Origin of the sequence: Agrobacterium tumefaciens, assembly GCA_025559845.1 — a bacterium.
In the GTDB taxonomy this organism is placed as follows: Bacteria; Pseudomonadota; Alphaproteobacteria; order Rhizobiales; family Rhizobiaceae; genus Agrobacterium.
Map to the genome: position 1 here is coordinate 1768928 of CP048469.1, position 55053 is coordinate 1823980.

The following is a 55053-nucleotide window of genomic DNA, read 5'->3' on the forward strand; positions in this document are numbered from 1 at the left end:
GTGGTTGATGAGACCGGACAACGCTGCCAGCCGCCGCGCCGAGGTATCGGCGCTGGGCGACACGCGGTCATAGGGCAAGCAGTCCCATGCCGGCAGCGTCAGGACCGGAATATCGGGCGCGACAAAACCGAGGATCTGCTCCAGATCGGCCACACGTTGCCCGTCCGACATGACGTAGGCTACGGAGGTTCCCGTCCGCGCCATGTCTGCAAGCAGCAGCGCTTCCATACCCGAAGGCACGTTTCCGATGGTCAGCGGCGTATCGGCCGACGCGACCAGCTTGACATCGAATCCGGCAATCATGTTTCAGGCTTTCGCTTTTTCGGCTGTGACGATGTCGAAGTCCGGACGGTAGGACGCAATCTTCTCGAACAGCGGCGTCTGGAATTTCTCCGGCACCGGCAGAGCGCCCGTCACCATCTTGACCAGGTCGTTATCCTCTTCCGCCATGATGATTTCAAGCTCATCGAGCTGCTCTTCAGACAGATCGGCAATGTGGTCTTCCGCGAACTGGCCAAGCACCAGATCCATCTCGCGAATGCCCCGGTGCCAACAGCGATAAAGTATCCGCCTGCGCCTCGGTTCGAGGTCCGCACTCGTCCGCACCAGTCCAGTCATCGCATTCACCTTTCGGTTGGCTATTCAACAAGATGTTGATTGCGACCTCCTATAGAACATGTCGGGAACGGTTGGGAACCGGTTTTTACTGAAATTACGTCGCCGTGTACAAAAACTGCGGGTGATAAACGGCCTTTGTCGCCGCTACGGTCTTGCAATGCGCGCGCCCTTCCCCGATTTTGCAGGCCATGCGTCCGGCCATACTCGATCCCCTTTTCGCCAGCGTCTCCACCCTTGCCGGTGTGGGGCCGAAGCTTGCCGATCTTCTGGCCAAACTTCTTGGCCGCGAGAACGCGGAAGACACACGCGTCATCGACCTGTTGTTTCACGCTCCGTCAAACGTCATCGACCGGCGTAACCGTCCGGGCATTGCGCTGGCACAGCCGGGCGCCATTGTCACCATCCAGGGACGCGTTGATCGCCACCAGCCGGCACCGCCCGGTAACCGATCGGCTCCCTACCGCGTATTCCTGCATGACGACACCGGCGAGCTGGCGCTGACCTTTTTCCGTGCCAAGGGCGACTGGCTGTCGAAAGCCCTGCCTGTCGATGAAGAGGTGCTCGTCAGCGGCAAGGTCGACTGGTTCAACGGCCGCGCCTCGATGGTGCACCCCGATTTCATGGTGAAACTGTCCGAGGCGGAAAACCTGCCACTGGTCGAAGCCGTCTACCCGATGACCGCAGGGCTCTCATCAAAGGTTCTGAAACGCGCTGTCGATGGTGGCCTCTCCAAACTGCCCGCCTTCCCCGAATGGATCGACGAGACGCTGATCGCCAAACAGGGTTTTGCCGGTGTTGCGGAAAGCTTCCGCGAACTGCACGATCCACGCGACGGCACTGATATCGATCCGCGTGCGCCCGCCAGACGACGGCTGGCCTATGACGAGTTTCTGGCCGGACAGCTTTCACTGGCGTTGGTAAGACAACGGTTGCGCAAGGTGGCAGGGCAACCGATCCGCGCCAAGGGCGATGTTGTCGCAAAAATTCTCTCGCAACTTCCTTTCTCGCTGACACCGAGCCAGAATGTCGCCGTCAAGGAAATCCTGACCGACATGGCAGGCGAAGACCGCATGCTGCGGCTGCTGCAGGGTGATGTCGGCGCGGGTAAGACGCTTGTTGCCCTGATGGCCATGGCAACGGCGGTCGAGGCAGGTGGACAGGCCGTGTTGATGGCGCCGACCGAAATCCTGGCACGCCAGCATTTTGCAACAATCTCGAAATATGCGGCCGCAGCCGGCCTCACCTGCGAGGTTCTGACCGGGCGCACCAAAGGCAAGGAGCGCCGCGAAATCGAGGAGCGCGTTGCCTCCGGTGAATCACAGATCATCATTGGCACGCACGCGCTGTTCCAGGATAGCGTCGCCTATAAAAATCTGGTTCTAGCAGTGGTGGACGAACAGCATCGCTTCGGTGTGCACCAGCGCCTGCGTCTCACCGCCAAAGGCATTACCCCGCATATGCTGGTGATGACCGCGACCCCCATTCCGCGAACGCTGGTTCTGGCCGCCTTCGGCGACATGGATGTTTCCAAGCTCACCGAAAAACCGGCCGGTCGCAAACCGATCCAGACCGTGACCATTCCAACCGAACGCATCGGCGATATCGTTGATCGTCTGAGAAAGGCACTTTCCGACGGCAAGAAGGCCTACTGGATTTGCCCACTGGTGGAAGAATCCGAGGAATCCGACCTGATGTCGGCGGAAGAGCGTCACGCGGTTCTGAGCAAGGCACTGGGCGCTGATATCGGCCTCATCCATGGGCGCATGAGCGGTCCGGACAAGGATGCCGCCATGCTGGCCTTCAAGAGCGGCGAGACGCGTCTGCTGGTGGCAACCACCGTGGTGGAAGTGGGCGTCGATGTGCCAGATGCGACAATCATGGTCATCGAACACGCCGAGCGTTTCGGCCTTGCCCAGCTTCACCAGTTGCGCGGCCGTGTCGGGCGTGGCGACGAGGCCTCCACCTGTATTCTGCTCTACAAGGGGCCGCTCAGCGAAAACGGTCGGGCGCGTCTGTCGATCCTGCGCGATAGCGAGGACGGCTTCCTGATCGCCGAAGAGGATCTGAAGCTGCGCGGCGAAGGGGAGCTTCTCGGCACCCGACAATCCGGCACGCCCGGCTTCCGCATTGCCAGCCTTGAGGCGCATGCCGATCTCCTGGAAATTGCCCGCAAGGACGCCGCCTATGTGATAGAGCGCGACCCCGAATTGACCGGCAAACGCGGTGAAAGCCTGCGTACCCTGCTCTACCTGCACCGTCGCGATGAAGCGATCCGCTTCCTGCACGCCGGATAAAGAGAACACACGATATGAACATGCACGACGTCTCACGCCCGCCGCCCGCTTTCCAGAAGGGCTATGCGCTATGCTCTCCGGACAATCTTCTCCAGCCGGACACATTTGCGAAATCCGAAAAGAAAGCCATCGGCAAGGTTTTCAAGAAACCCGGTCGCAAGAAAGCATGGATGAAAGCGCTGGAAGACGGCTGGAGCGTCAAGCTCGTTTACATGCGCCTGTTCGTCCCGGTATTTCACTCGACCACCGTGACCACGGATCTGGACGACCTGGATGATGACGACGACGATTGATTAATTGATCGGCGCGAAAAGCCACGCCAGTCATATGAGAGACACCTCACACCGGCGCGATAGTCTTGGGCGGGGTGAAGTCGGGGGCGACGAGACCGCCGGAGATCAACAGCTTTGCCGCGTCTTCCGGCGTCATGTCGAGCATGACGATCTTCTTTTTCGGTACGAACAGCAAAAAGCCCGCCGTCGGAACCGGGGTCGGCGGCAGGAAGACCGCGACCATTTCTTCACCGAGTTCGTTGAAACGGTGAGCGAGCTCTCCCTTGGCCTCAGACGCCACGAACACCAGCGCCCATGTCCCGGATGACGGAAACTCGATCAAACCGACTTTCTTGAAGGAATTCGAGTGCTCGCGCAGCACCGATTCGAAGATCTGCTTGATGCTCTTGTAGATCGGCCGCACCAGCGGCATTCGGTTGAGAACGGACTCACCGAGACCGACAATCCACTTTCCGATCAGGTTGTTGCCCAGAAAGCCGATCATTGTGATGGCAATCACCGCGATCAGCAGCCCGAAACCGGGGATCGCAACATCGAAATACTGCTCCGGATCATAACGCGCCGGAATATAGGGTTTGACCCAGCTATCGGCCCATTGCAGGAAACTCCACACCAACCACATGGTCAATGTGACAGGCGCGAGGATCAGCACACCCGTGAGGAAGCTGTTGCGCAGGCGGGCCGCGAAGGAAACTTTAAGTGGATTTTCGGTCATGTACCAATCGGTAATTATACGGCATCGCCGTAGAAGCCCTGGTGAAAACCGACAATGCCGGATGGAGTTCCACCGTGCAAGGTCAGCGCCATCAAATATTCGTCGGGAATGCCGTCACTCTTGAGACCGGCCACATTGGCGAAACCGAAGCGTCCGTAATAGGCCGGATTTCCCGCAAGTACACAGCCCGACGCCCCCATCCCATCCAACGCCGACAGGCCAGAACGAACAAGCGCCGCACCGACGCCCTGCCCCTGATTTTCGGGGAGGACGGATAGTGGGCCAAGAGCAAACCAGCCCGCCTCACCGCTCGACAGGGTGACCGGCGAAAATCCGACATGGCCGATAATCTCGTCGCCATGTTCAGCCACCAGTGAAACCACCAGCGCTCCCGCCTGCCTTAGCCGCCCAACGATCAGATGTTCCGTCTGATCGCTAAAGGCCATGTTACGGAAAGCAGCTTCCGTAACGCGAGAAATATCAGCTTCGTCTCCAGAGCGTTCCGGGCGAACGATCATTCCACGGTGACCGACTTTGCGAGGTTACGCGGCTGGTCAACATCCGTGCCCATGAAGACAGCGGTGTGATAGGCGAGAAGCTGGATCGGCAGCGAGAACACCATTGGCGCGATCAGCTCGTCGACGGTCGGCAGCGTGATCGTCGCCATCGTCGGCAGCTTGGAGGCGGCAGCGCCCTTCTCGTCCGTAATGAAGATGATGCGGCCGCCGCGTGCGGCAACCTCCTGCATGTTCGAAACGGTCTTTTCGAAGAACCGGTCATGCGGTGCAATCACGATCACCGGCATATTCTCGTCGATCAGTGCGATCGGTCCATGCTTCAACTCACCCGCGGCATAACCTTCGGCGTGGATGTAGGAGATTTCCTTGAGCTTCAATGCACCTTCCAGCGCCAGCGGGAAGCTGGTGCCACGGCCAAGATAGAGCACGTCCTTGAAGCGCGACAGATCGCGCGACAGGCCCTCGATCTGTGGCTGGATGATGTTAAGCACCTGGCTCATGATGCGCGGCATCTCGATGAGATGGCGCACCAGTTCGCTTTCCTGCTCAGCCGTCAGCGTTCCGCGTGCCTTGCCGGCAGCAATCGCCAGCGACGCAAGAACCGCGAGCTGGCAGGTGAATGCCTTGGTGGAGGCCACACCGATCTCAGGCCCGGCCAGAATCGGGAACACCGCATCCGACTCGCGCGCAATGGTCGATTCACGCACGTTGACGACCGCGCCGATCTTGAGGCCCTCATCCTTGCAGTAACGCAGCGACGCGAGTGTATCGGCCGTTTCACCGGACTGCGAGATGAAGAGTGCCGCCTGTGATGGCGACAGCGGCATTTCGCGATAACGGAACTCCGACGCGACATCGATTTCGACCGGCAGGCGCGCATAACGCTCGAACCAGTATTTACCGATGAGGCCGGAAAGATAGGCCGTTCCGCAGGCGGAGATGGCAAGGCCAGACAGCTTGGAGAAATCGATTGCCTTGTCGGCGTCCTTCACCTTTCTGGAGGCGAAATCCACGTAGTGGGAGAGCGCATGCGAAATGACTTCCGGCTGCTCGTAGATTTCCTTTTCCATGAAGTGGCGGTGGTTGCCCTTGTCGACCACGAATGCGGTGGCCTGCGAAATCTGCCGCTCACGCTTCACAGGATTGCCGGAGAAATCGATGATTTCGGCGCCCTGACGGGTAATGATGGCGCAATCGCCATCCACCAGGTAGGTGATCTCGTTGGTGAAGGGCGACAGCGCGATGGCGTCCGAGCCCAGGAACATTTCACCACGACCGTAACCAACGGCAAGTGGCGGACCGGAGCGCGCCGAGAGCAGCGTACCGGGATCGTCCTGGAACATCACCACCAGCGCATAAGCACCGGTGACGCGGTTCAGCATCTTCAGCATCGCCTCGCGATGGCCAATGCCCTCGCGAGTATATTTGGCCAGAAGTTGTGCCACCACTTCCGTGTCGGTCTGGGTGGTAAAGGTCGCACCTTCCGCCGTCAGCTCCTCGCGCAATTCCGCGAAATTCTCGATGATGCCGTTGTGAACGACGGCAACGCCATCCACAAAATGCGGATGGGCATTGGTTTCGTTTGGCACGCCGTGGGTTGCCCAACGGGTATGGGCAATGCCAACGAGACCGGGAAGCGGCTCTTCGGAGAGCTTCTTCTCGAGGTTGAACAGCTTGCCTTCCGCACGGCGGCGATCCATCGCACCGTTTTCGATGGTGGCGACGCCTGCCGAATCGTAACCGCGATATTCAAGGCGCTTCAGCGCATCGACAAGCCGTTCAGCAACAGGCTGGGTTCCGACAATTCCGACAATTCCGCACATATATTTCTCCAGACGACGATCACTTTCGCCGAAACTACTAACCGTTTCTTAGAAATCGGCAATTCTTCCGCCGGTCACTTTGGGTGACGTAACGTAACGAAGGTCACTTGGCCTTCTTGTTTGCTTCCTTGAGCGCCTTTGCCCGTTCACGGACCACGACTGCCCTGCCCGACTTGACCTCCTGCCGCGCCCGGCCAAATGCCAGGGCATCGGAGGGCACATCATCGGTGATGACGCTGCCAGATGCGATATAGGCACCGTCACCGATGGTGACGGGCGCAACCAGTGACGAATTCGAGCCGACAAAGCTGTTGGCACCGATCCGCGTTTCAAACTTGTTGTAACCATCGTAATTGCAGGTGATGGTGCCCGCACCGATATTGCTGCCTGCACCAACGAACGCGTCGCCGATATAGGTCAGGTGATTGACCTTGGCGCCCTCACCGATCTCGGCCTTCTTCACTTCACAGAAATTGCCGACCTTCGAATTGGCATGCAGGTTGGCGCCGGGCCGCAGGCGGGCATAGGGGCCAACGGCGGCACCCGCGCTGACATAGGCACCTTCGAGATGCGAAAACGCATGAATGACGGCACCGGGTTCGATTGTGACGCCTGTACCGATCACAACATTCGGCTCGATCAACACGTCCTGGCCGATCTTAGTGTCCCACGAAAGGAAGACCGTTTCCGGCGCAACCATAGAAACACCATCAACCATCAATTCGTAACGTCGGCGTTCCTGCCAGAGCTTTTCGATGGCCGCGAGTTCGGCGCGGTTGTTGCAGCCGGTCAGCTCGCTTTCCGGCGCATCGATCGCCACGGTACGGCGACCGAGCGAGCGGGCGATTTCCACCAGATCCGTCAGATAATACTCGCCCTTGACGTTGTCGTTGCCGATCAGCTCCAGAAGGTCCAGCGCGTTGCGGCCGTTGATTGCCATCAAGCCGCTGTTGCACCAGGTAACCTTGCGCTCTTCCTCGGTGGCGTCCTTTTCCTCGCGAATAGCAACGAGTTCGCCGTTCTCCACCAGCAGGCGGCCGTAACCCGTCGGGCGATCCGTATGAAAACCGATGACGACGACATCGACGCCTGTGTTCAATGCCTCGCGCGCCCTGTTCAGCGTCGCAGAGGTAATCAGCGGCACATCGCCATAAGCGACGATGACATCGTCGAACCCGCGCGCGATCGCGTCGCGCGCCGCCAGAACCGCATTGCCCGTTCCCTTGCGCTCTTTCTGGAGAAAGCTTTCCACCGAGACGCCAGGCAGGCTGGCCGCCTTGGCAACGTTCTCCGCATCACGACCGACAACAAGCGCCACCGTTCCGACACCGGCACCCGCAACCGCTTCAACCACATGCGCGATCATCGACCGTCCGGCAACAGGATGAAGCACCTTGGACATCGATGATTTCATGCGCGTGCTTTCGCCAGCGGCAAGAATAACGGCAAGAGAGCTGCGCTCCATAAGACCTCCAGTGCGCCGCATCCCGGCCTGATCTGACCGGCACATCGGCATAACATTCGATTTCGCCCGCACCTTCCGCAGATCGGACAAGGCGGGACGTGATTTCATTGCAGCATTGCTATAACGACGCCGTACTTAAGAAACCATGCAAATCCGGACCAATTTTCCCGGCTTGTTTTCATGAAACGTGATCGAAGCGGTGTTCGCTACGGGCGGAAAATGCCCTAGCGACGAACCTTGCCGGCAGTAAACTCCAGAATCTGGCGACGCCCGTTTTCAATGAGCCTTTCCATTTCCTTGCGCGCTGCGGCAGCATCACGCATGCGAAATGCTTCAACCAGCCTAAGGTGAGAGGCGGAAACATCGGAAATTTCATGGGGGTCCGTATCCGGATTGCTCATCCGGAAAATGCCTGCCAATGCCGCCTTGATCAGCGTTCCGACTGTTCGCATGAACGGGTTGCCCGACATTTCGGTGATGAGCACGTGAAAATTCATGTCGGCAAGGGCCCGCTTTTCCTTGGAATAGGCGGTATTGCCCATTTCATTGGCAAGGCCGATCAGCCGCGCGATGTCGGCATCCGTGGCACGCTGAGCGGCAAGCCCCGCACCATACGGTTCGAAAGCCAGCCGGATGTCGTAGAGATGGAGGAGAAAATCCTCGCTGACACCCGATTCGAAATGCCAGAGCAAAACGTCGCTGTCGAACATGTTCCAGCTCTCGCGTTCGGTAACGCGGGTACCGATACGCGCCTTCGGCGAGATCATGCCTTTTGCCGTCAGCGTCTTCATCGCTTCACGCAGCACGGTTCTCGAGACCTTGAGCCGCTCCATGAGCTCGGCATCACCGGGCAGGATTTCGCCGATCTTGAACGCGCCGGAAACGATATCGAGACCGAGCTTGTGCACGACCTTTGCATGATTGGTGCGCAATTTGCGAAGACCGATCGCCGCATCAAGCATTCCACGCTGCAAGAGTGATGTCCTTTCAAAGAAACGGCGTGTGGCCGCTTTATATCGTAAAACCCTGGGATGAAAAACCAGGGCGCTGCAAAGGCGGATGGATCGTCAGAAACAAACCGCCGGGATAAAGGCAGCGCTCAAATACGTTTATTAGTAGACATAGTCAAAATGACAAAGCCGCGCATGCATTCCACGCGCGGCTTCGGCTGCAGATTGCTGGGCCGAATTACTGCGGCAGCTTGTCGTCGACGCCTTCGACGTAGAAGTTGAGGCCGAGCAGAACGCCGTCCTCAGCCTTTTCGCCAGCCTTCAGCCACTCGGAACCATCCTGCTTCTTCACAGGACCGGTGAATGGGTGAAGTTCGCCCGACTTGATCTTGGCTTCGGTTTCCTCGGCCATTTTCTTCACGTCATCAGGCATGTTGGTGTAAGGCGCCATGGTCAGGATGCCATCCTTGAGGCCATCCCAGACCTGTTCGGACTTCCAGTTGCCGTCGAGAAGCGCCTGCGTACGCTTGATGTAATAAGCGCCCCAGGTGTCGACGATCGCCGTCAACTGCGTGTTCGGACCAGCCTTGATCATGTCGGATGCCTGACCGAACGCCTTGATGCCACGCTCTGCTGCAACCTGCATCGGTGCAGTCGTGTCCGTGTGCTGCGTCAGAATGTCGACGCCCTGGTCGATCAGCGCCTTGGCAGCATCGGCTTCCTTGCCGGGGTCGAACCAGGTGTTGGCCCAGACGACCTTGACCTTGAAGTCAGGATTGACCGAACGTGCGCCGAGCAGGAACGCGTCGATGCCCATCACCACTTCCGGGATCGGGAACGAGGCGATGTAACCTGCAAGACCCTTCTGCGACATCTTCGCGGCGATCTGGCCCTGAATGTAACGGCCTTCATAGAAACGCGAGTTGTAGGTCGCAACGTTTTCAGCAGCCTTGAAGCCGGTTGCATGCTCGAACTTCACCTTCGGGAACTTCTGCGCAACCTTGACCGTCGCGTCCATGAAACCGAACGAGGTGGTGAAGACCAGTTCGCAGCCGGAGCGGGCCATGCGCTCGATAGCGCGTTCGGCGTCCGGACCTTCCGGAACGCTTTCCAGGAATGGCGTTTCGATCTTGTCACCGAAATGTGCCTGGAGTTCCTGACGGCCGATATCGTGCGCCTGCGTCCAGCCGCCATCGGTCTTGGAACCGACGTAGATGAAGCAGATCTTCTTCGCGTCGGCGGCCTGCGCAGCGGGAACCACGCTGCCGAGTGCCGCTGCGGAAGCAGCGAGTGCGATGATCAGTTTTTTCATTTTTACCCCTGTCTGGTTTGAAGCCTTGAAATGATGAGTTCGCATCGAATTTTCCGGAAACTGCATGACACTTTCCGGTCCGATGCCTTAGCGATCCGGCACGAAGGATTTTCCCAGCGAAGCCGGTGTATTGATGAGCGTCGTGCGGCGATTATGCGAGATGATGACCAGCACGACAATAGTGGCAAGATAGGGCAGCGCCGAAAGGAGCTGCGAGGGAACACCGATGCCGAAGGCCTGCGCGTGCAACTGGCCGATGGTGACGGCGCCGAAGAGATAACCGCCTGCCAGCACCCGCCATGGACGCCAGGAGGCGAAAACAACAAGCGCAAGCGCAATCCAGCCGCGGCCAGCCGACATGTTTTCCACCCATTGCGGTGTGTAGACGAGAGAAAGCTGCGCGCCGGCAAGCCCGGCACAGGCACCGCCGAACATCACCGCGAGATAACGGGTACGGATGACATTGATGCCAAGCGCATGAGCGGAGCCGTGATTGTCACCGATGGCGCGGATCTTCAGACCTGTGCGGCTCTTGAACAGGAACCAGCCAATACCGGCAACCAGCGCGATCGACATGTAAAAAATCAGATCCTGCCGGAACAGCAGCGGTCCGATAAAGGGAATATCCGACAATACAGGAAAAACGATCGGCGCAAGCTTGACGCCGGGAAGACCAACGAAGCTCTCCCCCAGCATGCCGGAAACGCCAAGCCCCAGAATGGTCAGCGCAAGACCGGTCGCAACCTGATTGGTCACCAGCGTCAAAGTCAGGAAACCGAACAGCAACGAAAAAACCGCACCGCTTGCGATACCCGCCAGAATGCCGAGATAGGGCGAGCCGGTCAGATGGGCGGCAGCGAAAGCGCAGACCGCACCGATGATCATCATGCCCTCGACGCCAAGATTGAGAACGCCAGCACGTTCCGTCACCAATTCGCCCGATGCGGCAATCACCAGCGGCGTGGCGGCGGTTATAACGGTAAGGAGAATGGCCTGAAGCATATCCATTACGCCGCTCCTTGCTGATTGGTGTTCTGTGTGCCGGCCTTGCCGCTGAAAATGAACCGGATGCGGTAGAAGATAAGCGTATCGCAGGACAATACGAAGAAGAGCATCAACCCCTGGAAGACACGCGTAACCTTATCCGACACGCCGATGGAAAGCTGCGCCGCCTCCCCGCCGAGATAGGTCAAGGCGAGAACGAGGCCGGAAGCAATGATGCCGAGCGGATTGAGACGTCCCAGGAAGGCGACGATAATGGCCGTAAAACCGTATCCCGGCGAAATGCTGGGCTGGAGATGGCCGATCGACCCGGATGCTTCGGAGATACCGGCAAGGCCCGCCAGTGCACCGGACAGCAGGAACGCGAACCACACCATGCGCGACGATGAAAATCCGGCGAACCGCCCTGCCCTGGCCGATTGACCAAGAACGGTTACTTCAAAGCCCTTGAGCATGTAGCGCATCATGAACCAAAGGGCGATTGCCGCCACGATGGCGAAGACGAAACCCCAGTGGGCGCGGCCGGATGCCAGCATTTCCGGCAGAACGGCGCTTTCATTAAATGGCTTGGTCTGCGGAAAGTTGTAACCGCCCGGATCGCGCCAGATGCCACGCGTCAGCCAGTCGAGAAAAAGCTGCGCAACGTAAACCAGCATCAGGCTGACCAGGATTTCATTGGTGTTGAACCTGGTCTTCAGCAATGCCGGAATACCAGCATAAAGCGCGCCGCCCAGAGCCCCCATCACCAGCATCAGCGGCAGCAGCATAGGCGACTGCCAGTCGGGATAAAGGACCGGCAGGATCGAGCCGGTGATGGCGCCGATGGTGAATTGGCCTTCGGCTCCGATATTCCAGTTATTCGAGCGATAACAGATGGATAGACCGACCGCGATCAGGATCAGCGGCGCTGCCTTGATGGCCAGTTCATGCAGCGACCAAACCTCCAGCAGCGGCTCGACAAAAAAGGCATAAAGCGCGTTCAGCGGGCTTTTTCCGAGTAAGGCGAACATGATCGCCCCGAAAACCAGCGTCAGCGCCAGCGCCAGAAGTGGCGAGACGAAAGCGAAAAGCTTCGAGACACCCGCCCGTTTTTCAAGCTCAATGCGCATGTTCGGTGGCTCCCGAATGTGCTGTGTGAATACCGCCCATGAGCAGCCCGATCTTTTCCAGTGTCATGTCTTCAACCGGATGGGCCGCAGAAAGGTGCCCATCGGAAATGACCGCGATATTGGTGGCGACCTCGAAGATTTCATCGAGATCCTGGCTGATGACGATGACGGCAGAACCGGCCTTGGCAAGATCGACAAGAGCCTGGCGGATGCGGCTGGCGGCACCCGCATCGACACCCCAGGTCGGCTGATTGACGACAAGAACCGTGGGCTGGCGATCAAGTTCACGCCCGACAATGAATTTCTGCAGGTTGCCGCCGGAGAGAGATCCGGCCAGTGGATCGGCTCCGCTCTTGCGCACATCCATGGTCTCAGAAATACGCCGTGCGGCAGCCTTGATGGTCGAACCGCGAATGACCCGCAAAATACCACCCGACAAAAACGCCTTGCGGTCGGAGCGCGAACGCGCCAGCAACAGATTGTCCGAAAGGCTCATGCCTGGCACGGCAGCGTGGCCATGCCGTTCTTCCGGCACGAAACCCGCGCCCAGAAGCCGGCGGCCATTGATCCCCGTGCGGCCCACCGCCTTACCGCGAATGTAGATCGCCTCGTCATTGGCAACCGGATATTCGCCGGACAGCGCATCGAAAAGTTCGCCCTGACCGTTTCCGGCAACGCCGGCAATCGCCAGGACCTCACCGGCGCGGACGCTCATGGAGATCGATCGCAAAGCGACCGAAAACGGCGTGCGCGGCGCAACCGACAGTCCCATCACCTCGAGCTGCGGCTCACCCAGCGGGGCACCCGCCTCGCGCGAAACGCCTGCCACATCGGAACCGACCATCATGCGCGCCAGCGATGCAGGCGTTTCCTTGCGCGGATCGCAAGCGCCCGTCACCTTGCCGTGGCGCAGCACCGTGGCGCGGTCGCAGATGCGCTGAACCTCTTCGAGACGGTGGCTGATATAAAGGACCGAACGACCCTCAGCCTTGAGCTTGGCAAGCGTCTCGAACAGCTTGTCGGCTTCCTGCGGGGTCAGAACCGAGGTCGGTTCGTCCAGAATAATGAGTTTGGGGTTCTGCAACAGTGCGCGTACGATCTCGATGCGCTGGCGCTCTCCAACCGAGAGATCGGCCACATGCGCATTCGGGTCAAGCGGCAAGCCGTAGGCCTTGGAGAGCGCTTCCGCCTCCTTGGCAATCTCCTTGAGCGACACTTTCGGATCGAGGGAAAGGGCAATGTTTTCGGCCACCGTCAGCGCTTCGAACAACGAAAAATGCTGAAACACCATGCCGACGCCAAGCTTGCGCGCCTCACTCGGAGAACCGATGGAAACCGGGCTGCCCTGCCAGAGAATGTCACCGCTGGTTGGCGCGAGCACACCGAACAGCATCTTGACGAGCGTGGACTTTCCCGCACCGTTTTCACCCAGAAGCGCGTGGATTTCGCCGGGAGCAATATCCAGATCGATCCCGTTGCAGGCCGCGAAGGTGCCAAAAAGCTTGGTCAGTTTGCGCACGGAAAGGAGAGGCACGGCCTCGGGCGCCAAAGTTCCAGTCACTGATCCCTCTCTGACCGGCCGTGCTGCTTTCTGCGAAGCATTCCCAAACGGCTGCGTTCTTGTTCCCAATCGCGGTGTGCATTCGTATTCAATGCTGATGCGATCAACCGGTATTGATAACTGTTTTGCTGCTGCGCACAACTGAAAAACAAAGGTACGAAGCCGGATTTACACAACTGAAAGACAGTCTTAGCGGTTTTTTACTTGGCGCCGAGCGATGGGAAAAACTGCAATACGCCGCCGATGACGTAAAGATAGATTCCGGTGACAACAACGCCGATGACAGCCCAGGACGGCGTCTGGAAATGCATCAGCAAGGAATAACCGCCAAGCGCGCACCAGAGCAGGAAAATCGCCATGTTGAGCGGCCGCAACCGCGCCACACGGACTGGATGCAGGAAATTGATCGGCAGGAATGTCAACACGACCGATACCGTGACCACCGCCATTGCCGTTGTGGCGCTGGCATCGATGACGAACAGCGTGAACACCACCATGTTCCACACCACCGGAAAACCGGAGAAGAAGTATTCATCCGTCTTCATGCCCATATCAGCATAATAGATAGCGCTGGAAACGACGATCATGCCGGCCGCGACGAAGGACCATGGCTCGCCGATCATGCCCTTCTGATAGAGCGCGAAAGCGGGCAGGAGAACATAGGTCACATAGTCGATGATGTTGTCGAGCGTGTCGCCCGACCAGTTCGGCAACACTTCCTTAACGCGAACCTTGCGGGCAATGGGACCATCGATACCATCGACCAGCAGCGCTAGACCGAGCCACCAGAACATGTCGACGAAACGATGCTCGGCGGCAGCCACAACACCCAGGAATGCCAGGAAGGAGCCGGAAGCCGTCAGAATGTGAACGGAAAAGGCGCGGATTTCTGCGTACGGAACACGCTTGTACTTGAAAAGTTTCATGGTCAGCGTCAGCGCCCCGTTTTCATCCGCCTCGATATTCTTCCGGTATGCGGCCATTCACCACGCTTTGCAACCACCTGATACCTCTTATCCTAAGGGGATTGCTGGCATATCGGCATATCCAGGGCGTCAAATGCATCATCCGGCAAGTGGATTTGCGACCACAAAGCCTTTATGCTGGACAGCGTAACAGGAATGGACACACGACCATGAGAGACTTCGATATCGCCATCATCGGTGCAGGACTTGCCGGCCAGATCGCCGCGATCGCACTGGCACGCGCAGGACGGCATGTCGCGCTTGTCGCGCCGGCGGCAGCAAGGAAGGATCGGCGCACGACGGCATTGATGGATCAGTCGATCCGCTTCATGGATCGCCTTGGCCTCTGGTCGCGCATCCTCCCCTCCGCCGCACGTCTTTCGACCATGCAGATCATCGACGGGACGGATCGCCTGCTGCGCGCACCGACCGTTCAGTTCCGCTCCTCCGAAATTGGCCTGGATGCCTTTGGCTGGAACATTCCCAATGAAGCACTGCTGTCGGTTCTGCACGACGCCGTCGAGCAGGAGCACAATATCAGCCGCTTCGATGGTACGGCTGCAATGATCGATATCGGCAATGACCGGGTTTCGGTGACGCTGGAAAGCGGCGAAACGGTCTGCGCAGCATTCCTGATTGGCGCCGATGGCAGAAATTCGAAGGTTCGTGAAACTGCAGACATCGGGGTAAAAACCTGGTCCTATCCGCAAACCGCAATCGTACTGAATTTCACCCACACGCGCCCGCATGAGCAGATTTCGACGGAATTTCACACACCGACTGGTCCTTTCACACAGGTACCCCTCCCCGGAGACCGCTCCAGCCTTGTCTGGGTGGTCAAACCCGCCGAGGCTGAAGAGCTGACGTCTCTGTCCCTGGCCGATCTTGGGCTGCGGATTGAAGAGCGCATGCAATCCATGCTCGGAACCGTCACGGTTGAAGACAGCGTTCAGGCCTGGCCGCTTTCATCGATGACGGCGCATCATTTCGGCAAGGGGCGCGTCGCGCTTATTGGCGAGGCTGGCCATGGCTTCCCGCCAATCGGCGCGCAGGGCCTCAACCTCAGCCTGCGCGATATCATTGCCCTGACGGACTTGCTGGGCGCGACCTCTGACAAGCCGATCGCTGCGGATGCCGGAAGCCGGTTCGACCGCAAACGGCGTGCCGATGTCTACAGCCGCACCCTCAGCGTCGATCTTCTGAACCGCTCGCTGCTTTCGGATATGCTGCCCATGCAGGTGGCGCGCGCAGCGGGATTGCATGTGCTGTCCGGCATCGGCCCCCTGCGCAGCCTTGTCATGCGTGAGGGCATCGAGCCCGGACGCGGCCTGAAGGCACTGCCCTCCCTGTTATGGAGCGGCCTCAAAAGGGCTGTATGAAATAAAGTACGGCCGTCAGCGTAAAGACCGACAGAATGGTCGAGATCAGAATGGTGGCTGACGCCCTCTCCTGCCAGACATGATATTGCTGGCCGATGACGAACACATTCGTCGCGGTCGGCAAGCCCGCCAGGAGAACGGCGGAGTAAATCCAGACAGGCTCGAACCGCCCGAGAGCGGTAAGGAAGACGTAAACCAGAACAGGATGCAGGATCAGCTTTGCCGGCACGATATAGCTGATTTCAACGGGTACACGTTTCATCGGCCTGAGCGCCAGCGTCACGCCCATGGCGAACAACGCACAGGGTGCTGCCGACTGTGCCAGATAATCAACGAGGCGCTGCAAAGGCTCCGGCGGCTGCCACGAAAAGGCTGCAGCAGCAAAGCCGGCAATGACCGAAACGATGAACGGATGAGTCAAGACCTTTCGCGTTACATCCAGTGCGAGTCTGGCCGGCGAGCGCTTGTCGCCGCCTGAAAAAGCCATCATCGCCGGCGCCACGATGAAGTGCATCGCGTTCTCCAGGCAGACGATCAGCGCAACAGGCACAGCCGCCTTTTCGCCAATGGCAAGAAGGGCAAGCCCCGGCCCCATATAGCCGATATTTCCGTAACTTGCGGCAAAACTCTGAATCGTTGTCTCAGCAAGACTGTTGCCCCGCAAGAACCGGCCGATGAGGAAAACCAGCACGAATATGCCATAGGTGCAGACGAGACTGGCAGCGACAAAATCCATGCGCGCCAGTTGTTCGACCGGGGTTTTCGATACGAGCTTGAAAAACAGCGCCGGCAGCGCGGCATAGATGATGAAGATATTGAGCCAGCCCATCGCTTCGATGGGCTGTTTGCTGATGCGCGCCGCGACATAACCAATGAAGATCAGGCCGAAAAACGGCAGCAACAATCCCACGATGGCGGCCACGGCCTGCTCCCTTCACATCATTCAGAGCAGATTCCGATTAGCCGATTTGCATCAGAATCGGGAAAGTCTCCTGAAACCAGATCGCCATATTGGTGATGAAACCCGACATGAACGCAAGGCCAGTCAGGACCAGAAGCGTTCCCATGATCTTTTCCACGAGACCGAGATGACGGCGGAACCGCACGAGGAATCGCATGAAGGAGCCGGAAAATCCGGCCGCGATCCAGAACGGCACGGCAAGGCCGAGCGAATAGACGGCAAGCAGCGTCGCACCGTCTCCCACAGTCTCGCGCGACGCCGCCACGCCGAGAATGGCACCGAGAACGGGACCGATACAGGGGGTCCAGCCAAACGCGAAGGCAAGCCCCATGATGTAGGCGCCGGAAAGCGTGGCCGGCTTGCCACTGCCCTGAAAGCGCGCTTCACGCGAAAACAGCCCTATCCTGAAGACACCCAGAAAATTCAGTCCCATCAGAATGATGATGGCGCCGCCGACCTTTGCCAGAATATCGAGATTCTGACGCAGCAAGGTGCCGATGGTTGACGCGCCTGCCCCGAGTGCCACGAACACCGTGGCGAATCCCAGCGTAAAGAAGAAGGCGGATAACAGCACCGCCTTGCGAATCTCAGGCTGTGGCGTGCTGTCCTGCGTCTTGAACTGCTCGACGGACACACCGGCCATATAACAGAGATAAGGCGGCACCAGCGGCAATACGCACGGGGAAAGAAAGGACAAGGCACCAGCCAGCAAGGCGCTGAACAGGGAAATATCGGCAATGGACAAGGAAAAGCTCCTCTTTCGTCTGCCCGCTTTTAGCCCCAGCAAAGCCTTGTCACCAATCACCTTTTTGCGGGTGCGACAAAAAAAACCGGAATGATTGTGAAAAGCGCTTTTTATGGGTTGACCGGAGAGGTCGCTCTACCTATGTTCCGCCCACTTCCGCAGGGCGCTTCGCCCGACACACGGGAGAGCGTAGCTCAGCCGGTAGAGCAACTGACTTTTAATCAGTAGGTCCAGGGTTCGAATCCCTGCGCTCTCACCACTTTTCCAAAGAAGTTTCAGTAAGATAGAAGCCGGCACGAACGTTCGCTCAACGTTAGGCCATGCTTTTCGAATTCAAAAAAGATACGTCCCGCCTACAATCAGGCGAGCGCAGAAAATGAGCTTCTGAAAAGAGCTGTTTCAACAGGTTTCACTGCGCCCCGCCTCGGTCATCCTCATAGAAACGCGTACACATACCTGGCAATGTTGTCGTACATGCTCGAAAGATAAGCAGGGATGCGCCTGAGGCGGATAAACTTGCTGCCGCGATAGTCTGCCCGAGTCCCTACGAGGGTATCGGGATCGCCAAATGCCAGGACATCCTTATCGCTTACAAAAACGCGCGTGCCGTAACCCCAACCGCATTCAAGGGCGCGATCGTAAGGCAAAGTCATCACACCTCCCGTCTTGAGAAAATGTTCAGCCGCGCCACGCGAAATAATGTAGCACGCGGACGAACCTTGTGGGCCGTAGATGCAGCGTCCTACTGTATCGCCGAGCGAACTCGTCACCCTGCCCCGGAAACCGCCGCGGCGATGATTGGTGAGCTTCACTATCGAATTTTCAGGCATAACGGCGACAATGGCTTCGACCCTAGCGCCGAAGTCTGCCGAAAACGAAACGTCGTCCTCGACAATGACGGCGTAAGGCGCATCGCTCTCGAGAAAGATCCGTATTGCCTTCAGATGGCTGGCATAACAGCCATATTCGCCGGGCAAGGCATGGCGGCCGTTGCGCAATTCGAAACCGCGCCTGTCAAAACCAGTCCACTGATCGGTAGGAATAGCCTTGCCGTCCACGCCTTCGATCGGCCTTAGATTCAAGCCCAGACCGGATGCGCCATCCAGCATCTTTTCAAGACGTGCACGCGCTCTTTCAATGGAAATGATGTAGATCGGGAACTGATATGTCGTCATGTGCGGGGGTACCAAATATCAAGACAGTCTCCCTAACACCGCCGGGCACGACAAAACAGCCCCTCCCCGCAGGAATGTCAGGAAGGAAGGCCAGCCACGAATGAACTTAACAATCAGACGGAAAATTACTTTCGCGAAGCTGTGCGGCGGCAGCGCCAGTTCCAGTCACGTGGCTCACCCGTGTCGAGATGCACCGATTCCGTATGGCAATAGGTGCCAACGCCACCGCGATTGGGAAGAGAGCGCAGATAGGTCGCAAGCTCCCACTTGGAAACACCCTTGATCTGAATGTCGGCGGCGTCGCAGGTATAATGTTTGGAACCGCGCCGAACGCCCTTTGGCGGCCGGTAACCGGAGGTGATGATCGCCGGGCTGTTATAATGGCCCTCGACGTCTTTGATCATCTTCACAAGTTCGGGCTTGAAGCATCCGACCTCGACGCGATCCGTCTGGAGAAACAGCCCGTTTGGTGCAATACGCGTCAGGCCGGAAAGAGACGCAAGCTTCATCAGGCCCGTCGGCTGGTCGTCTTCTTCATCAAGATGCGCATCGTCGAACTCATCCGACATCATCGAGCGGCCGGATAGCGCAATGCCCATGGTATCGACATCACCATTTGGGAGCGCGGCCACTTCCTTGCTTTCCGCAGGGCCGCTCTCCAGCGCTTTCGGCAGCCGTTTTTTGGCGGCGCCAGCAAAAAATGCCGCCATCGTCACGCTGTCGGTCGAGCCTTCGGGCTTAGGCGTGCCCGTCGAAGCAGGAACCGGCACAGCAGCGGCCACGTCAGGTGCAGCCTGAGGCATAGGCACCGGCTGGCTGTTCTGCGAATGCTGCTCCGCCGTCACCGGCACTTGCTGCTGTTGAACCTGCTGAGGTGCGGAATAAACGCTGCTGACAGCAGGGACGATTCTCTGCCCCGGAACGGCGCCCGGCTGGGCGCCGGTGCCTGCGGGAACTGCGACAGCAGCCGTCGCGGCTGATCCCGTGGAATAAATGCTCGTCGTGCCTGCCGAAATACCCGTGGGTTGCGTCACAAGACCGCCGATATCGGCCGGCGCGCCATAGACCTGCCCTTGGGCACCTTGCGGTTGTTGAGCGAGTTGAGCATTTGCGGCCGCAGCGCCAGCACCTGCTGCCGAGACCATTGCAGGGTCGACATAATGTCCCTGCTGCTTTGAGGCAGGGCTGCCATTGGCAGCCGCAACCTTTTGTTCTGCAACAACTTCCGGCTTTTTGACGTCGGCCGCCATCTCATCATCCGTCACGGCTGAAACGCAGCCTGACAGACCGAGCAGCGAAACCGCGACGACGAGGCGGTGACAGGAAGTGCGCCCTCTCTTGCCGTCGACAGTCTTCATGAATGGCCTCCGTATCTTGTATTTCCAGCCGCAGCACGGGAACGGAATCGCCTGCGTCGTCCCAAAACGGAACATGTCGTTTCGATTCGCGGACTATGCCTCATCCTGTCGGGACAAGGCAATAGCAGCAGAAACCGCACTAACCGGCCAGAACTTACGTCACCAGGAGCCGGTGTTTTCCATAGATATCCACGGTTCGGCTGGTGCGAGGCTTTCGCCTTTTTGCAGAATTTCGATGGAGATGCCGTCCGGAGAGCGAACAAATGCCATGTGACCATCACGCGGTGGACGGTTGATCGTCACGCCATTGGCCTGAAGGTGCGCACAGGTTTCGTAGATATTGTCGACCTCATAGGCCAGGTGCCCGAAGTTGCGACCACCCTTGTAGTCTTCGGTATCCCAGTTGTAGGTCAGCTCAAGGCAGGGCGCCTTGTTTTCCTTTGCCGCAGCAACATCATCGGGGGCCGCGAGAAAAACCAGCGTGAAGCGGCCTTTTTCGTTTTCAATCCGGCGGACTTCCTGAAGGCCGAACAGATCGCCGTAGAATTTAAGTGATTCGCCGAGGTCTTTGACGCGAACCATGGTGTGTAGATACCGCATTTTTTTCCCTTCCAATATGCATTCCGGGATATTCCGGCCCGCTTTTGCAGCCAGGAAGCAAGCCCCGGACAAGGACGGCAACATAAAAGCACTTGGGCAAATCAAAAACTAGGGCTTGCGCAAAACCGTTACCAAGATGTTAATCTGCGGCACAGGAATCAGTTGACCGATAGTGTGGCGCGTAATCGAGGGGTTGGCAGGATATGGCTGATAGGATGTCATCGAAAACGATAGTCGATGTCGAGGACCTTTCGGGCGATGCCGTCGATCTGACAGAAATCACCGGCGTGGTGAAGTGGTTCGATGTCGCCAAGGGCTTCGGCTTTATTGTTCCCGATAGCGGCATACAGGACGTGCTTTTGCACGTGTCATGCCTGCGACGGGACGGGTACCAGACAATTCTCGAGGGTACGCGCATCGTTGCCCTGATCCAGCGGCGCGACCGCGGGTTTCAGGCATTCCGCATCCTGTCGATGGATCAATCGACAGCTGTTCACCCTTCGCAGCTTCCGCCGGTGCGCACTCACGTTCAGGTCACGCCGTCCAGCGGGCTTGAGCGCGCTATCGTCAAATGGTTCAACCGCACGAAGGGCTTCGGCTTCCTGACGCGCGGCGAAGGAACGGAAGACATTTTCGTTCACATGGAAACGCTGCGCCGCTTTGGCCTCACGGAGCTTCGTCCCGGCCAGGTCGTTCTGGTTCGTTACGGTGATGGTGACAAGGGCCTGATGGCGGCGGAAATCCATCCGGACAATCCGGCGCCAATCGGGATGGCGCACTGATGATCGCGACACGTCGCATGTTGGGAAGCGCCTTTGTGGCGCTTCTTTTTGTTGTTGCGGCCAACAATGCCGTCGCCCAGCAAAAATTCTCGACCGAAACACTGACAATCGAATCAGCTTCGGGTGAGAAACATGAATTTACGGTCGAACTGGCCCTGGACGATGCCCAGCGTCAGCAAGGGCTGATGTTCCGCAAGACGATGTCTCCGGACAAGGGCATGCTGTTCGACTTCGGTGAAGAGCGCAATGTGACGATGTGGATGAAGAACACCCTTCTCGCGCTCGACATGCTGTTCATCGGCCGCGACGGCAAGATCAGTCACATTCACGAAAATGCAGTTCCACATTCGGAAGCCATCATCAGCTCCCGCGGCGCCGTGAAATATGTTCTTGAACTGAATGGCGGCAGTGCAAAACGATACGGCATCAAGACCGGCGATGTCGTTCGAAGCCGCCAGATCGGCAATTAAACCGATATGGGCTGCCGGGTGCATCTTCACCCGGCAAGAGGGTTTCAGTAAACTGGCTCGACGTGGCTCAGAATACGGCACGTCGACATGGACGACGCCAGGCTGATGGCGATATCGATCGCTTCAACGGAATCAGCCGTTCCTTCAAGATAGATCACATCATTTTCGGCGATTGCCGAAATCTGCGACTTTTCGAGTCCGGACTCAAATGCCAGTGCGGATGTGATCGCCTGGCAAACGCCAGCCATGCGATCGCCGAAAAAGCTTTCCTGTATACCAGACAGATTGAACATGATGCGTTCTCCTTCTCTAGGGACAGTAACGTCTCAAAAACCGATTTGTTCATCTCCGGTTCATCAATTCGTTCATCTTCCATTCATCTTGGAAAATTGGAACCCCCTTTTCGATCACATTTTCGAAGGTCTGGAACCATTTCGTGAGGCCAGCATTTCGCGGCTGTAGCAGGAAAGGAGGAGGTTATGCTCATTGACAAGACGCAACCGTGTCACCATGCGCTGTGGATGAAACCGGTGGCCATCCACCTGCCGCTGTCCGCAGCGGTAGAAATCTACAGCCCCTTGGTGGCGCTAGACATGCTGATGTACCGGTGGCCGGAAGATCACGGGCCGGAATATGCGCAGGCACGGAAGAACTGCCTGGCAGCAGTTTCGGGAAGATGTGACATTGAATTGGCACGGGAATCGTTCCTGATTGCCAGCAGTCACGCCCACATTCTGAACGTCCACTGACATGCCTATAGCCCTTCTGTCATGAAGGGCTCTTTTCTCTTTTCACATCTTCATGAAGACACGGCTTGTGAGAAACCCGCTCACGGGCGCGATGCGCATGCCGTGTGACATGTGGCTGTCACGCAAACGTTATAATCGGCAGAGACGAATTCCATGGAATCGCCCGGCCAATGCGCCGTGAAAATCTCGGGAGTGGAACTGTACGGCATGGAAACAGTCTTTGGCTTTTGCGCAGCTCTGCTTCTGGCTTTCAATCTCCTCGGCATCGGTCTGGCAGGCTGGCGTCTTTCTCGACCAGGCGGCGGAAACGAACTCACCCGCCAAAAACCGGCGGTCTCCGTCGTGATTCCCCTGCGCGGTATCGAAAACTTCACGCCGCTCACCCTCGCCCGCGCCTTCCAGCTCGACTGGCCGAATTATGAACTGCAGTTTTGTGTGGCTGACGAGTTCGATCCCGTCATCGAGGAAGTCCGCAAGGCGCAAGCCGCGTTTCCGATGGTTCCGTCGCAATTGCTTGTTGGCGATGACCGGATCAGCGCCAATCCGAAGCTGAACAATTGCGTCAAGGGCTGGCGCGAGGCGCACCATGACTGGGTCATTCTCGCCGACTCCAACGTTTTGATGCCTGAGAATTACATCGAGCAGCTGTTGTCGGCCTGGCAGAATGATACGGGCCTTGTCTGCTCGCCACCCCTCGGCTCCCGCCCGGACGGCTTCTGGGCACATGTGGAGTGCGCCTTCCTGAATGGCTCACAGGCCCGCTGGCAATATGCGGCGGAAGCCATCGGCATCGGCTTTGCCCAGGGCAAGTCGATGTTGTGGAACAAGCCGATGCTGGAATCACGCGGCGGCATTCGTGCTCTGGCGGCAGAAATCGCCGAAGACGCCGCCTCGACCAAGCTCGTGAGACAGGCGGGTCTCAAGGTCCGTCTGGTCTCCTCCCCCTTCGAGCAACCACTTGGAGAACGCCGTGGCGCCGAGATATGGTCCCGGCAGACACGATGGGCAAGATTGCGCCGCGTGACCTTCCCGCAATATTTCGCCCCTGAGATCCTGACGGGCGCACTTCCTCCGCTGGTGCTTTCACTGATCGCTGCAAGCCTTGCCGATATTGACCTTGTTGCAACGACGCTTGCGGTGATCGCCATCATGTATGGGCCGGAACTGACGCTTGCGTTGCTGAAGGGCTGGCCAGTGTCTTTCTACACCCTGCCCGCCATGATCGTCCGCGATCTCACCATGCCGCTGATCTGGGCGCGAAGCTGGATCGGTGCACCAGTCGCCTGGCGCGGTAACGTCATGACGATCGGCACGGCGGAGAGCACGCTGGCAGGTCCGTCAAGCGAGCGTTGAGACCAATCTCTCCAGAAGCGCCGACCAAAAAGCTCAGGCTCCGCAGAAGCCGCGCCAAATGCAAACGGCCCTTTCCTCACGCCATTTCAGGGACACATAGAAAAAGGCCATACAATCAGAAACTTCGGAGAATAGTGGCGACCCCTGCAGGACTCGAACCTGCGACCTACTGCTTAGAAGCTAGACGTTTTTTCAATGGAAATGCCAAGTTGGTTGCAAACCGACGCTAATATCTTCCACCGAAAATCAATACGTTGCAGTTCGTTTGCAAACCGGCCCCTGAGTGGTCGACTGTACACAACGACTATTGAATATCAACCTTAACACGTGGATGGCTCCTAATTTTAGCACACGCTTGTCAAAGCGATATTGCGATTCGGATTTCGTCACGTATAAGTCGTGTTGGGCTTAGTCACCCTGATCACGAATAGGTTCGCACAAGGTGCGGATTGAACATGTGCGCAGCTTAGCGGCTGGCGCTACTCGCCAAGGCTTCACGGCCGGGGGCGGTGCGTCATGTCCAAGCTTCGGCCAAAAACCTCCGGGTCATCTTCGTGATGACTGACTAACCCCCGGCTCCGGTGCTGCCCACCGGGTTCTTTCGGCAGGGCTTAGTCACCATGCATGAATTGGAAATGGCATACGCATCAGCAAGAAGCCCGCAGAAGAGAAAAAGACGTCTCTATGTGGCGTCGTGGAAATTCAGCATCGGTGAAATGATTCGAATGGGCGAGATGAAGGCGATAGTGCTTTCCCGCTCACGAACGGCAATGGGCCGCCAACTCTATTCCGTTTGGGTCTGTGGCGAGTGTTATGGCCGGCCTTATCGGTCGGTAGTGGTGTAGCGGCTGATAAAGAAAAACCCCTCTTGCTCGCGCATGAGGGGTTGTGCATTGTTGCCTGCAACCAATTTTCAATGGAGGACTACATGGGCTTTAACTCTCCAGGCACCAACCATCCACTTCGTCGCAGAACGGACCGGGCATGGAAACGAGCTGAACAGCTTGCGCTTTTACTTATGGAGAAAGACCCGTCTCTAACCAAAGCTGAAGCGTTGGAAAAGGCCGTTGCTGAAATGCGCGATAACGGTAGAGGTGACTGGCGCGCAGGTTAAGCCGCCACCTTCAGTCGCTCGACCGCCTCGCTTGCCGAAGCACACTTAGGCCGATCGTCAATTAATGTGCCTGCCGCTTTTGCGTCCAGCAGAATGCCCATGCAGGCCCGAACATGCGCCAGGTGAGACGCACCGCTCTCCGGATCGATGTCCTCACCCGAGAACCATTGCAGTAAGTGGCGGATCGCCGCACTGTAATAGGTGGTCGCGTCGACTGGTTGATCCTGCCAGTTAAAGGCTCCGTATTTGGCGGCGCCAAGTGCCATCACGACGCTTTCCTCAATGATCGCAACAGGCGGCACGAATTGCGCGGAAGGCTTCTTCACTCCGAATGCGCGCTTTGGATTTGATGATGGCATCTTGCCTATGGCCTCGGCCAACGGCACGAGTTCTGCCGGTACCTTGGCGTTATCATTCGCCGGTACGGCTGTGAGGCAGCCGGTGTCTTTGGATGTGATGGTCATGGGTTCTCCTTCTGCATAAGTGCACGGACGATTGCGCATGTTTGAGTGCAATTCATGCCGCCATGGTGCCGCCAAGCCTCGTCGATGAGGGTCGCGGCCTCCTCCAGCGCTTCACGCCGCGCATACGCCTTGGCCTCGGCAACCTCATGGCGAAGGCGTGCCGTGGTGTAGCGCAGCTGGTTGTCTTCCGCAGTGCTCATACCTTCTCCTCAATCTTCTTATCTTCCTCCACCTTCCGCCTCACGACCGGCTTAAACCGGCGCAGCGCGAATGGTGGATCCTCTTCGCCGAATTGCGGGCACACTCCCCGGTTGACGCCAGCCAGCCTGATGCCCGCGTAGTCGCCACCGAGATATGTGCGGCACATGCCTACCCACGTTGCTCGGTAAACCTCCCCGGCACGAATGCCGAGGTATTGCTCCGGAAGGGTAGTGTCATCGATGCAGATCACGTCGTCGCCGGGGCGGATGGTCATCGATAGTCCTTCTCTAAGTGAAGGCAGGCTTGCTGCACGCCGACGTAACAGCTGACCTGCGATCTGATGGGATCAACAGTGCCCACCCAAAGCAGCAGAAACACAGTTGCGAATGTCCATGCGTTCATGCCGCCTCCTTCATCTCTGCCCGCTCGCGGATCGCACCCATGATCTCCTTCACTGTCGTCCAAGGCACGACGACGTTGCGGGTGCACTCATCGCCGTCCTCGTCCCGATCTTCTACGTCAAAGCTGAACTCGCCTATGTATGCGGCCTTGGTCTCGCCACTCGGCGTCAAAGCTTCCTGCAATCGCTCAACCTTCCCTCGCAGATGCGAGAGAGAAAGATCGTGGAAGCACTCGTTGGTGAACTCCGGCGCGACGTTGGCCGGGATGGCGTAGTGTCCGCGCTCCTTCGGCGTGTACTTATCCTTGATAGGAATGCCGTGGCTGGCAAACTCCTCGGCGAGCCAGCTGCCCGCCTTGTCTCGGATGCCGGTGTAGCCCTGGTGGCCGGGGCACTCGTACAGGTCTCTTTTTAGAAGGACGTACTGGGTCATGCCGCCCTCCCCGCCACCAACGCCTCAAACGTCGCCAGAAACTCGATCTCCGCCTCCTCCGGCGTCCAGTACCTCAACCGAACGCCCAGCGTTTTATCGTGGCGGGCATGCCAAGGCATCGGCACCAGGTTAACCAGCTCGTCGGCGATGATGCGGTTGTCGGCATCGTGCACTTCGTCCGGCAGCTCGCGGTCCAATTGGAACCGCGCCGCGATCGCCAGCCAGTTCTTCTGCTCTATGTCCTTGTAGTTCGTCAGGTACGGCTTGAGCGGGCGCGGAATGTCCACGCAGTAAGCTTCTGGCGCATCGTGCAGAAGGCCAGCCAACGCCACCTCCGGCGCGTGCTTGGCTGCAAGGTGACGGGCAATCAGGACTGAATGCTCAGCTACGCTGTAGAACTTGATGCAGTGACCAGCGTATCGGCATTGCAGGCCAAGCGAATGCGCGATGTCCTCGATGAAGACTTCGTGCGGACGTGGATCGCAGGGCCAGTATTGGCGGCCGGTGTAAGTCTGTATGAAATCGCCTGTGCGGCTCTCGGCGGGCTGGTTGCGGGTTAGGCCGATGTATTGGCCGCGCGCCTCTACAGGCACGTTGTCATTCGCACCGAAATATTTGCAAAGCGGACCAACAGCTCTACTGTCGGTGGTCGACGAGACAACACCGCCAGACGGATACCAGTCTTCTGCAAGTTGGTCGCCAACAGATGGCTTGAATGGCTCCGAGTGTTTCCCGGTTCGACGTTCGAAATATCGCTGCGGAGTGTCAGCGTGCGCCAAGGCGATCGATGCGAGCGGGTCTTTCAATCTGCTCACAAATCCGCCTTTCTTCATGGCCTCGATGGCCTGTCCATAATTCATGATGTCTCCTCAGTGGTGTGGTGTTTGACCAACAGTTGGTGGCTGGCGGGTGGTGATTTTCATTTTCCTTGTTATGTGATAACATTTCAGAACTGAATCGCTATCAAAGGAGCGCGCCATGCGGGAATATCGCCACCCATATTTTAAAGAAGTATTCTTTGCCGAGGATGCATCCATCCTGCCGGCGGGCTGCTACCAAACTGGCAACAGCGCCGACAGATACTCAGAGGAAAACCGCCTGCATGAAATGGCATCCATCCTTGGTTATGCGCAGTGCTACGAACACAATCTGCATGTACGCGGTACGGTAAGCTTCTCTGCTCAATGGTTTCTACACGACAACGAATTGGTGGCCCCTGCGCTGAAATATTGGAACTAAGCCACCGCCCTCACCTGCCCATTGTCATTGGCTGCAGTCCGCCCATACCAGCCGTCGACCATCTGCGGCGACATCGTGAGGCGCGACACCTCGCCGTGTTCCGCCGAGTATGTGATGACCTTCGCAGATCTGCCCGATAGCCATCCTCCATTCGCAGCATAGGCGTCTGGCGCGGCCAGCGTCTCGTGCCGCTCAACCTTCATGAGGTTGGTTGTCTTGAGCTCGTCAGAGTGCAGGTGCCCAAGGTGGGCATAAGAGAACTGCGTGCGTCCGTATACGTCACGGAACTTGCCTGCGAACACAGAATCGACGTTGCCGACGTTTCTGCGGTGACCGTGATGAATAAAGAGCGACGTCTTGCCGTGCTCGACGACATAGTAAGTGCTGGCCGAACTATCGACCGTCACACGCGGCTCGTCTTCGTAGAACGCAGCGAACATCTCACGCAGCCAAGCGCCGCTGGCCGGGTCGTGGTTGGCGTCTGCCATGATGATGTGCACGCGTTCGTGCTTCTCGAGCATCATGCGCACGATGCGGCGCAACGTCCGGATGATGACGCGCACGACCTTGGGAAATCGCGAATCCGCATCGAGGATATGCCCGCTCGTCGGCGTCTTGCTTTCCATGCCATCGTAGTGCGCTAGGTCGCCCATCTGCGCCAGAACACCGGTGCGAGCCGCTGGCGCCAGTTCGATTGCCGCCGCGAACCAGTCAGTCAGAAGTGCTTCGGCGATCGGTAGGTCGTAATCCGCGCCGGTTTCCTCTCTCCATGAAAGCGCACCGAAGTGAGCGTCGGTCACAGCATAGAAGTTGAGAAGGTCGGCATGTGTTTTCTGTGGGCGCGCAACAGGCTCCGCGCGCGGCAGATCCTCCTTAAACGCCTCTACCGCAGCACGCATCGCGGCGTCGCGGGCCACGGCATCCACCGCCGTCTTCTGCCACTGCTGGATAACGCGACCCTCAGCATCGACGAGCGCAGACACGCCTTTGACCACGTGACCAGTCGGCACTGCGAACTTCTCGCCGCGCTCCTGCGTCTGTTGGATGAATGTTCCGCTCGGCGTGTTGCTGATTTTGCTGATACGGAATCCAGGCAGGACCGGCTCAGTGCCTAAAAGGCCAGCCTCAGCGGCTCGGCGCAAGCTTTCGGAGAGCGCAGACTTCTTGACGCCGAGCGCTACGGCAGCGGCTTTCAGCGTGCCGTGCTTTTTGTAGGCTTCGGCTCTTCGGCGTAGTTCTTCTGTGGGTAGAGGCATGCAGTCTCCTCGATGTGGTGGTTGAGGCCGTTTGGTGGGCGGCCGTTTGTTTTTAGCGATATGGAATTGGGCCGTTTTCACTGGGATAAGCGGTTTTCCCGAGGACCCAGAATCCGAGGAACCATTGCAGCTTGAAAGAAACCCCATACCAACGCGCAATTTCGTGGTCGGCGTAATCGTTCCGCCCTTCTGTGGTACTCCCCTTAGAAAGGAGAGTACCGGTGTATGCGCGAATCTTCGTGGGATTGTCGGGCTCCCCATTGTGAATTCGAAGGCCTAGGAAACTCTTCACCCCACCCTCCCCAGCAACTCACAAACCGCAGTCGAAGGCACAACAAAGCCATAGCCAACGAGAGAACCAGAGAAGCCAACGGGAGCGGCCATAACGCCGACGGTAATGCCGATGAGGTCGCCGCCATCGGAATACACCGGCCCACCTGATTGCCCCATCACAGTCGTGATGTCTGTCACATAGACGGACTTCCACGGACCTGTTTCGCGGGGATCGCCGGCGATCTTGCCGTAGGCAGCAACGAATTCGATTTTCAGGGGATTGCCGTAAGCAACGATAGGATCGCCCGCCTTCACAGCGCGGCAGGCCAGCTTTGCGGCGCCAAGCCCCGCCGACGACGTGCGCAGCAGTGCAATGTCGTACGCTTTATTGATCCAGAGGACATCGGCCTTGCGGTTCTCACCGCCCTTGGCTTTCACCTGGACTTCCTTCGCATCGCCGACGACGTGCGCAGCAGTGACGATAAAGCCATCTCCGATATGAACGCCGGAGCCGTGGCCGCTTGCTGGGAAAATTTTGACAGTGGCGCTCTCGGTGGCTGGCAATGCCGGTGGAGGAAGGAGCGCATAGGCGGCCGCAGAGGTCGCGGCGACCACGAGGAATAAAACAACGAGGAATGCTGTCGACGAACGCCGCAGCGAGGCACGCAGGAATCTTCTGAGCATGATTATCCCCTCTTTCTGGCGACCGTGCGCCAATGTGGTGGTTTCGGCTGGTTGCCGAGCGGCTGGTGAGGCCGACAATCAAGCTATACTGTTTTTACAAATTTGTCAAGGTTGCGCTTTGCGCGCCATAATCAATTGACACCGCGCGCAAACGGAACATAATAAGAACATGAATACTTACCGTTTTCAGGCTGGAAGATCGGTCGTCACCGTACAGGCAACCACAGAAAAAGAAGCGGCGGCAAAGGCAAGTGAAAAACTCACCCACCTTGCCGCCAAGTTTTTCGTGCGCCCGCCTGCTGATGGCTGGACATTACAACAAATAGAGGCGCCATGACCGACCAAAAGACGAAATCAGGCGACGGTGTTCTCGATCAGCACTGGTGCGAGCATCCGAGCTGCAAGCAATGGGGCGGCTTTGGTTTCAGCCGAAGCAAGGCCGAGAAATCGACCTGGCATTGCTGGGAACACTATCCACACAAAGACGTGCCGTAGTGACATACCAGCCGAAACATCGCTGGAAGCGTACCCAGATAGACCAGAGAGACCCACCGACAGATTACGACTGGACGGGGTACGATGGGAAAGACGCTATAGGGCGAGCTCGGAAAGAGATGCATGGCCCGACGAAGGGCAAGTGGCATTGGGCTGGATGGTTCCCAGATGGGTTCAGGGGTAGGCCACCAACGCCGAACGCTGGCTACGCCCCTACCTGCCGAGAGGCGATGCAGAAGTGTGAGGAATATTGGGGGCGGGTGAGGGAGGCAATTGAGGGAGGCCAACTATGACATCGCAACTGACAAGACAAAAGCAAGCAGAGCAACGCCTAGCCTCTGCTCTACGCCTTTTCAACGATGCAATACGCGAGGCACATGAGGTCGGGCTCGATATTGATATCTCCGAGCTGACTATGCACACGCCACGCGGCCCGATGATTAGGGTCGATCTGAAGACGTTTCCATTGAAGGGCGCGCCGCCTGTTCTCCGGGTTGTGGAGTAAGATTACCCTCGGTTGCGATGGGTTGCTTGACTCCTCGGGCGGCATTTTATTTGAATGCTAGCGTTTCAGGGGACGAGCACCGTATTCAGCTCACCGCATTATATTATTTCAATATTGACCAATGTTTCATCAAGTACGCCGCCTCGGGGAACCGGGCGGCTTTTGATTGTATTTTTATCGTGGTAGGAACTGAAATGCCTTACATCGAACGCGATCTCCTAGCTTATTCGTACGACAATCCTGACCACGCGTACCGCACCGGTACAAACTATCCACTTCCTGACGGGCACGCCGCATCCATTGGGCATGTCATTGCGAGCACCGCAAAACTTGAAGGATATCTTCACACCGTCGTTCGACACTTGTCTAAAATTGACGACGAGACGGCCAGAATATTTACGGCCAGACTATCCACTACTCCGATTATCAGCCTGATTGAGGACCTTGTTCCCGAGAGAAAGCCTGAGATGGAAAAGTCATTGAGTGAACTCGTCAAGCGACTTAACTACGTCTTCCGCATTCGGAATCTAGTTGCTCACCATGAGGTTACTTGGAATGATTATTCACTCAGGTTTCAAAGCGGCAGTTTCGCGAAAAAAATAAGCGACCCTAGAAAAACTTGCTTTCCAATCGAATTGGATGAGATGAAAAACATTGCTTTGCTGGCTGAACTTCTCGCGTCTTCCTGTTACAACCTGCTAACAGATAAAGCCTCCGGCCTAGACTTAGCGATAGCAACCATCGAAAATTTCGAAAAAGAATACAATCTGCCCGAAGACCCAACAAAACACTCGAACAGAATATCTAGAACTCCGTCTGATTTCGTGCCGTCATACATATTTTAGCAATGACTGGGCGGGTGCGCTATTAAGACCCCCACCCAGGTATTGACCGCTTAATCGACAGTCAAAACGAGAGCACCATTCGCAAACTTGACGTTAGTGCCTGCGCCGACTGACTGTGCTCCACCAGTGAGCGGTCCGTACATAAGCAAGTTGCCTGCACTAGCCGCATCATAAACGCCGAAGTGAGAAACAGTTGCAGCTGCTGCAGCAGCACCGAAGTCCGCATCAGCGTTAAGAGTGAGAACGCCACCGGTCCTTCCAAACGTGCCGACAACGCGACCGGCCACACGGATAGTAGTGGTGACCTCGGCTCCGCCAGACCCAGGGTCCGTCGGATCGCCATTGAAAAGAGCCACATATCGATTTGCTGGCGCAGTCGGCATTGCAGTGCCATTCACCCACGCAGCGACGGCTGCTTCGAGGTAATCAGAAAATCCAGCCATTATTCATCCTTCTCAAGTGCTGCAAGGCGCGCCAGTTCTTCTGGGCTTGGAGGCGCGAAAATCGCGTCAGCATCGAGAGCCACCGTTTCCATGATTGCGAATGCGTCTCGATTGTCTCGGTAGTTCTCATCGTATTTGACACGCTCTGGGAGTACGTATTTTCCTGCGTACTTGCCGAGATCCACCTTTCTTGGGTCGAGCGTGTAAATCTGGCCCTGAGTGGCCTCCCTGAGACGGGCGGCCTCTATCTCGGTGATGACTAGAAAAGGCAAAAGATTTGCCATTAGGTTGCTCCAATAGCTGAGAGGAATGTTGTGACGCGCGAGTGCATTTTCGTCGCATCGCTATCCGTGAATGACGATCCACTGTAGAAAAGCGCCGCCCTGTCTGCGGCGTACTGCGTCGCGTTCCTGAGGATGTAGGCTGGACCAGTAGCGACAGCGCTTGCTGCAGCGGTATCGCTTACACTGAGAACTCCGTTGCGGTAGTACGCCCTAGCCGCAGCCCCAGTTCTTGTCACCGTTCGGTGACCAACGAGTGTCTCCGCCGCGCCGAGGTTGTAAGATGAGCTGTCGTTCATTCGGAAGCTTCCAGCGCCGGCAGGATTTGGCGTTAGGAAAGTTCTGGTGGACTGGCTCGATCCGAAGAGCGGAGCAGACGCCGTGCTGGCCTCTTGGTTGACGTAGATGCCTATGGTTGCCGAGTTCAGCGCAAAGAGGTTGCCTGATGCATTGAATGCCTCCTGAAGACTTGCGTGGCTTGATACGCCGTCGCCTTTCATGCCTCGGTACGCTGTGTAGGCGGGAGAGTTTGCCAGAGACAGCGCTTTCGCAAGGTTTCTGACGTTGCGCGCAAATCCGGCCGATGTGTCAGCCGGGACGATAAGCCAGTCGAGCTTTGACCAAATACCGTCAGTTTTTAGGCCCGAAACAAAACTGTTTAGAGCCTGCTTGAAGTCGGCTGATGAGCTTGGCGCATATCCGTCCAAGTATGCTTGTGCATCCGTGTCAAACGATGACCCAGGTGTTAGCGTCACAGTCGCCGTCGCAGATGTAAGGCTAGAAACCGCACCGATCAGTCCGGCAACCGTACTCAAGTAGCCAGAGGCGGAGTTGTCCGTTGTAGACGTCGCCGACAAAGCCAGCATCGCCAGAATGATTGCGGTCGCGTCGGTTTCAGAAGATGCTGACCCGAAAAGAGTGAACCCAGACGATAGAACTCCCGACGCAGAAGACATTCCTGCGCTGGATCCAGAAGCGGAAAGTATTCTACTCAGCGTAGCTTCGCTCAGGACGCCCGAATCCACGGCGCCGTATAAAGAAGCTTGAGCCAGGATTGCTGCTATCGCAGATGAATTTGATGCACCCAGTCCGCCCAAGAGGATATCATCCATAGGGGTTATGCTCAGCGTGCCATCCGCCGCAGACATTCCCTGCGCAAATCCTCTAAGTGCTCCGAGGATTACAGGGTCGCCGAGTACGCCAAGCAGCGCGAAGTCTAGAGCTCTCCTGTCTCCGTGGGCTGAAGTTGCGCCAATAATCAGAGCATCGATTAGCCGTCTGATGCCCGCGCCATTCACATCCCCAACAAGGAGGGCATCAAGGACAGAACGGCGGCCATCAATACTGACAGATGCCATCAACCCGCCCGCCTGAGATAAGTGTTGGATGTGCTGACGGTCACCCCATCCGCATTAACAACGATGAAGCGCAGATAAGCTATGCGGCCTAGCGGAAGAGCCAATGTCGCCTCCTCATTGAGGATAAAATAGCCGTGCGCCTGGTCGCCTAGAGGAGATCGATTTTCGATCACCAGATCGTCGCCTTCGGGGAGTGTTATCGCCTGCTTGGAGAACAGCTTCAGCGAGACGGTGCACCCCGTCAGATCCGCAACGCCTTCGCTGGTAACGATCCGGAAAGGCTGCCTGACCTCGTCACCTCCGTTGAATTCAATGTCCATGAATCCCCCTTTGGGATTGCCTATCGGCCTTTAATTTGCCCGCGTCGTGCGCGGCTTAGATTGGTTCTCGACGATGCGATCAACGCGCAGCGTCATCTGATCGACGGCGCTCTTAACGCCGCTGATGGCTTCCATGATTTGCTCGGTGGTCTCGCGCATACCGGCCTTGGTGATGTACGTTTCAGCAGTATGGAGCCTGTGCGCCGCCAACTCTTCTCGAGCAAGCGACGCCATTGCGTGCGCTGCTGCGGCCGCGCCTGCGGCTTCGGTCTTCGCCGCGCTGATCTTGGCGTCGACATACTTCCAGAGGCCGAATAGGAAACCGAAGACGGTGATAAAGAACACCGCGACGGCCATGATTTCAGGGCCGCTCATGGCTTACCTTCCTTCTGCTGCGGGTCCTGTCCACCAGAGCGAAGCGCGTCATCCCGATCAATGATGTAGTTGCGCAGAGCCAAATGGCGCCGATAGCAATCAAGCAGCGCCACCCTGTCGGGAATCCAGAGGTCTTCGACTTGCTCTTGCGTGAGAGGCTCGTTGCCGATGTTGGCCGGCAGTGCGCACAGCTTCATCAGCGCGCTATCCGGAGCCGCAATGACAGGCGGCTTGACCGGGCTAACGAATTTTGTTGATACGCTGCACGCTGCCAGAGCCAAGGGCAGTACGGCCAGCATCAGGATCTTGCTGAGCTTCAAGCCGCAGCTCCTTTCGCAATTCAGTGATTTCTTGTTCGCGTGCGGCGATCTCGGCTAGTGCCTCGGCTTCGCGCTTCTTTGCTGCGTTGTTCGCGATAGTCTGCCGTCGCTGCTCGTTGGCGTCGGCCTCGGCGAGCTCGGCTGCCCTTGCGGCTTCTCGCGCTTGGTAGACAAGTTCTGCCGCCTCGTAGCCGTTGCTGTAGATGCGATTGTGTACGCCCCAGAGCAGCAAGGACGCAGCGATTGCGGCGTAGAGATACATGGCTGGCTTGCTGAGGAAGATGCTCACTTGGCGCCTCCCTGTAGGCCAGACACGCAGACCTCCGCCTCACCGGCGCGCTGTGCGTCGCCCATCTCGCGGCGATTCACCAAACCACGCACAACGCGACCACCTGCCTTGTTCCACGCTGTCTGCGCTTCGCAGGCCCTGCGGTATTCACCATTCGGGATGTGGATAAACATTGCCGTCGAGCCAAGCTGGCCGCGACGGGGATTGGTGGAGCCGACACCGAAGTTATAGGCGCCAGAAATCATCGACGCCTGCACGCTGTCCGGAGCCTTGATGAAACCGCGCCCCTTGTCGACTAGCGGCAGGTAATAATCCTCGATGACGCGCTTTCTGAGCATCGCATCGCACTCGGCGAGTGTCTTGCGCATGCCAATTTTGACGCCTTCCGTCTCACCCCAACAGATCGTCGGAACGCCGACGATGTCGCGATAGGCAACGAGGTGAATGCCCTCCCATGGCTTGATGAGCTTGTCGATTGCAAGCTGCACGGCAGGAGGCGTATATCCGCGCGCGATGGCCGCGCGAATCTCTGCTGGCGTGTCCGGCGCTGAGCCACCAAACAGTGTCGCCCAGCCGGTCGCAATGGCAAGCGCCACCGCAGCCGCCACGGCTGACTTACCGCGTTTCGTGGCGACGATTTTATTGATCGGCATCACCGACCTCCTTCTGCGCAAGAATGCGCGCCACGAACGCGGCAGCCGTAACCAACAGCGTTAGGCCGGCGAACAAGCCTGCAGGGATGGGCAGCGCAATGAAGGGAAGCATCGCCTCGATGCCGGATAGCACCGCGGCGAGCACGATTAGGCGGACGGACCAGGCGCGTTTTAGCACCTGCCGCCAATTGTGGATGAGCATGAGGATTCCTTGTTGTGGTTTACGCTACCGGCCAAGCGATGGGAGCAATCTCCGCAAGAAACTGCTCGACAGTTGGCTGTTCGCGCTGGCCAGACTGCACCTTGGCGAGTTCGCCATACGCATAGAACCATACGTTATCGCGCCAAGCTACGAAGGCCTGAGCCTCAGCCGCCCATTTCGGCCTTGTCGACGCGGTGTAGGAGGCGAGCGTCACCCCGTCGCGGAACTGCTTCTCGCGCGCTGTACTGTCGACAAGGTTCTGGATTGCGTTTTCGTAGTCGGTGATGGTTGCCACAGGCTGAGGCGGCTCCACAGCGACGACTGCGCCATCAATCCATTTGCGACGACCAGGATTATCGAGCAGGTCCTGCCACTCGTTCTCCGATATCTCGACAGCGCCCTCAGGAATGTTGTCGCCGTGAACTTCATCGGAGTAGAAGCCCATAGGGTAACCCTGTTCATTAAAAACAGCAAAAATCATGGCTCAGTATCCTATTGCGATCCAGTAATAGATGACACCGCTCTGCCCGCTTACAGAACCTGACTGAAGGTTCCTAGAGCGTATATCGAAGCCTGTCGGCCCGACTTGTGACGTTGCGGCAGAAATCAGCCGGTCCTGCTCCGGGTAGTATGTCCCGCAGTTCATGACCACCGCAACGCAGGCCGTTGGGAAGGCCAATGGGAAATTGACGCGTTGATCGGCGGTTGTCAGCGAAGCAGTGCCCCATTTGACTTGAAAGCCATCAGGTAGGTTTTCGCGCCCATTCGCCGACAGTACACGCGTTGCGCCCATTGTATCGAACATCGCCGCACCATTCGCGTCGTCCAGAACGGTGCGGGCAAACGCTGTCAGCGTGGCCAACGAAGCCGACGAAGCGCCGTTGAAGTATGGCAAGCGATCAGCAGCAGGTGTCAGGGCATGCAGCGCGGCAATCGCGCCCGTGATAGCCTTGATGAGCTTTCCAGTGGTCGTGTCGAACGCCACAGGGAAATTGTCGACCGCGCTGGATGGCCCAACAACATCGCCTGTACCTGTTCCATCCGTGCCTTTGCGAGCCAAAAGGCGCCAGTAGGCGTTATTCTCCGTCGGCAAGGTGGGCGGCGCGTTACCCGTGGTCGACTGCAGCGCAAGCCAAGTCGAGCCATTATCAAGAACGATGTCATTCGCCTCATAGGCCGTCGCGCCACTGTAGGTGCCGCGATCTACGACGCCAGCCGTGCCGGAGCGCGCAAATAGAAGCCACTGCGTGTTTTCGGTAGTCGGAAGCGTTGGCGGCGCATTGCCGGTCGTTGCGACCTTGGCGATCCACGTTGAACCACCGTATTGCACGATATCGCGTATCGCGTAGGCCGTGCCTGCGCTGTAGTTGCCGCGCTGATTGACGCCTGCGGGACCAACAGGGCCGGTTACATAGGACGGCGCACTCCAGTCACCCGACGTCGCCGAGTTCTTGAAGTAGAGCGCAGATCGGCCGTCTCCAATATCGATGACCAGAACGGAGAAACCAGTAGCAGCACCGTTGTATGCCGCCCTGCCTGCGAGATTCGCCACCCACGCATCATACTCGACGCCCTGCACAAGGGCCGCCTTGTTGATGGTCCCAAACACGCCGGGGCCAACGCCAATCGGTATGTCATCCGTGCCAACGGTGATCTCAGACAGGCTGTCCAGATTGCCATTCGACAACGAAGCCAGCAGTCGGCGCATCGCTTCAACAGCGGCAATCGTTGGCGACGTAAGCTCGACCTTGTAAGGCGCGTCCGTCTGGGCAGGACCGGGCCAATCATCGGCAAGCAAGAGCTCCGTATCGCTAATGATCTGCTCGATGACGATCGGGCGACCTACGTGAATGCCAAACTTGTCGCCGACTTTGATCGGGGTCAGGCCAGCAACTTCCGTCAGCCAGCCTGCGTCCTCACCAGTGACCGTGCGAGAGCCGACAGCGACAGTCGCAGTGCCGTGACCGTACCAGGTTGTTCCAGCCATTATCCTTCTCCTTCAACCGAGCCGCGCGCGAGGCGCAAGTCGGCTTCAAGGCCATCGACTTTTTCGAGCAAGGCTTGGTGCTGCTGTTTGGTGAGTTCCAGCTGCTGCGCCAGAACAAGCGTGCGCTGCTTGAGGAATTCTTCGCGCACACTCGCCTCTTGCAGGGCGACCATAGGGTCGACCCGCATTGTGTTTCCGGATGTCATTTTTGATTCCTTGTCGTCAGCGCTTGAAGACGAGCGCTGTTATCTGCGAAACGAGGCTTCCGCTTTGAAGGTTTCCCGAAGGCCCAGACCCGCTGCCAATCGTGAAGGTGGTCTGCGTCCTGCCAGACGGCGGGACAAAGTTCACAGAGGAGGTCACGTAAGCCGTTGCTCCACTCTGAACAGATGAGCTGTGCATAGTGTCGATAACGTTGCCACTTTCCGAGATGGTCATGGCTGCGGTCGCTAAGCCGGGAGGGTTGACCGTCGTGGACATGGTTCCCCTTGTTTTCCAAACCACGAGGATGTTTGGAGCACCTAAGCCGTGATTCACCACCAGAGTTCCAGAAGCGGCAGAAACGGCAACACTGACAGCCCCAGGATCGATGTTCGACGTGCCAACAGTCAGCGTACCAATGTAGGCATTCGAAATGTCGACATTGCCCAATACCGACGAGAACGCCGACAGGCTGTTAGCCCTGATGTCGTTGGCGTACAGCACGCCACCGGTGACAGTGAACGGCTGCTTGATCGTCGAGCCGTCATCGCTGGCGACAACGAACTGGCCTGCCTGCACAATCACGCGTGTTGGCGATGCCGGGTTTGCCGGAACATCTAGAAGCAATGAAGCCGCTCGGTAGGCTCCATCGTCTACCGCAGCCGTGATGCCGTATCGTGCCGCGTATCCAGTTGGAGCCGCAACAGCAGCCCAAGCAACATTGACGAACGCCGAACTGCCGCCGAGGGCCGCCGTCAGAGTTTCGACTTTGCCCGCAACTGCCATCGTTTCGCTGACGGCAAGCTGGATCTCTTCGCGATACTCGGCCCTCGCCTCGCCCAACTCGACAGACAGCTCTCTCGCGAGATTTCTGGTGTCTTTGTAGGCAACGGTGGCCATTTCCATCTGTGCAGCGATTAGGCCGTCGATGGCATCCTGCGCGGTCCTGGTACTGTTCCGCAGCCAACCAAGAGCATCTTCGATGCCCTCAATGTCGACGTCGACAAAAACATCCTTGTCGGAGAGCAGTACGTTCGGCGTGATGACTGGGATAAACCCTGACCAGAGCACCGGCCTGTCTCCGCCGGGGATGTAGCGCCCGCGAACGACGTAGCTTTGGTTAGGCAGAAGGCTCTGAGAGATCAGCATCGAGCCAACCTGCGGCTGGTCGGTGCGGCCCTCTGTTACCTTTTCTAACGAGGCTTGAAGGCGGATCTCGTACTCAATGCCGATGACATCGTCGAGGCGTCCGTCTGTGTTGTCCCATGTCAGCCTGATAGCTGGCCGACGGTCATCGCCAGCCGCATCCTTAATCGTCGCTGGCTCAGCGAACCAATCTACAATCGCCTGTGGCGTTGGACGAATGACGCCCAACTGACCGTCTACCGGTGGCTGGAAATCAGCATCCGTATCCCAGTCGTAGTCGGCAGGATCAACCTCGGTGATGTCGATCATCACGTCGAGGTTGGCGCGATCCGCCACACCGTCGATGCGCATCAGTTTGGCGACGTAGCCATTACGCTCCGATGTCCAAGAGAACACCGTGCCAGGCGTCGCGTAGGCCCAGAAGCGAGGAGGCAGCACAATCGTGTGCCTGCGGAACCGCCGCGCCTCCTCAAGGGCAGACCTCATCAGTCGCTGAACCTGCTCCGCATATGGAACAAAATTCAGGTCGACATCGGCCATTAAGCGGCGGTTGCCGTCGAGTGCCTCAAGGTCGGTCCTGTACAGCGGCGGTGCGGTCTTTGCGACCCATCCATCAACAGGCGAAGGATAATTCGCCGACACCCCGTTGATGGTATCCGCCAGCCCAAGGAACGGCGTGAATTCCTGCTCTTCGGTAGAAAGGATGTCGTCGTCGGTAAATGCGATAACGGGAGCGTCTGGCGCCCCTGAGTGCAGGTAGTACACACCGCCGACTTCGGAAATCTTGCCTTGGCACGCTGTTAACAGTGCCTCGACGGCAGATGTCAGCGGAGCCTCGACCTGGATCTCACCGCCGCTTCGATAGGTATTCACCCATCCTGTGGATTCCTGAATGCCAGCACGATGTTTCTCAATCTGAGTGATCCACGCGGCAGGAGGCACGCGAGCGGACGAAAGGTTCTGCAGTCCATAGACCCACTGACCATTGTAGTAGATGCCGCGCAGCAGGTTGTAGATCTGAACTGCTGGCAGGAAGTCGCCGTCACCGCCCCACGTCGCAGGATCGGCATACCTATGGCCACCTACCCCGCCGACAGTGCTGTCGCGCGATGGGTCGTAGAGGCGCATGCCATCAAGCACGAACTTGAAGGACGGCACGCCGGAGAACATATTCTTGGACACGCGAGCAGTGACAATGGCGTATGCAACGCCCCTGCCGATGCGATCGGGATTCCACCATCTGTTGCCGTTAGAGACCGACGTAAACAGGAAGCTGTCGGCCGTTGTCTGCGTGCCGTCATAGAACTTGACCCAAAGGCTATCAGCGTATTCGTTGACAGCTCGGCCACGATCCGACGATGCGCCGAGCGTCACGCGCTCGCCGTTCACCCAGACCTCAACGAGGCCACGAATGGGCATGTCCGATAGGGCAATAACCTGCGTCAAATAGGCGTTCGGCGTATCGCCGTCCTGACCCCATGTATTAACGAATACGAGAGAGCCTGCGGTCGCTGTCTGTCCGAAGATGAACGACCGCGAGATATCGCCGCCGCCTTGCAACGTGCCGTTGATTGAGAACGTTGGGTCTTTGGGTTCTCCTGCGAGAGACTTGGCTAGGAGGCTTACGCCCACTCCAACTGTGATATTGAGCACGGCTGCGGCCACCGCTGTGAAAAGCCCAGCGGTGGTACCAAGCGCCGCAGCAATGCCCGCGGACGTGAAAAGAGCCATCGATTTTCCTTGGGATGCTGCGCTATTCGCGCGCGTCAGCCGCTAGAGAGACTTCATGAAGTGAGTTTCGACAGCGCTGTAGCCGCGCCGTCCGTAGAGGCTGGAAACGTCATTGGCGGCGAGAGACGCCATCCAGGCAGACACGCATCCGGCTGACTTCGCCCATTCCTCGTAGGCATCCAGCATCTTGATGGCGCCGCGTCCACGAGCTTGAGGCGTCACGTACCAGACCGTTTCCATGGCAATCCGACCAGCGCCAAATGGGTGATCAAGAGCCGTCGCCATCAGCACTCCCTGCGCTGGCTTGCCCGCCACTAGAACGCAAGCCTTGTCAGACGCCAGATGCTGCTGAAACAATCGATCGGCGTATGCGGCCAGAAACGGAAAGGAGAAGCCTGCGGCCTCGTGACTTTCACGAAGCAGCACCACCACGCGATCGCGATCGGTGGCGTCGGCAAAGCGGATGTCCATCAGAAGATTCCTAAAAACTTTTTCCGCTTAGGCTGCGTCGCGACCTTGCCCTTCTCCGAGCCCCAGAAAAATTCCCACTCAGACGACGTGTCGGCGTCCGTGTAGAAGGCGTCCCCGGCCTGCCGGAGGATCTGCGTTGCGTGGCTGCGCGTTGCGGGATTGGCGCGTGTCATTTCCTGAGTGTGGCTGGCGCAAACCAGCTCCACGCTGCCCTCTTGGTTCTCGCCGGGTGTTGTAATTTTTATGGTGTCGACGAAGCCCACGAAACGGCACTCGGCCGGCGCGACCATCTGGCGGCTGTCCGGATCGAACAAGCCACGATATATCTCGACGCGGGCCTGCTTGCAGTCGTAGAAGCGAACAAGTGTCTGAACGTGCTCACTTAACTGTGACAGACGAATGTTTACGTTCCTGACAGATAGGTTTGCAATGAGCGGAATGTCATCGATCTGCACCAATGTCCCGGTACCGTACCAATCACGCGTGACCGGCAAGCCTGTATCCGGATGCACGATGGCCGCAGAAACGTTTCCGACATCCGACCACATGCCATCGGTGACCGGCGCACCAGTTGCCCGATCGCGCGCAACGAACCAGAGGAAGTCGCGCGCCACCAGTTGCCGCGCCTCAAGCGCAGCGAGGTTTTCTGCTGAGATGTTTCTCATGATACCCCTTAACGGGCTTCAATCGCCTGAAACGTGACAGTGCCGCGACCAGTAGCCATGTCGGCAGTCGTTGAGATCGAACTAGGCACGATTGCCATGATGCAGGATGGTTTCACCAGCGTAGCGGCGACAGGTGCCGTAACGCCCGGCCACAGATGCGGACGGACCTCAAACTGCGTTGTCACGCCGCCTGCGCTGGCCGTCATAGGCTCCATCACCATATGCAGGTCTTTGTCGCCGATCTGGATGTAATCGCCGACCGTGACCTTGTAGCCAGCGGGCAGGCCCGATAGCGATATTGCCTTGCGGTTACTCGCAATCGTGGCCACCTGCCCCACGCCGCTGAATGCGCCGCCGGTGGGCCAACTGCCGTTCGGATAGGCAACCGGGAAGCAACGCGATTTGGGGAATGCGCGAAACGTCTTGAGCCCATTTTCCAAGCTCGTGAGACGCGCACGCCAGTAGTCCAGTTCATTAGGCTTCATCGATCGCGATTGCGCCGTCATCTGCCAGAGCGGCGATCCCATGTCCTTCACGACCGTCTGGCCGCCAGCCGTGCGCGACTGTTCTTGTCGCCAGAGCAGGTTGAACTCGGTAGACCAACCGGGGAACTCATCGAAAAACGCGGTTGGGAGTGGGTATGTAATTGTCATCAGTAGCGCCTGACGTTTCTTACCGTGGCCGACTTGATGGCTTCCTCAATACGTCTCGGCATGGAGGATTTCAGATCATCAAGCTCACGCTGCAACCTGGCGATCCGATCGTCTTTGCTGCCTTCGATGTTGGTAGCGCCAGCCGAGAGCGGGCCTATGTGGGCGTCTTTGATGTCGACGTTGGCGAGGTGATTGGAAAGTTCATCCAAGGTCTTGACCTTCACGCCTCCAGCGTAGAGTTCGTCCGCCTGCATTATGATGCGGGACGGCGCAGGGTCGGCTGGAACATCCATAAGCAGTGATGCTCGGCGATATCGACCGTCATCGACGGCCGCAGACACTTTGTACCCCCGAGGCCCGAGACATCCGCCTATCGCCGCCCACCTGACGTTGACTTTCGCCTTTTGCTGGCCTTGGTACTTGCTGATAAATTCCAGCAAACCGTCGACTGTGCCGATAGCCTTGCCGTTGACCGCGACGAGAGCATCTCCGTCCTCATTGACACTGCATCCGACTGCGATCTCATTGTCGTTGTAATAGCTGCTGTGCACGACTTTAGTCATGTGGACTCCTATCATTGGATGTGCTTTTGTTCAGCGCAACCATTCATTGCTGGAGGATTTCATGAGCGACAAAGGAACTATCGAGGTCGGATCAACTGTCCGCCTGAAGCTCGAGGAGAACGGCTGGAAGCTCGATGTCGCTCATAATCCCCAAGGCTTCAGCGGCAGACACGCTACTTTCAAGACGCTTGAGGAAGCAGTTGAATGGATCAACAATACCTACGACTGGAAGCAGGGCTAATTACCTCAACTTCACGTTTCGCTTATTCGCCGAGCGCACCGCCTCCTCCACTCTGTAAGGAAGTTCGGCCTGAATTTTTGCGAGCGCCTTTTCCTGCCTGACAACAGCCTCGACGGATGCACCGCGGTTGTCGACGACAGGATTGAAGTGCACCACGACACCAGCCGTTTGTGCGGACATCGACCGCAAGCTTGGCACGCTAGGCACAGCTACGCCTACTGCGCCGCCGTTGGCGTAGCCTTTTAGATTGCGGCGCATTGCTTCCAGTGCGGCAGGACCGCCTGCAGCTTTTACCGCAGCCTTGTCGAAGACGTATTCGCCTTTGTGGACGACGCCGGCTGGCTGGTACTTGCCACCGTCGCCGGTGTATCCGCCGTCTGCGAACCCAGAAAACAGCTTGGTCAGCCAGCCTCCGCTGCTCGTAGCTTTTGAGCCACCCATAAGTGAATCAAACGCGCTATTCAAAACGAGATCAGCCAGCTTGCTCAACAACCCAGATAGAGCATCACTCAAGCTCTGAGCTCCAGTAATCACATCTGCGAAGCCAGTTCTCGCGGCGTCATAGAACTCCTGTGCTGAACTTTCGGCGCGTTCTTGGGCTTCTTCGACCTGCCTGAGGGCATCAGCCTGTTTTGCGTAGGCCGCGGAAACTTCATCGATCGTTTTCTTCTGCTGGCCTGATAGCTGAATGCTCTCTAGGTCTGTCTGGCCTTTCTTTCTGGCCTCCTCTCGAAGGTCAGCCAGTGCGCGCTGCTCAAGATCGAGAGACAGACGACGCTTTTCTTGCTCCTGGTAGGAAAGGCTGACCGTAGCCTGCTCTTGGATTAGGGCGGCAGTTCTGTCCTTAATAGCCTGAATGTCCTCGCGGAAGCGGTCGTCCGCGGTCTTTTTGGGAACCTTGGACTTTTCGGCGGGAGCGGTGCCGATGCCATTACCGAAACCAGAGGGTTGCTCATCCATCTGGTCGTTAACCAGTTTTAGTTGTTCCCCGATCTTTAGAGCGGCTTTGCCGATTGCTGTAGCATTGGCGTCGGACGTTCGTGCTGCATAGTCAAACGGGTCGAAACTCAGCTCGTATCCGGTAAGAGCCTTAGTCATTGCCCTGAAGTTGTCGGCGCGTGCTCGTGCCGCCAGAGAGTCCGCATACGCTAACTCAAATGCAGCGCGTGCGGCCGTGTATTGCATTTGGATTTGATCGCGCAACGCCGATGTATAGCCACGAGATGATGATTTCGCTTGGTCTAAAGCTGTAGCGTTACTCGCAATCGCAGAGTTGGCGTTCGTGATGGCCGTATCTGTCGCGTTAGCGCCATCTACCAAGAGGTACATCGCGGCCGCTGCACCACCAGCGATCAAGCCGATGGGGCCGAGCGCGGCGGCAAGTCCGCCAGCCACAAGCGCCCCCGTTCGAACTGCAGTAATGAAAGCTCCCAGAGCCGCCACCGCACTTCCAAGCCCTGCGACCACGCCCACAAGTGCGCGACCAACCAGTGCGCCAGTGATGATCGTGATAAATTGCAGCACGACATCACCAACCTCTTTGAAGTTGTCTGCGAGATAATTCAGTGCCTCGACAAGTTTGCCGGTGGCACCAGCAGATGCATCGGCATTTCCGATGTACGCGGTGAACTCGTTATTAATGCGTGTTACAGCGTCTCGGATGGTCGAGTTAGTTGCCTTAAACTGAGCCTCGATCGGCTTTTGAGCATTGATAATCGCCGCGAAAACGCGATCAGACGTCAATTTTCCTTCGGCGCCGAGTTGCTTGAGGCCCGCGATGGTAGTCTTGAATTCGTTTGCGATAGCCTGCGCCAGTATCGGTGCATTCTCGCGGAGAGAGCGAAGTTCGTCGCCCTGTAGAACACCGGAACCAAGAGCCTGACCCAACTGCAAAATGCCAGCCGCCTGTTCTTGCGCAGATGCGCCACCAGCCTTGAAGGCTTTAGACACAATGGAGGTTGCCGTTGCGATTTCCTGCTCGGACTTTGCCACCCCAGATGCAGACCGTATCAGTCGCGCATACAGGTCAACATAGTCGCCAAATGCGGTGCGGGCTTCGTTCGCTCCGTCCTTGAGTTCATTGAGCGACCTAGCCTGCACACCAGCAGACGTCGCTGCGGCGTTAATTTTATTCCCCGCCTCCGTCCAGGCGTCGGCATATTGCGAGATTTCCTGAACGCTGAGCGCTGTGCCAGCCAAAGCTACAGTCGACTTTAGCGCCACATCAAGGGAAGACGATATGCGATTGCCCATCCCTGCGAAGGATTTCTCCACCTTAGCATTCATCGAAAGAAACCGACGTTCGATTTCATTCGCGCGCTTCTGGGTAGTTCCCATCGCCTTAGCCATGGCATTTTCGTACTTCTTGATGTCAGCCGACAGCTGAACAACAAGACGCTCTAAGTCTTGTGCCATTTTGGAAATGCCTTACTGAGGTGAGGTCACAACGGGAGGCTTCTTATGAAAACCTTGTTTTTCGCGGCGAGTTTAGCCGCCGCGTTTTTGATGGCTAGCTTAGCTAGCGCACAAGAGACGTCGGATTGCCGATCGATTCCGAACGACAAAAAAAGACTAGAATGTTTTGACAAGACGACGAGAGATTCACCCGATGACGAGTGTTCTGTCAGGAGTCCTGGAAAATTCACGGCCGACTGTATAAATGAGCAGTTAAAAAGACAGCGGCCATGAAGTCGATTTTTTAGCGGTGGGGTGCGAGTTTGGCGTTACTGAGCCCTATCCTCGCTCCATCTTCGCCAATGCGTCACTGTCTGGTAGGTGGCGCCTGTCTGCTTGGCGATATCGCGATTTGAAACGCCCTCGTCTATCAACCGCAGTATCTCATCTTTGAATATCGTGCGCCGACCGCGATATTGCGGCTCATGCTCGATCACCCTCGCAGTCAGCATGTCCTGGGGCTTGCGGCTTTGGACCTTGCGGACCTCATTCACAAATTTCGGATTGCAGCAAAGCCTCTTGGCAACCTGTATGTCAGTGAACGGCCCAGCGTTTAACAGCGTCGTGATCTGCTCGCGCAACTTGTCGGTCACATCATTGACGTAGCCCTGTCGCTTCTCATCTATGTGCGGCTCCATGATCATACCGACGATTGCGACGCTGTTGCGCATCACTCCGCCGTGCGGGGACTTGTATCGTTCGCCGAGTGCTGACCGCGCTCCGAATGTGCGCAGGTTATGCGCATCCGGTTCCACGTTCTGAATTCGCATCTTGCCATCATGCTGGATAACAACGGCGCGGCCATGTCCATCAAAGCGGTTGATGTCTACGAAGACATGTTCGCCGTCGATGACCATCGCGCAGAAATTTGGCTGGGTGGCTGGCTGGATGCTTGCGACTACCGATTCGAGCCTGTCGATATTTGTTTTCAGCTTGAGTGCATCGTCGATCTTGGTGCTCGTCCGGCGATCATGTTCGCGGACGTGGACGGGTTTTTCCTGATTGTACGAGCCGGTCTTGCGAATAGAAGGAAGAACCTCTCCAGCCAGCCAGTCCGTAAAACGATCCGCCTCTTCCTTGTTCGACCTGAAAACAAACTTGTAAACTGCAGGCTCATTTATGACCGTAAGTTCTTGATTTCCACCAGGGGTACGAAACTTCCGTACCCCTTTCCATGCTGCCTTTATGCGGGCAAGGGTGGCGCTTCCGCGCCATTCAATACCAAGCGCCGCGGCAATATCTTTGGCCACGAACCACGGCGTGTCGCCGTCGACGTCAGCGCGAATGCTGTTCTCCTCGAAGATAAAATTGGTTATGCTGTTGATAGCTCTCGCCATGGTGTCCATCCGTGTTTAGGGCTGGCGGTGAGTGCTGGTGCAAACAGCCTCACCGCAACTTGTGCAACATTTACACTTGCACAAGTTGCCATCACACGTAGGCAATGTCAATCAACTTGAAATGTTGGTCAACTTGACATACAATATGACCATGGAAAAAGAGCTCAAAGACCAACGAATTGCCGTCATGTTAACGCCCTCAGAGTTGAAGGCTATCGATGACTGGTCTTTCTCTAAGCGAATTCGGTCACGCGGTGAGGCAATCCGTCAGCTAATAAGCACAGGGCTGGCTGGAGACGAACTATTTGAAAGGGTTCGAGACGCACACGCAGACGGTACAACGATACCCTTTGAGGACATTCATGATGTCGCCGTTGACGTTCAGTTTCGACCTATCAAGGGTTTCTAGAAACTGCCAAGAAGCTTGCTTTCGAAAGCAAGTTTCCTAGCATGATACAGAAAACCCCTCCGAAGAGGGGTAGTCTCTGTCATGCTGCGCGGGGCAAGTTTTGGTTCGCGGTAATCGTCGCTCCGAATGTGAAAGTCATCTGCGACTGACTTTCCGGCATCAGCATTGCTGGAACGACCGGCAATCCCAAGTGCCCCCAAAGCTGCTGCGCCGCTTTCGGGCCGAACGTCCTTTGCGCCTGGCCAACCAGAAGACGAGCCTCTGTCTCTGGCGTATACGGCACGATCTGCGGCTCTTCGTCTCGCTCCCTAAGCTCCGCTTCCATCGCATTGAACTGCGCGATGTAGGCTTCCTTGAAACGAGCCGCCTTTGAACCGGTGAAACCCATGGCAAGGAAGGTGAACCCGTCCTTTGTCATCTCATAGTGAGATGTGGACACGCCAGTTAAGTCATTGATTTTAAACGGCACGAAATTGTGCTCATGGAAATCTACGCTACATTCAAGCTCTCTGATATCCTGTAGCACGCGCCTATGCGCCTTCTCAAAATAATCCGCGACATCGCGGCTGTTTGCAACGACATTTCCATCCTTTACGGACAGGATGGGCAGTCTGATTTCCTCAGTCATGCAGTCTCCTCTTGAGTGGTGTTGCGACGGCCGGTTAGCCGACGCTCCTATAAATAAGAATTCCACTCGGAAACGACAACTTCACTGAGGAAATAATCAGCCCTGCACCCAGTCCCAAAGCTCATCGATTTCCTTGGTCGTAAGAGATCCATCGTCAGCCGTGTTTGCCTCGACGTAACCGTCGACCGCTGCCATGAACTGCCACATCGACATTTCATTGACTTGCTGAGGGGTGAATCCCATTACCGCCCCTGTGCCGTAGATCGCAGCAAATCTCAGCTTACCGTTAGGGAGGTCGTCAAGCTGTGTTCGATTTGACTTGCTGCGTCGCCCTCCCCCACAGGCTCATCCGGAGCGCCGTACACCGCAACCGTCAGAACTGCATGTGCCGCCAAGGCATACTCGCCCACTGGCCTTGTTTTGACGTGTTCTTTGATAAGCTTCGTCGCCTCTTCGGGCTTGCGGCCAGCGCCAATAAGCCCAAGTCGGAGAGTGGCTTCAATATCTTCCGATCGCCACAACTTGTGTTCAAGACGATGCAATACGACGAGCGGGCCCGCATCGCATTTTTCCTGAAGCTGTGCGATCTCTCCCCACCCGAGACGGAATTCGTAGTCTCCGTCCCAGATGGTCAATTCGATACGAGCATCCCGCATTAGGGCGTGACCGGCGTGGTTACGCGAACCATCTCGCCGTCACTCTGGAGAGAGACGTTGTTGGTCGCGCGCTGGCCGTTGTTGGCGCCGACTTCCATGCTCTCGATGTGCATGCGGCCGGTCCAGGTAATCGTCTTTGCGGGGAACTCCCATTCGACCTTGACCGGAATGCTGTCGATGCTCTCGAAGCCTTCGACCCAAGCGTCAACGCTCTCTGAGGCAAGTACGCCCTCGCCGGACACCGACATGGAAAGAGATGTTGCATCGCGACCGACCCAATCGACCTTATCCGGGTCGGCACAGTCTGGAATATTGACCTCCTCGAGGCCCTTATTCAATGTGATAGATCGTTGCGTGAAGCCGCAGGGCGAAGAGTAAACGATTGGGTCGGCGTCCGTGCCGATAAGCACGCGAACCTTACCCCCCTTGATGGTGGTTGCTTGAGCCATAAAGGCCTCCTAGAAATGTGTGGTGAATGCGGCCCTATTGGACCGTCCCTTACGGCTCTTCGACGATCGCGGTGTAGCGAAGCGATGCCTGCTTGAGCGCGCCGTCGGTCACGATGTCGGTTCGCCATGGTTCAAACGAAACGAGCGCGTTTGTCGCAAGCGACGGTTCCCAGCCACGCAGCGCACGACGTACAGCGTCAGACACCTGCCGTACTTGCGAAAGAACCGGCGCATCAGACCAGCAGTCGATCTGAATCATGATCTCGCCGCCATCAACACAGTCGATCAATTCAGCGACGTAGTTAGACGGCCCGATGCAGATATATGGCTTGGCCCACGTGGACTGCGGAATGTCCGCAACTCGATTGCTGACTAGCGCTGTTACGGCGGCGTCGGCCCTCAGGCGCGCGATAATAGCACCCTGCAACTCAAGAACCGGGTCAGCCATTCGCTGCCACCTCTTTCGCTGATTTTGTTATAGCGCGCGTAATGCGAGACTTGGTGCGTCGGCGTAGAGCGCGATACGAGACGAAAAAGAATGGCTGTGCGGACGTGCCAGGATGCTGCGTTCCAGCGAACTGGCCCGCATTCTGGTGAGCTCTTGTCGAAAACTCGACCAAGTGAGCGTAACGCACCTTGCTGTTGCCGGCATAGATTGTGATAACCAGCTTGCCGTCGGCAGATTTCACCGTCGCGATCTTCTGGCTGAATTTTGGAGCGTCGCCCCAGGTCCATCCGATTGAATCACGAAGCTCGCCGCTATCTACCGCCACCAGTGACTTCATCAGCGCCACGATCTCGTTGGCGCCAACTTCCATCGCTTCCTTGATGCGTTTTTCAGCCGCAGCAGGAAGCTTTTTCAGCTTGCGGTTTAGCTTTTCAAGGCCGAGAACTTTCACCCCGCCTCCCCCTCTACCACAAGCAACTCAATCCACTGGTTTCGCTCATCGATGTTGACCGCAGACTTGATGGCGTAGGTTGCACCGGTACGCTTGTTACGCGCCCGCCACGCTGGCGTGATGGTACGCGTGCGTTCGTTGCTGCGGATGGTCATGGTGAAAGGCTGGATTCCCTGTAAACGCGAAGCAATTACAGGCTCAGACCCAACACGCGGCTCAAGGCGAGCTGGCTCGACGAATTGCTCCGCGAAGCCGATAATCACCCCACCATACCCATCATCGCCCTCAACCTCGGCCTCAAAGCCGATGCGCTCACTCAGCGAGCCTGCGCCCGCCCTTTTGCGTTTTGGCATGGGGTCGATCCTTTGTTGGCTCGCCAGTTTTGGCCGCTATTGCAGCCGCAGCGCACTTGCGAGTGACGTTGTAGAGACCGGCCTGATAGGCGATGGTGACGCCGCCGTGCGGCTTCCAGTCGAAGGGCTTATGGAATCGTAGCCACATCTTCACCGTCCAATGTGCGCCACACGCGCCATGGTGCCAAAAGCATCCGCACGGCGCGCGGTAACACAGCATCGCCCTTGGATTCTGGGTCAGGCTCACGAACCTCGTACAGGTCGCCTGTTACAAGCAGGATTGCCGATACGATGGCAGGGCTAGCCGCAATTCCATCGTCTGCCGATGGCGTCTCGTCTGCCGGCACAACCTCTCTATCGAGGTGTTCTGCGATGATGCTTTCTGCAGCATCACGGTAAAGGCCGATCTCAATGTCTTCATCGCTATGAAAGACTCTCAAGTGGCGCTTGACCGTTTCGAGATCGACGATCGCCATATCACGCCGCCACGACTGCAGCAGTCGCCGCGCTGGTAACTGACACACTGCCCTTGTCGTTCGAAGCCGTCACGCGAACCGTGATAACCTTGCCTATGTCTCCAACGACAGGAACGTACGTTGCTCCGGTTGCACCAGAAATGGCAACGCCAGCGGCGAACCACTGTCGTGCGTATGTTGGCGAACCAGACCATGTGCCGGTCGTCGATGTGAGCGTCTGGCCTACGCGGGCTGTGCCTGTAATGGCTGGTGCCACAGAATTAGCAGGCGAGCCGATACCGTTAACGATACCGGCGCCGATATAGGACGCGACCCTGCGCTTACGATCCCTCGTTGTCAGCATCAGGTTTATCCTTCTTTTTCGTCGAGCGAGTGGAGGAAATTACCGGCTTGTCAGCGGCATCATCCGCGACGTCGTCTTCAACGACGACCTTTGCCTCACCAACAATGTCCACCAGGCCCTGCGCAGCGAGCTGTCTTGCCTCGCCAGCCTCGGCCTTGAATGGATCGCTCTTTTTGGTCTTCAGTTCTTTGCCTACCGCAAATGTGCGCTTGGCCTTCACTTCCAGAAAATCAGTCATATTCACTTCCTCTCAAAGAAAGGGGAGCCGAAGCTCCCCTCAGATCAATTAGGCGCCTTCGACGTCGCCGGTCACGAAGGACTCAGGGCGATAGACTGCGAACGCCAGGCGCTCTTCAGCGCGGATGGTGAACATGTTCTTCTCGAAGTCATCGACGTTCTCGCTGGAAAGCAGAACCTCGATATCCATGCGGTCGAAAATCTGAGCCGCGAAGCTGAACGCGCCAGTGAGGAACTCACCTGCCGCCATAGCCTGGGTCGACACGACCGGCAGATTCCAGAGCGTCGGAGTGAGCGAGCCCTGCGGATTGCCGATGATGTAGTTGCCGCCAGCGTCCTTGGTCAGCTCAATCTTCGCCCAGTCGATCGGGTTCAGAACGAATGCAGTCGCTGGGTACTCAGCAAGAACCACCTGCAGAACTGCGAGGCGAAGGCGGTCGATACCAGTTTCGTCAGCAGCGGTGAATGCCGGGTTGAATGCGGTTGCCTGCGGAACCAAGCCGTGGATGTTCTGACCGGTGCCAGAGCCATTCAGGAGCTGATTTTCTTCGGCAAAGCGCAGACCGTAACGAGCGCGGCCGTCGATATAGGAGCGAAGCGCAGGTGCGTCGTCCAGGATCTGACGAGAGGCCTTGAAGAGGTGCGCGATCGTGCGAACCGGAGCGGACGTCATGTCGAACGTCAGATCCGAATAAGGCTTGGCAGTCGTTTCAGCGACCGGCGCAGCATTGTTCGTGTAGCCCGTCTCCTTGACGTACTCGATCGAGCTCGAAGAGGTCTGACCAGGCAGAACGAGGTCACGGATCGTCAGCTGGCGCTCAGGCAGGCCGAAGATGCCGGGAACGCGTGCGCCAGGAACCAGAGAGGTGCCCTGAGAGCGACCAGCACCGACAGTGGTGTTGGCAGAGGTAATTGCGGCGCGGTCTGCCTTGACTTTGATCGAGCCGCGAGACGCGCCCGTCAACATGCCGGCCTTGTAGTCAGCGGATTCGATCACGAGGTCGCCGAGCGACTTCTGTTCGTTTTCGCCGATCTCGTTTTCACGCGCAGCACGCTTTTCCAGATCGCCAAGGCGGGTCGTAACGTCGCCCAGTTCGGACAGTGCCTTGTCGGTCTTTTCCTTCAGCTCAGCGGAGACGTCTGCGCCTGCGCGAACCTTTTCAGTGAGGTCGGAACCGAGATTCTGTACCTGCTCCTTGATGGACGCAAGCGAAGTACCGAGCTCGCCGATCTTATCGGCAAGTTGATTGTCAGCCATAAGTGGCCTCCTTTTATCGAATTAGAGGTGATTTTGCTTCGGCAAGAAGCCGGTCAATGGCTGCCAAAGCAGCAGCATCCGCATCGACGTCAGGAGCCCCCTGACCATCCTTGAGGTAGAGCCGAGCGGCCCGCTCTGCCTCAGAGCCCGACAACCCCATCAGTCCCCTGATGCCGTTTTCGAACTCGCGTTTTGTGATTTGCTCGCCGGCAGTCATTTTTGCGACCAGCACGTTAGCGGCCTCGGCCTTTGCGGCGTTGCTGGCCTTGATGCGCCTTACCGGCTCTGGTTGTGTCTGCGCCCCGTAGCGGGCCAAAGTCTCGTCAAGTGTAGCAATGCGGTCGACCATACCTCGGTCCATCAGCGATTCGGCGTAGAAAACTCGGCCTTGGCCATAATTGTCTTCGACTTTGCTGACGGTAACGCCTCGCCCTTCGGCGACGGACGCAACGAAGCGGTTGTACGAGCGGTTCACACCGTCCTGCACATGCGCCAGCGCTTCCTTGCCGAGCGGTTCGGTCTCGTTGCCTTCGACCTTGTGCTTGCCGGCTGAAATGTAGGTGCGTTTGATGCCACGCTGCTCAAGAGCTGCGGACAGGTCATCATGGGCGGTGTAAACGCCGATCGAACCCGCGCGGCCGGATGGCGTCACGACAATTTCGTCTGTCGATGCTGCTATCCAGTAAGCAGCGCTTGCGGCAAGGCTGTTGACCTGCGCAATAATCGGTTTTTCACCGCCGCGCAGCTTGCGAATTTCGGTCGCGAGCTCGTCTGTGCCTGGCACCGTGCCACCGGGGCTATCGATGTCGAGCACGACAGCCTTGATATCCTCGTTCGAAAGAGCTTTGTGCAGCGCTTTCTTGATACCGGCATAGGAAGTGCCTCCGCTCATCGCGGAAAACAGGTCCATTTTATCGGCCAGAACCCCATAAACGGGGATTACGGCGACGCTACCGCTGGTTTCAGCAATTTCCTTGGCGCGCGCATCGTCGATCGATGCCGCGAACTCCGACGAAAACAGCTTCTCACCTTCGGCACGCGCCACCAAAACATCAGCCAAAACGCCCAGTTTTTCGCGCTGAATAGCCCAAGGTTCGGCCAGAAAGGCCGAAATCAGGTGTTCAAACTTCATGATTTTCCCTTATGCAGCGCGCGCTGCTGGCGTTGGTGCCGGAGTTTCGGTCTTGCCGAGCGTATCGAGGCGCGTCATCGTGCCGTTCACGATAGATTTGTTGCCGCCATCGACTGGCGCCTTGTCTTCGTAAGAGCGAGCCTCGTCGACGAGGTAGATGCCGTTCGTGACCATCTTTGACAGGAATTCTGCTCGCGCCGTGCTGTCGCCGCGCAAGAGTTCTTCCATGTTGAACTTCACCTTCGTGGTCTTCCTGGTCTTTGCGTCCAGCAAGTCACGATAGATTGCCGCCTCGATGCGCTTGAGCATCGGCCGCATACAGGTCTTGGTGAATTGGAGGATAAGCTGCTCGATGCCGCTGCCCCAGGTGGTCGTGCCGTTGGCTGCGTGCCCGATCATAACGGGCGGCACACCGAA

65 protein-coding genes, 1 tRNA gene and 4 pseudogenes (2 of these 70 only partly in view) are annotated in these 55053 nt (G+C 57.4%); 13 read left to right on the plus strand and 57 right to left on the minus strand.

All coding sequences use genetic code 11. The annotated features are described in order from the left end of the window. Both mfd and FY156_08925 read right to left on the minus strand, forming a co-directional pair. Positions 1-303: the 5' portion of a transcription-repair coupling factor gene (gene mfd, locus FY156_08920; protein UXS01584.1), read on the minus strand. It extends 3195 nt beyond the left edge of the window; the window shows 303 of its 3498 coding nt (coding positions 1-303); the start codon lies at positions 301-303; its stop codon lies beyond the left edge, outside the window. A gap of 3 nt (positions 304-306) precedes the next feature. Beyond that, complete coding sequence (locus FY156_08925; protein UXS01585.1) at positions 307-618, minus strand: succinate dehydrogenase assembly factor 2; 312 nt, start codon at positions 616-618, stop codon at positions 307-309. Between the two features lie 188 nt (positions 619-806). Here FY156_08925 and recG point away from each other — a divergent pair, with 188 nt between their 5' ends. Both recG and FY156_08935 read left to right on the plus strand, forming a co-directional pair. Next, positions 807-2912: an ATP-dependent DNA helicase RecG gene (gene recG / locus FY156_08930; GenBank protein UXS01586.1), complete on the plus strand. Its 2106-nt coding sequence runs from the start codon at positions 807-809 to the stop codon at positions 2910-2912. Positions 2913-2926: 14 nt separating this feature from the next. Further along, positions 2927-3205: a hypothetical protein gene (locus FY156_08935; GenBank protein UXS01587.1), complete on the plus strand. Its 279-nt coding sequence runs from the start codon at positions 2927-2929 to the stop codon at positions 3203-3205. 46 nt (positions 3206-3251) lie between these two features. Here FY156_08935 and FY156_08940 read toward each other — a convergent pair whose 3' ends face one another. The 10 genes from FY156_08940 to FY156_08985 form a co-directional block, all read right to left on the minus strand. Continuing rightward, positions 3252-3920: a DUF502 domain-containing protein gene (locus FY156_08940; protein ID UXS01588.1), complete on the minus strand. Its 669-nt coding sequence runs from the start codon at positions 3918-3920 to the stop codon at positions 3252-3254. Between the two features lie 14 nt (positions 3921-3934). Further along, positions 3935-4438, minus strand: a complete 504-nt coding sequence (locus FY156_08945) for an N-acetyltransferase (protein UXS01589.1) — start codon at positions 4436-4438, stop codon at positions 3935-3937. After that, positions 4435-6261, minus strand: a complete 1827-nt coding sequence (gene glmS / locus FY156_08950; protein ID UXS01590.1) for a glutamine--fructose-6-phosphate transaminase (isomerizing) — start codon at positions 6259-6261, stop codon at positions 4435-4437. The genes FY156_08945 and glmS overlap by 4 nt, the downstream gene beginning before the upstream one ends. A 103-nt stretch (positions 6262-6364) precedes the next feature. After that, positions 6365-7726 (minus strand): bifunctional UDP-N-acetylglucosamine diphosphorylase/glucosamine-1-phosphate N-acetyltransferase GlmU, encoded by a 1362-nt coding sequence (gene glmU / locus FY156_08955; protein ID UXS01591.1) that lies wholly within the window; start codon positions 7724-7726, stop codon positions 6365-6367. A 224-nt stretch (positions 7727-7950) separates the two neighbouring features. Beyond that, the gene (locus tag FY156_08960; GenBank protein UXS03095.1) at positions 7951-8688 is read right to left on the minus strand and encodes a FadR family transcriptional regulator; all 738 of its coding nucleotides are present in this window, start codon (positions 8686-8688) and stop codon (positions 7951-7953) included. A gap of 226 nt (positions 8689-8914) precedes the next feature. Continuing rightward, entirely contained in the window at positions 8915-9988 is a 1074-nt protein-coding gene (locus FY156_08965; protein ID UXS01592.1) for a BMP family ABC transporter substrate-binding protein, read from the minus strand. An 87-nt stretch (positions 9989-10075) separates the two neighbouring features. After that, positions 10076-10996 carry an ABC transporter permease gene (locus tag FY156_08970; protein ID UXS01593.1) on the minus strand — a complete coding sequence of 307 codons (921 nt, stop codon included), beginning with the start codon at positions 10994-10996 and terminating at the stop codon, positions 10076-10078. After that, entirely contained in the window at positions 10996-12099 is a 1104-nt protein-coding gene (locus FY156_08975) for an ABC transporter permease (protein ID UXS01594.1), read from the minus strand. The genes FY156_08970 and FY156_08975 overlap by 1 nt, the downstream gene beginning before the upstream one ends. After that, complete coding sequence (locus FY156_08980; protein UXS03096.1) at positions 12089-13648, minus strand: ABC transporter ATP-binding protein; 1560 nt, start codon at positions 13646-13648, stop codon at positions 12089-12091. The genes FY156_08975 and FY156_08980 overlap by 11 nt, the downstream gene beginning before the upstream one ends. A 212-nt stretch (positions 13649-13860) precedes the next feature. Then, positions 13861-14586 (minus strand): phosphatidylcholine/phosphatidylserine synthase, encoded by a 726-nt coding sequence (locus FY156_08985; GenBank protein UXS03097.1) that lies wholly within the window; start codon positions 14584-14586, stop codon positions 13861-13863. Between the two features lie 209 nt (positions 14587-14795). Here FY156_08985 and FY156_08990 point away from each other — a divergent pair, with 209 nt between their 5' ends. Then, complete coding sequence (locus tag FY156_08990; GenBank protein UXS01595.1) at positions 14796-16004, plus strand: UbiH/UbiF family hydroxylase; 1209 nt, start codon at positions 14796-14798, stop codon at positions 16002-16004. On the opposite strand, the gene FY156_08995 is transcribed toward FY156_08990, so the two are convergent. Together FY156_08995 and FY156_09000 are read right to left on the minus strand one after the other, a co-directional pair. Then, positions 15988-16926 carry an AEC family transporter gene (locus FY156_08995; GenBank protein ID UXS01596.1) on the minus strand — a complete coding sequence of 313 codons (939 nt, stop codon included), beginning with the start codon at positions 16924-16926 and terminating at the stop codon, positions 15988-15990. The two genes, FY156_08990 and FY156_08995, sit on opposite strands and share 17 nt — an antisense overlap. A gap of 37 nt (positions 16927-16963) precedes the next feature. Further along, the gene (locus tag FY156_09000; protein ID UXS01597.1) at positions 16964-17710 is read right to left on the minus strand and encodes a cytochrome c biogenesis protein CcdA; all 747 of its coding nucleotides are present in this window, start codon (positions 17708-17710) and stop codon (positions 16964-16966) included. 183 nt (positions 17711-17893) lie between these two features. Here FY156_09000 and FY156_09005 point away from each other — a divergent pair. Further along, a tRNA-Lys gene (locus FY156_09005) sits at positions 17894-17969 on the plus strand. A 175-nt stretch (positions 17970-18144) separates the two neighbouring features. Here FY156_09005 and FY156_09010 read toward each other — a convergent pair. The 3 genes from FY156_09010 to FY156_09020 all read right to left on the minus strand — a co-directional run bounded on the left by FY156_09010 (position 18145) and on the right by FY156_09020 (position 20843). Beyond that, on the minus strand, positions 18145-18885 hold the full coding sequence (locus FY156_09010) for a glycosyltransferase family 25 protein (protein ID UXS01598.1): 741 nt from the start codon (positions 18883-18885) through the stop codon (positions 18145-18147). A 125-nt stretch (positions 18886-19010) separates the two neighbouring features. Beyond that, entirely contained in the window at positions 19011-20243 is a 1233-nt protein-coding gene (locus tag FY156_09015; GenBank protein ID UXS01599.1) for a YcbK family protein, read from the minus strand. A gap of 159 nt (positions 20244-20402) precedes the next feature. Then, entirely contained in the window at positions 20403-20843 is a 441-nt protein-coding gene (locus FY156_09020) for a lactoylglutathione lyase (protein ID UXS01600.1), read from the minus strand. A 203-nt stretch (positions 20844-21046) separates the two neighbouring features. On the opposite strand from FY156_09020, the gene FY156_09025 reads away from it, so the two are divergent. Next, a complete protein-coding gene (locus FY156_09025; protein UXS01601.1) occupies positions 21047-21625 on the plus strand; it encodes a cold shock domain-containing protein in 579 nt (192 codons plus the stop codon). Beyond that, positions 21625-22095, plus strand: coding sequence for a DUF192 domain-containing protein (locus tag FY156_09030; protein ID UXS01602.1), 471 nt, complete (start codon positions 21625-21627; stop codon positions 22093-22095). The genes FY156_09025 and FY156_09030 overlap by 1 nt, the downstream gene beginning before the upstream one ends. Positions 22096-22139: 44 nt before the next feature. Here the strand turns inward: FY156_09030 and FY156_09035 are convergent, their stop codons facing one another. Beyond that, positions 22140-22388: a BON domain-containing protein gene (locus tag FY156_09035; GenBank protein ID UXS01603.1), complete on the minus strand. Its 249-nt coding sequence runs from the start codon at positions 22386-22388 to the stop codon at positions 22140-22142. Positions 22389-22574: 186 nt separating this feature from the next. Here FY156_09035 and FY156_09040 point away from each other — a divergent pair, with 186 nt between their 5' ends. Both FY156_09040 and FY156_09045 read left to right on the plus strand, forming a co-directional pair. Then, positions 22575-22844, plus strand: coding sequence for a DUF982 domain-containing protein (locus tag FY156_09040; GenBank protein ID UXS01604.1), 270 nt, complete (start codon positions 22575-22577; stop codon positions 22842-22844). Between the two features lie 207 nt (positions 22845-23051). Then, the gene (locus FY156_09045; GenBank protein ID UXS01605.1) at positions 23052-24197 is read left to right on the plus strand and encodes a glycosyltransferase; all 1146 of its coding nucleotides are present in this window, start codon (positions 23052-23054) and stop codon (positions 24195-24197) included. A 1476-nt stretch (positions 24198-25673) separates the two neighbouring features. On the opposite strand, the pseudogene FY156_09050 reads toward FY156_09045, so the two are convergent. The 5 genes and pseudogenes from FY156_09050 to FY156_09070 form a co-directional block, all read right to left on the minus strand. Beyond that, positions 25674-25775, minus strand: a pseudogene (locus FY156_09050) (deoxynucleotide monophosphate kinase). After that, positions 25772-25975 carry a hypothetical protein gene (locus tag FY156_09055; GenBank protein UXS01606.1) on the minus strand — a complete coding sequence of 68 codons (204 nt, stop codon included), beginning with the start codon at positions 25973-25975 and terminating at the stop codon, positions 25772-25774. Before FY156_09055 ends, FY156_09050 begins: the two are co-directional and overlap by 4 nt. Next, a complete protein-coding gene (locus FY156_09060; GenBank protein ID UXS01607.1) occupies positions 25972-26250 on the minus strand; it encodes a hypothetical protein in 279 nt (92 codons plus the stop codon). Before FY156_09060 ends, FY156_09055 begins: the two co-directional genes overlap by 4 nt. A 124-nt stretch (positions 26251-26374) precedes the next feature. Then, positions 26375-26809, minus strand: a complete 435-nt coding sequence (locus FY156_09065; protein ID UXS01608.1) for a hypothetical protein — start codon at positions 26807-26809, stop codon at positions 26375-26377. Beyond that, positions 26806-27387, minus strand: a pseudogene (locus FY156_09070) (hypothetical protein). The gene FY156_09065 and the pseudogene FY156_09070 overlap by 4 nt, the downstream one beginning before the upstream one ends. Before the next feature lie 400 nt (positions 27388-27787). Between FY156_09070 and FY156_09075 the strand changes: the two are divergent. After that, positions 27788-28048: a hypothetical protein gene (locus FY156_09075; GenBank protein ID UXS01609.1), complete on the plus strand. Its 261-nt coding sequence runs from the start codon at positions 27788-27790 to the stop codon at positions 28046-28048. Here the strand turns inward: FY156_09075 and FY156_09080 are convergent. Both FY156_09080 and FY156_09085 read right to left on the minus strand, forming a co-directional pair. Then, positions 28045-29304, minus strand: a complete 1260-nt coding sequence (locus FY156_09080) for an oxidoreductase (protein UXS01610.1) — start codon at positions 29302-29304, stop codon at positions 28045-28047. The genes FY156_09075 and FY156_09080 overlap by 4 nt on opposite strands. Positions 29305-29592: 288 nt before the next feature. Beyond that, a complete protein-coding gene (locus FY156_09085) occupies positions 29593-30261 on the minus strand; it encodes a trypsin-like peptidase domain-containing protein (GenBank protein ID UXS01611.1) in 669 nt (222 codons plus the stop codon). 169 nt (positions 30262-30430) lie between these two features. Between FY156_09085 and FY156_09090 the strand changes: the two genes are divergently transcribed. The 3 genes from FY156_09090 (at position 30431) to FY156_09100 (ending at position 32106) form a co-directional block, all read left to right on the plus strand. Next, positions 30431-30598: a hypothetical protein gene (locus FY156_09090; GenBank protein UXS01612.1), complete on the plus strand. Its 168-nt coding sequence runs from the start codon at positions 30431-30433 to the stop codon at positions 30596-30598. A gap of 447 nt (positions 30599-31045) precedes the next feature. Continuing rightward, positions 31046-31261 carry a hypothetical protein gene (locus tag FY156_09095; GenBank protein ID UXS01613.1) on the plus strand — a complete coding sequence of 72 codons (216 nt, stop codon included), beginning with the start codon at positions 31046-31048 and terminating at the stop codon, positions 31259-31261. Positions 31262-31455: 194 nt separating this feature from the next. Next, a complete protein-coding gene (locus FY156_09100; GenBank protein UXS01614.1) occupies positions 31456-32106 on the plus strand; it encodes a hypothetical protein in 651 nt (216 codons plus the stop codon). A gap of 50 nt (positions 32107-32156) precedes the next feature. On the opposite strand, the gene FY156_09105 is transcribed toward FY156_09100, so the two are convergent. The 17 genes and pseudogenes from FY156_09105 to FY156_09185 form a co-directional block, all read right to left on the minus strand. Then, complete coding sequence (locus FY156_09105) at positions 32157-32549, minus strand: hypothetical protein (protein UXS01615.1); 393 nt, start codon at positions 32547-32549, stop codon at positions 32157-32159. Beyond that, on the minus strand, positions 32549-32833 hold the full coding sequence (locus tag FY156_09110) for a hypothetical protein (GenBank protein UXS01616.1): 285 nt from the start codon (positions 32831-32833) through the stop codon (positions 32549-32551). The genes FY156_09105 and FY156_09110 overlap by 1 nt, the downstream gene beginning before the upstream one ends. Continuing rightward, positions 32833-34188, minus strand: a complete 1356-nt coding sequence (locus tag FY156_09115) for a hypothetical protein (protein UXS01617.1) — start codon at positions 34186-34188, stop codon at positions 32833-32835. The genes FY156_09110 and FY156_09115 overlap by 1 nt, the downstream gene beginning before the upstream one ends. After that, entirely contained in the window at positions 34188-34508 is a 321-nt protein-coding gene (locus tag FY156_09120; protein ID UXS01618.1) for a hypothetical protein, read from the minus strand. The genes FY156_09115 and FY156_09120 overlap by 1 nt, the downstream gene beginning before the upstream one ends. A gap of 30 nt (positions 34509-34538) precedes the next feature. Next, positions 34539-34883, minus strand: a complete 345-nt coding sequence (locus tag FY156_09125) for a hypothetical protein (GenBank protein UXS01619.1) — start codon at positions 34881-34883, stop codon at positions 34539-34541. Then, positions 34880-35203 (minus strand): dehydrogenase, encoded by a 324-nt coding sequence (locus FY156_09130; protein ID UXS01620.1) that lies wholly within the window; start codon positions 35201-35203, stop codon positions 34880-34882. Before FY156_09130 ends, FY156_09125 begins: the two co-directional genes overlap by 4 nt. After that, entirely contained in the window at positions 35124-35492 is a 369-nt protein-coding gene (locus FY156_09135; GenBank protein ID UXS01621.1) for a hypothetical protein, read from the minus strand. Before FY156_09135 ends, FY156_09130 begins: the two co-directional genes overlap by 80 nt. Continuing rightward, positions 35489-36145: a lysozyme gene (locus tag FY156_09140; GenBank protein ID UXS01622.1), complete on the minus strand. Its 657-nt coding sequence runs from the start codon at positions 36143-36145 to the stop codon at positions 35489-35491. The genes FY156_09135 and FY156_09140 overlap by 4 nt, the downstream gene beginning before the upstream one ends. Next, a complete protein-coding gene (locus FY156_09145) occupies positions 36132-36347 on the minus strand; it encodes a hypothetical protein (GenBank protein UXS01623.1) in 216 nt (71 codons plus the stop codon). The genes FY156_09140 and FY156_09145 overlap by 14 nt, the downstream gene beginning before the upstream one ends. Before the next feature lie 19 nt (positions 36348-36366). Then, a pseudogene (locus FY156_09150) lies at positions 36367-36636 on the minus strand (hypothetical protein). 717 nt (positions 36637-37353) lie between these two features. Beyond that, positions 37354-38334, minus strand: a pseudogene (locus FY156_09155) (hypothetical protein). After that, positions 38334-38540 carry a hypothetical protein gene (locus FY156_09160; protein UXS01624.1) on the minus strand — a complete coding sequence of 69 codons (207 nt, stop codon included), beginning with the start codon at positions 38538-38540 and terminating at the stop codon, positions 38334-38336. Before FY156_09160 ends, FY156_09155 begins: the two are co-directional and overlap by 1 nt. Before the next feature lie 16 nt (positions 38541-38556). After that, positions 38557-41412 (minus strand): DUF1983 domain-containing protein, encoded by a 2856-nt coding sequence (locus tag FY156_09165; GenBank protein ID UXS01625.1) that lies wholly within the window; start codon positions 41410-41412, stop codon positions 38557-38559. A gap of 42 nt (positions 41413-41454) precedes the next feature. Beyond that, positions 41455-41883 carry a GNAT family N-acetyltransferase gene (locus tag FY156_09170; protein ID UXS01626.1) on the minus strand — a complete coding sequence of 143 codons (429 nt, stop codon included), beginning with the start codon at positions 41881-41883 and terminating at the stop codon, positions 41455-41457. After that, positions 41883-42548 carry a hypothetical protein gene (locus tag FY156_09175; protein UXS01627.1) on the minus strand — a complete coding sequence of 222 codons (666 nt, stop codon included), beginning with the start codon at positions 42546-42548 and terminating at the stop codon, positions 41883-41885. Before FY156_09175 ends, FY156_09170 begins: the two co-directional genes overlap by 1 nt. 8 nt (positions 42549-42556) lie before the next feature. After that, complete coding sequence (locus tag FY156_09180; GenBank protein UXS01628.1) at positions 42557-43201, minus strand: hypothetical protein; 645 nt, start codon at positions 43199-43201, stop codon at positions 42557-42559. Further along, on the minus strand, positions 43201-43764 hold the full coding sequence (locus tag FY156_09185) for a hypothetical protein (protein ID UXS01629.1): 564 nt from the start codon (positions 43762-43764) through the stop codon (positions 43201-43203). Before FY156_09185 ends, FY156_09180 begins: the two co-directional genes overlap by 1 nt. A gap of 61 nt (positions 43765-43825) precedes the next feature. On the opposite strand from FY156_09185, the gene FY156_09190 reads away from it, so the two are divergent. Then, positions 43826-44005 (plus strand): hypothetical protein, encoded by a 180-nt coding sequence (locus FY156_09190; GenBank protein UXS01630.1) that lies wholly within the window; start codon positions 43826-43828, stop codon positions 44003-44005. Here the strand turns inward: FY156_09190 and FY156_09195 are convergent, their stop codons facing one another. The 15 genes from FY156_09195 to FY156_09265 all read right to left on the minus strand — a co-directional run. Then, positions 44006-46420 carry a tape measure protein gene (locus FY156_09195; protein UXS01631.1) on the minus strand — a complete coding sequence of 805 codons (2415 nt, stop codon included), beginning with the start codon at positions 46418-46420 and terminating at the stop codon, positions 44006-44008. A 308-nt stretch (positions 46421-46728) separates the two neighbouring features. After that, on the minus strand, positions 46729-47805 hold the full coding sequence (locus FY156_09200) for a hypothetical protein (protein ID UXS03098.1): 1077 nt from the start codon (positions 47803-47805) through the stop codon (positions 46729-46731). A 479-nt stretch (positions 47806-48284) separates the two neighbouring features. Beyond that, positions 48285-48833: a Rha family transcriptional regulator gene (locus FY156_09205; GenBank protein ID UXS01632.1), complete on the minus strand. Its 549-nt coding sequence runs from the start codon at positions 48831-48833 to the stop codon at positions 48285-48287. 96 nt (positions 48834-48929) lie between these two features. After that, positions 48930-49076, minus strand: coding sequence for a hypothetical protein (locus FY156_09210; GenBank protein UXR99980.1), 147 nt, complete (start codon positions 49074-49076; stop codon positions 48930-48932). A gap of 32 nt (positions 49077-49108) precedes the next feature. Beyond that, positions 49109-49489: a gene transfer agent family protein gene (locus FY156_09215; GenBank protein UXS01633.1), complete on the minus strand. Its 381-nt coding sequence runs from the start codon at positions 49487-49489 to the stop codon at positions 49109-49111. Continuing rightward, a complete protein-coding gene (locus FY156_09220; protein ID UXS01634.1) occupies positions 49489-49938 on the minus strand; it encodes a hypothetical protein in 450 nt (149 codons plus the stop codon). The genes FY156_09215 and FY156_09220 overlap by 1 nt, the downstream gene beginning before the upstream one ends. Before the next feature lie 49 nt (positions 49939-49987). Then, positions 49988-50386 (minus strand): DUF3168 domain-containing protein, encoded by a 399-nt coding sequence (locus FY156_09225; protein UXS01635.1) that lies wholly within the window; start codon positions 50384-50386, stop codon positions 49988-49990. Then, positions 50379-50837 carry an HK97 gp10 family phage protein gene (locus FY156_09230; protein ID UXS01636.1) on the minus strand — a complete coding sequence of 153 codons (459 nt, stop codon included), beginning with the start codon at positions 50835-50837 and terminating at the stop codon, positions 50379-50381. Before FY156_09230 ends, FY156_09225 begins: the two co-directional genes overlap by 8 nt. Further along, positions 50834-51190 carry a head-tail adaptor protein gene (locus FY156_09235; protein ID UXS01637.1) on the minus strand — a complete coding sequence of 119 codons (357 nt, stop codon included), beginning with the start codon at positions 51188-51190 and terminating at the stop codon, positions 50834-50836. The genes FY156_09230 and FY156_09235 overlap by 4 nt, the downstream gene beginning before the upstream one ends. Before the next feature lie 128 nt (positions 51191-51318). Continuing rightward, on the minus strand, positions 51319-51666 hold the full coding sequence (locus FY156_09240) for a phage gp6-like head-tail connector protein (GenBank protein ID UXS01638.1): 348 nt from the start codon (positions 51664-51666) through the stop codon (positions 51319-51321). Between the two features lies 1 nt (position 51667). After that, complete coding sequence (locus FY156_09245) at positions 51668-52009, minus strand: hypothetical protein (protein UXS01639.1); 342 nt, start codon at positions 52007-52009, stop codon at positions 51668-51670. Then, positions 51987-52247, minus strand: a complete 261-nt coding sequence (locus FY156_09250; protein ID UXS01640.1) for a hypothetical protein — start codon at positions 52245-52247, stop codon at positions 51987-51989. The genes FY156_09245 and FY156_09250 overlap by 23 nt, the downstream gene beginning before the upstream one ends. A gap of 48 nt (positions 52248-52295) precedes the next feature. Beyond that, complete coding sequence (locus FY156_09255; GenBank protein ID UXS01641.1) at positions 52296-53504, minus strand: phage major capsid protein; 1209 nt, start codon at positions 53502-53504, stop codon at positions 52296-52298. Between the two features lie 13 nt (positions 53505-53517). After that, positions 53518-54636: a S49 family peptidase gene (locus FY156_09260; GenBank protein UXS01642.1), complete on the minus strand. Its 1119-nt coding sequence runs from the start codon at positions 54634-54636 to the stop codon at positions 53518-53520. A 9-nt stretch (positions 54637-54645) separates the two neighbouring features. Then, positions 54646-55053, minus strand: partial view of a phage portal protein gene (locus FY156_09265; GenBank protein UXS01643.1) — the 3' end only. 822 nt of this gene lie beyond the right edge of the window; 408 of the gene's 1230 nt are visible here — the last part of the coding sequence; its start codon lies beyond the right edge, outside the window; it ends in the stop codon at positions 54646-54648.

Coding starts and splice junctions, on each gene's coding strand:
- FY156_09200 (UXS03098.1), bottom strand. CDS start 47,805: ATGGACACCATGGCGAGAGCTATCAACAGCATAACCAATTTTATCTTC.
- FY156_09035 (UXS01603.1), bottom strand. CDS start 22,388: ATGTTCAATCTGTCTGGTATACAGGAAAGCTTTTTCGGCGATCGCATG.
- FY156_09030 (UXS01602.1), top strand. CDS start 21,625: ATGATCGCGACACGTCGCATGTTGGGAAGCGCCTTTGTGGCGCTTCTT.
- FY156_09060 (UXS01607.1), bottom strand. CDS start 26,250: ATGACCATCCGCCCCGGCGACGACGTGATCTGCATCGATGACACTACC.
- FY156_09110 (UXS01616.1), bottom strand. CDS start 32,833: ATGGCAAATCTTTTGCCTTTTCTAGTCATCACCGAGATAGAGGCCGCC.
- FY156_09115 (UXS01617.1), bottom strand. CDS start 34,188: ATGGCATCTGTCAGTATTGATGGCCGCCGTTCTGTCCTTGATGCCCTC.
- FY156_09220 (UXS01634.1), bottom strand. CDS start 49,938: ATGGCTCAAGCAACCACCATCAAGGGGGGTAAGGTTCGCGTGCTTATC.
- FY156_09015 (UXS01599.1), bottom strand. CDS start 20,243: ATGAAGACTGTCGACGGCAAGAGAGGGCGCACTTCCTGTCACCGCCTC.
- FY156_09235 (UXS01637.1), bottom strand. CDS start 51,190: ATGCCAAAACGCAAAAGGGCGGGCGCAGGCTCGCTGAGTGAGCGCATC.
- FY156_09205 (UXS01632.1), bottom strand. CDS start 48,833: ATGACTGAGGAAATCAGACTGCCCATCCTGTCCGTAAAGGATGGAAAT.
- glmS (UXS01590.1), bottom strand. CDS start 6,261: ATGTGCGGAATTGTCGGAATTGTCGGAACCCAGCCTGTTGCTGAACGG.
- FY156_09210 (UXR99980.1), bottom strand. CDS start 49,076: ATGGGATTCACCCCTCAGCAAGTCAATGAAATGTCGATGTGGCAGTTC.
- FY156_09045 (UXS01605.1), top strand. CDS start 23,052: ATGGAAACAGTCTTTGGCTTTTGCGCAGCTCTGCTTCTGGCTTTCAAT.
- FY156_09215 (UXS01633.1), bottom strand. CDS start 49,489: ATGCGGGATGCTCGTATCGAATTGACCATCTGGGACGGAGACTACGAA.
- FY156_09080 (UXS01610.1), bottom strand. CDS start 29,304: ATGCCTCTACCCACAGAAGAACTACGCCGAAGAGCCGAAGCCTACAAA.
- FY156_08945 (UXS01589.1), bottom strand. CDS start 4,438: ATGATCGTTCGCCCGGAACGCTCTGGAGACGAAGCTGATATTTCTCGC.
- FY156_09145 (UXS01623.1), bottom strand. CDS start 36,347: ATGCTCATCCACAATTGGCGGCAGGTGCTAAAACGCGCCTGGTCCGTC.
- FY156_09040 (UXS01604.1), top strand. CDS start 22,575: ATGCTCATTGACAAGACGCAACCGTGTCACCATGCGCTGTGGATGAAA.
- FY156_09075 (UXS01609.1), top strand. CDS start 27,788: ATGCGGGAATATCGCCACCCATATTTTAAAGAAGTATTCTTTGCCGAG.
- FY156_09125 (UXS01619.1), bottom strand. CDS start 34,883: ATGAGCGGCCCTGAAATCATGGCCGTCGCGGTGTTCTTTATCACCGTC.
- FY156_09240 (UXS01638.1), bottom strand. CDS start 51,666: ATGGCGATCGTCGATCTCGAAACGGTCAAGCGCCACTTGAGAGTCTTT.
- FY156_09140 (UXS01622.1), bottom strand. CDS start 36,145: ATGCCGATCAATAAAATCGTCGCCACGAAACGCGGTAAGTCAGCCGTG.
- FY156_08990 (UXS01595.1), top strand. CDS start 14,796: ATGAGAGACTTCGATATCGCCATCATCGGTGCAGGACTTGCCGGCCAG.
- FY156_09090 (UXS01612.1), top strand. CDS start 30,431: ATGAATACTTACCGTTTTCAGGCTGGAAGATCGGTCGTCACCGTACAG.
- FY156_08935 (UXS01587.1), top strand. CDS start 2,927: ATGAACATGCACGACGTCTCACGCCCGCCGCCCGCTTTCCAGAAGGGC.
- FY156_09025 (UXS01601.1), top strand. CDS start 21,047: ATGGCTGATAGGATGTCATCGAAAACGATAGTCGATGTCGAGGACCTT.
- FY156_09175 (UXS01627.1), bottom strand. CDS start 42,548: ATGAGAAACATCTCAGCAGAAAACCTCGCTGCGCTTGAGGCGCGGCAA.
- FY156_09100 (UXS01614.1), top strand. CDS start 31,456: ATGCCTTACATCGAACGCGATCTCCTAGCTTATTCGTACGACAATCCT.
- FY156_08940 (UXS01588.1), bottom strand. CDS start 3,920: ATGACCGAAAATCCACTTAAAGTTTCCTTCGCGGCCCGCCTGCGCAAC.
- FY156_09160 (UXS01624.1), bottom strand. CDS start 38,540: ATGACATCCGGAAACACAATGCGGGTCGACCCTATGGTCGCCCTGCAA.
- FY156_09055 (UXS01606.1), bottom strand. CDS start 25,975: ATGAGCACTGCGGAAGACAACCAGCTGCGCTACACCACGGCACGCCTT.
- FY156_08985 (UXS03097.1), bottom strand. CDS start 14,586: ATGAAACTTTTCAAGTACAAGCGTGTTCCGTACGCAGAAATCCGCGCC.
- FY156_09190 (UXS01630.1), top strand. CDS start 43,826: ATGAGCGACAAAGGAACTATCGAGGTCGGATCAACTGTCCGCCTGAAG.
- FY156_08975 (UXS01594.1), bottom strand. CDS start 12,099: ATGCGCATTGAGCTTGAAAAACGGGCGGGTGTCTCGAAGCTTTTCGCT.
- FY156_09010 (UXS01598.1), bottom strand. CDS start 18,885: ATGACGACATATCAGTTCCCGATCTACATCATTTCCATTGAAAGAGCG.
- FY156_09255 (UXS01641.1), bottom strand. CDS start 53,504: ATGGCTGACAATCAACTTGCCGATAAGATCGGCGAGCTCGGTACTTCG.
- glmU (UXS01591.1), bottom strand. CDS start 7,726: ATGGAGCGCAGCTCTCTTGCCGTTATTCTTGCCGCTGGCGAAAGCACG.
- FY156_09185 (UXS01629.1), bottom strand. CDS start 43,764: ATGACTAAAGTCGTGCACAGCAGCTATTACAACGACAATGAGATCGCA.
- FY156_09260 (UXS01642.1), bottom strand. CDS start 54,636: ATGAAGTTTGAACACCTGATTTCGGCCTTTCTGGCCGAACCTTGGGCT.
- FY156_09195 (UXS01631.1), bottom strand. CDS start 46,420: ATGGCACAAGACTTAGAGCGTCTTGTTGTTCAGCTGTCGGCTGACATC.
- FY156_09170 (UXS01626.1), bottom strand. CDS start 41,883: ATGGACATCCGCTTTGCCGACGCCACCGATCGCGATCGCGTGGTGGTG.
- FY156_08960 (UXS03095.1), bottom strand. CDS start 8,688: ATGCTTGATGCGGCGATCGGTCTTCGCAAATTGCGCACCAATCATGCA.
- FY156_09250 (UXS01640.1), bottom strand. CDS start 52,247: ATGACTGATTTTCTGGAAGTGAAGGCCAAGCGCACATTTGCGGTAGGC.
- FY156_09165 (UXS01625.1), bottom strand. CDS start 41,412: ATGGCTCTTTTCACGTCCGCGGGCATTGCTGCGGCGCTTGGTACCACC.
- recG (UXS01586.1), top strand. CDS start 807: ATGCGTCCGGCCATACTCGATCCCCTTTTCGCCAGCGTCTCCACCCTT.
- FY156_08965 (UXS01592.1), bottom strand. CDS start 9,988: ATGAAAAAACTGATCATCGCACTCGCTGCTTCCGCAGCGGCACTCGGC.
- FY156_09065 (UXS01608.1), bottom strand. CDS start 26,809: ATGACCCAGTACGTCCTTCTAAAAAGAGACCTGTACGAGTGCCCCGGC.
- FY156_09120 (UXS01618.1), bottom strand. CDS start 34,508: ATGGACATTGAATTCAACGGAGGTGACGAGGTCAGGCAGCCTTTCCGG.
- FY156_08970 (UXS01593.1), bottom strand. CDS start 10,996: ATGGATATGCTTCAGGCCATTCTCCTTACCGTTATAACCGCCGCCACG.
- FY156_09020 (UXS01600.1), bottom strand. CDS start 20,843: ATGCGGTATCTACACACCATGGTTCGCGTCAAAGACCTCGGCGAATCA.
- FY156_09085 (UXS01611.1), bottom strand. CDS start 30,261: ATGCTCAGAAGATTCCTGCGTGCCTCGCTGCGGCGTTCGTCGACAGCA.
- FY156_09225 (UXS01635.1), bottom strand. CDS start 50,386: ATGGCTGACCCGGTTCTTGAGTTGCAGGGTGCTATTATCGCGCGCCTG.
- FY156_09245 (UXS01639.1), bottom strand. CDS start 52,009: ATGCTGACAACGAGGGATCGTAAGCGCAGGGTCGCGTCCTATATCGGC.
- FY156_09105 (UXS01615.1), bottom strand. CDS start 32,549: ATGGCTGGATTTTCTGATTACCTCGAAGCAGCCGTCGCTGCGTGGGTG.
- FY156_09180 (UXS01628.1), bottom strand. CDS start 43,201: ATGACAATTACATACCCACTCCCAACCGCGTTTTTCGATGAGTTCCCC.
- FY156_09095 (UXS01613.1), top strand. CDS start 31,046: ATGACATCGCAACTGACAAGACAAAAGCAAGCAGAGCAACGCCTAGCC.
- FY156_08925 (UXS01585.1), bottom strand. CDS start 618: ATGACTGGACTGGTGCGGACGAGTGCGGACCTCGAACCGAGGCGCAGG.